The organism is Nocardioides ureilyticus, assembly GCF_051280745.1.
In the GTDB taxonomy this organism is placed as follows: Bacteria; Actinomycetota; Actinomycetes; order Propionibacteriales; family Nocardioidaceae; genus Nocardioides.
The window spans coordinates 1-47,650 of sequence record NZ_JBNCOG010000027.1; the positions used below are offsets into that span (position 1 = coordinate 1).

Below are 47,650 nucleotides of genomic sequence, written 5' to 3' on the forward strand. Positions count from 1 at the left end.
CCCCCCCCCCCCCCCCCCCCCCCCCCCCCCCCCCCCCCCCCCCCCCCCCCCCCCCCCCCCCCCCCCCCCCCCCCCCCCCCCCCCCCCCCCCCCCCCCCCCCCCCCGCCCCCGGCGCGGGGCGGGCTCGGCGGAGGCCATGGGGTCGATTGAAGCAAACGGCCGCGCACTAGGTTGGCCGGCATGGAGGACGGCGGCTGGTTCGCGCGCAACACCCACCACTGGAACGACTGGTCGCTCGCCGACCTCGTCGCGGCCAAGGGCGACCGACGGGTCAGCCTCGTGGTCCCCGCACGCAACGAGGCCGGCACCGTCGGGCAGGTGGTGACCCGGCTCCGCTCGGCGCTCGTCGAGACCGTGGCGCTCGTCGACGAGGTCGTCGTCATCGACTCCGACTCCACCGACGCGACGTACGACGTGGCGACCGGCGCCGGCGCCGTGGTGCACCGGTCCGCGGAGGTCCGGCCGGACCTCGGGTCGCGCCCGGGCAAGGGAGAGGCGATGTGGAAGTCGCTCTTCGTGACCAGCGGCGACCTGATCGTCTTCATGGACGCCGACCTCGTCGAGTGGGACACCCACTTCGTGCCCGGCCTGCTCGGCCCGCTGCTGAGCCGCCCCGAGGTGGCGCTGGTCAAGGGCTACTACGAGCGTCCTGGCGCCGAGGGTCCCTACGACGGGGGCCGGGTGACCGAGCTCGTCGCCCGGCCGCTGCTGGCCCTGGAGCACCCCGAGCTCGCCGGCCTCGTCCAACCGCTGGCAGGGGAGTGGGCCGTGCGCCGCTCCCTGTTCGAGACGCTCACCGTGCCCAGCGGGTACGCCGTCGAGCTGGCGGCCCTCGTCGACACCGCCCGGACCCTCGGCGCCGACGCGATCGCCCAGGTCGACCTCGGCCGCCGGGACCACGCCCACCAGCCGCTGCTCGACCTCGGCGCGATGGCGACCCAGATCCTCGCGGCGATGGCTCGCCGGCGCGGCCGGGGTCCGGCGGGTTTCGAGACGGTCGCTGCGCGACCTCCTCAACCAGCCGGGCCTGCCGCTGGGAGACCTCCTCGCCCAGCCGACACGATCACCCTCCGCCAGTACCACCCCGGCCCGGCCGGCATCCGCCCCGTCGACCGCGACGTCCTGCTCGCCGAGCGCCCACCGGCGAGGTCGGTGGATCCCACCCCACGAGAAGACTCGCTTCGCTCGCTTCCCGCGGGGACCCCGACACGATGACGCTCCGCCTCGGACGACACCGGTTCGCCGACGACGCCACCTTGATGATGGCCATCGTCAACCGCACCCCGGACTCCTTCTACGACCGCGGGGCCACCTGGGCCGAGGACAAGGCCTTCGACCGGGTGGCGGAGGTGGTCGACCAGGGCGCCGAGATCGTCGACATCGGCGGGATCAAGGCCGCGCCCGGTGCCGAGATCGACGAGACGGAGGAGAAGCGGCGCGTCGTCGACTTCGTGGCGCGGGTGCGCGCGGCGCACCCCTCGCTCGTCATCTCGGTCGACACCTGGCGCGCGTCGGTCGGCGACGCAGTGTGCGAGGCCGGGGCCGACGTCCTCAACGACGCGTGGGGCGGCGCGGACCCGGCGCTCGTCGACGTGGCCGCGAAGCACGACGTCGCGCTCGTCTGCACCCACACGGGCGGCGCGGTGCCGCGGACCCGCCCCTACCGGGTCGAGTACGACGACGTGGTCCGGGCCGCGATCGACGACACGGTCGCCTACGCCGAGCGGGCCCTCGCCGCCGGCGTCGCGCGTGAGTCGCTGGTGATCGACCCGGCCCACGACTTCGGCAAGAACACCTTCCACTCCCTCGAGATCACCCGGCGCCTCGACGAGATGGTGGCCACCGGCTGGCCGGTGCTGGTGTCGCTGTCGAACAAGGACTTCGTCGGTGAGTCCCTGGACCTGCCGGTCGGGCAGCGGCTCACCGGCACGCTCGCCGCGACCGCGATCTGCGCCCTCGCCGGCGCCCGGATCTACCGCGTCCACGAGGTCGTCGAGACCCGGCAGGTCGTCGACATGGTCAACACCATCGCCGGGCGCCGGCGCCCGGTCCGTGCGATCCGGGGGCTGCAGTGAGCGCGCGGGTCGCGCTGGTGCCGGGCGTGCTCGCGCTGCTGCCCGAGCACGCCGGTCAGGTCGACCCGGTGGCCGAGCTCCGTGCGGCGGCGCTGGCCGCGGTCCGGTGGCTCGGCCCGGCGGTCACGGTGCTGGCCGACGCCCAGGGGGAGCGGGTCGGCCGGGCGCTGCTGGCCGAGGCGGGTCCCGACCCGGGGGCCGCCGCCGACGACCCGGCGTACCTCGTCGTCGGGAACGGCTCGGCCCGGCGGAGCGAGAAGGCGCCCGGCCACCTCGACGAGCGGTCCTTCGCCTTCGACGAGGCCCTGCGCGCCGCGCTCGTGGCCGGCGACCTCCACGGTGTCGACTGGTCCCTCGCCGGTGAGCTGTGGGCGTCGGTCGACGGCCTGCGTCGCGCCGAGGACCTGTTGCGCGGACCGGCGAGGGTCGACTACGACGACGACCCGTACGGCGTGCAGTACTGGGTGATGCGGTGGGGCAGGTGAGGGTGCTGCTCGGCCCGGAGGGCAGTGGCCTGCCGGAGCTGCCCGAGCTGTACGCCGCGCCCCGGGACTCCTGGCTGCGGGTCAACATGGTCACCACGCTCGACGGCGCCGCGACGGGGGCCGACGGACGCAGCGGCTCGATCAACAACGCCGCCGACCACCGGGTCTTCCGGACGCTCCGGGAGCTCGCCGACGTCGTCGTCGTCGGAGCCGGCACTGCCCGGGCCGAGGGTTACGGCGCCGCCGAGGTACCGATCGTGGTGGTCACTCGTCGAGGCGAGGTCCCCGAGACGCTGCGGGGCGCGGCGCCGGGCCGGGTGCTCCTGGCGACCTGTGCCGACGCCGAGCACCTCGCCGCGGCGCGGTCGCTGCTGGGCGAGGAGCACGTGCTCGTCCTCGGTGCGGAGTCCGTCGACCTGGCCCGGCTGCGGCCGGCGCTGGCCGACCGCGGCTGGCGGCAGGTGCTCTCCGAGGGTGGCCCGCAGCTGCTGCGCGCCCTGCTCGCCGCCGGGGCGGTCGACGAGGTGTGCACCACCGTCGTGCCCCGACTGGTCGCCGGGGACGGGCCGCGGATCACCGCCGGCGCACCGGTCGACGTACCGCTCACGTTGCGGCTCCTCCTGGAGGAGGACGGCACGCTGCTGGCCCGGTGGTTCCTCGGCTGAGCTGGGCGTCCTCGCGACAGCCGCGCGATCACTCGGCGGCCGGTGCCTCCGGCTGCTGCTCGGTGGGCTGCGGCGCCACCGCGGTGAGGAACGCATCGGGGAACGCCTCGCGCAGCACGGCGAGGTACTCCTCCAGGCCGGCCCGGTCGAGGTCGATGGTGTCCACCCGGACGGCAGACGCACCGAGGTCGACGACGAGCTGGTAGGCCGTGCCCTCGCTCTGCGCCGGCACGTCGGCCACGAGCGCGGCCTCCTCGGCGGCGGCCTGCGCCGGCTCCGGCGCGGAGTCGGCCTCGGTCTCGTCGACCTCGCACTCCCAGCCGCGCTCGGCCGCGTCGGCGCACTGCGGCGCGGGCTCCGGCGCGGGCTCCGGCTTCGGGTCCGTGCCGGGCTCCGGCGTGGGCGTGGGCGTGGGCGTAGGTGTGGGTTCGGGCCCCGGGGTGGGCTCCGTGTCCGGCTCCGGGGTGGGCTCCGTGTCCGGCTCCGGGGTGGGCTCGGGAGCGGGGTCCGTGCCCGGCTGCGGCTCGGGCTCCGGCTCGGGCTTCGGTCCGGGCTTCGGTCCGGGCTTCGGCTCGGGCTTCGGCTCGAGTCCGCCCTGCGGCGCCCGGGTGTCCTCGTCGGTGCGGTCAGGACCGGCCTGGTCGGGCTCGTCGGCCTCGACCGGCGTGGGGCTCGGCGCGCCAGCCGCGCCCGAGGGTGCCGAGACGTGGTCCGGCGCCGGCACGTAGGAGCGCATGGGCGCGATGTCGGGGTGGCTGTACGACGACGGGAAGACCAGCTGCGGCGGGGGCGCGGTCCGCGGTGCGACGTCGGCGACGACCGGCGGCGGGAAGGCCTCGAGCGCGGGCGCGACCTCGACCGGGGCCGGACCCGACGGCTCGGTCGGCTGCGTGGCTGCAGCCTGCTCGAGGGACGGGCGCGCGTCGACGTACCCGAGCCCGGAGCCGGCGCCGACCGCGAACGCGGCGGCGATGACGAGTGCCGGTGTCCTGGTCATGAGGGCAGCCTAGGAGAGATATGGCGCGAGCGGGCATCGGCGGGGAGATCGGATGGGGAACAGCGAGTGCACGGAGCGAGTGGCGTCGACATCGCGCCGGAGGTACCCATTCCTCGTCCGGGAACACCACGCGTCCGCAGATTGTTCGCGACCGGTATGACCCCCACCCCGGTCGGCGACGACTCCCGCCGTGTGTCGCTCCTGCTGGGCCTGCTCTTCGGCCTCGCCGGCATGGGGTCCTCGTCGGCTGCCATCGCGCTCCCGCTGATGGGGCAGGACTTCGGGGTGGGTGTCGGCGTGGCCACGTGGTCGATCAGCCTCTACGCCCTCATGCTCGCGGTGACCACCGCCGTCTACGGCCGGATCTCCGACCTGGTCGGGGTCCGGCTGCCGCTCCTCGTCGGCATCGGGCTGATGACGACCGGTGCGGTCGTCGCCGCGCTCGCCCCGACCTACGGCGTGCACCTCGGTGCACGGCTCTTCCAGGGCGCTGGCGCTGCCGCCGTGCCCACGCTCGGCGTCGCCGTGCTGAGCGGACGGTACGACGGGGCGGTCCGCGGCCTCGCGCTCGGCCGGCTCGCCGGGATGGCCGCCGCCGTCAGCTGTCTCGGGCCGCTCGTCGGTGGCCTGGTCGAGCACGCCCTGGGCTGGCGTGCCGTCATGGCGCTGCCGATCCTCGGCGTGCTGGTGCTGCCGCTCCTGTGGCGGGCGCTGACCGGTGAGGGCAGCGGCGCGAGCCTCGACATCCTCGGCGCGGTGCTCGTGGCGGGTACGGCCGGCGGGCTGGTCCTGCTGATCCAGTCACCCTCCACGGGCCTGGTGGTCGCGCTGGTCGGCGCCCTGCTGCTGGTCCTCGGGGCGCCGCTGGTGGCGCTGCGGGTGAGGCGCCGCCCGCACGGCTTCCTGCCGCGCTCGGTGGTGCAGAACCCGACGGTCGTCCGCAGCGCGGTCGCCGCGGCCGCGGTGCCGGCGGCGTGGTTCGCCCTCCTCGTCGGTGCGCCGGCCGTGCTGGTGGCAGCGGGGTGGGCGCCGTGGCAGGTGGGCGCCCTGCTCGTCCCGAGCGCGGTGATCGCCCTCGTGGTGCCGCGGTTCACCGGGCCGCTGCTCACCCGCGTCGGTGGCCCGGTCGCCCTCGCCCTCTCCGGGGTGACGGCGTCGGTCGCGATGGTCCTCGCGGCGCTCGGCACCGCGGCGGTGGGCCACGGGTGGGTCGGCCCCGCCGTCCTCGTGGTCGCGGTGGTGCTCGTGACGGTCGCCTTCGGCCTCGGGCAGCCGGCGCTCACGGCGTCGGTCGGCGACGCGGTGGAGCCCGACGTGCGCGGTGTGGCGCTCGGGGTGGCGACCCTGCTCTTCCTCGTCGGTGGCAGCGTCGGCTCCGCCATGGTCGGCGGGGTGGGCGACGTCCTCGGCATCCCCGCCTCGCTCCTCGTCCTCGCCGTCCTGCCGCTGCTCGGCCTGATCGCCCTGGTGCCCGAGCTGCGCCGATCCTCGACGGCGCAGCCGGCGGGCGACGCCACGGGCGACCCCGCGGCCGACCCGGTGGAGGACTGAGAGAGCGACGGCCGCCCGACCGCCGGTCTGCGACGATGACGGGCGTGAGCCAGGGCATGCAGGTCGGTATGACGCTTCCGGTGATGGAGCCGGACCTGTGGGAGCACGGCGCCGGCACGCTCGAGGCCTGGGCGAGGGCCGTCGACGACGGGCCGTTCGGGTCCCTGTGCTTCGGCGAGCGGGTCGCGTTCGACAACCCCGAGACCCTCACCCTGCTCGGCGCGGTCAGCGCCTGGACGACCGGCGTACGACTGGTCACGACGGTGGTCGTGCCCCAGCTCCACGACCCGGTCCTGCTCGCGAAGGCACTGGCCACCGGTGACCGGCTCTGCGGCGGGCGGCTGACGGTCGGCGTCGGTGTCGGTGGCCGCGAGGAGGACTACCGCGCGGTCGGCGCCGACCCCGCCACCCAGCGGATCCGCGACCTGGCCGACCGCGTGGCCACGATGCGGCGGGTCTGGGCGGGGGAGCGGCCGACCGACTCGGTGCGCCCCGTGGGGCCGCCGCCGGTCCAGGACGGCGGCCCGGAGGTCCTGGTCGGCACGATGGGCCCGCGCACCGTCCACGACGCCGCCCGGTGGGCAGACGGGCTGGCCGGCGTGACCCTCGACCTGGACCTCGATGCGGTGGGCCGGCTCTTCGACCTCGCCCGCGAGGCCTGGGCGGAGCAGGGCCGCGGCCGACCGCGACTGGCGACGTCGTTCTGGTTCGCCCTCGAGCCCTCGGACCGCGGGGGCGACGGGCCACCGGACGGAGCCGCGCGGGCCCAGGTCCACCGGCACCTGCGGCACTACATGAACTGGCTGCCCGCGGACCTCGTCGATGCCATGGCGCCCACCACCGGCTTCGCCGGCACCCCGCAGCAGCTCGCCGACACGCTGCGCCGCTTCGAGGACCTCGGTGCCGACGAGGTCCACCTGATCCCGACCGCCTCCGACCCCCGCCAGGTCGAGGCCGTGGCGGAGGTCGTCGCAGGCCTCGCCGGACCGGTCGGATGACCGGCCGGACCACGGGTCGGACCACGGGTCGGACCGGCCGGTGACCTGGGCCCGCGCGGCGCTGATCAGCGTCTGCTTCGTCGCGCTGCTGTGGGCGGTGGAGGTCCTCGACGTGCTCTGGAGCCGCGACCTCGACCTGTACGGCGTGCGCCCGCGCGAGGGTGAGGGGCTGACGGGCGTGGCCCTCGCGCCGCTGCTCCACGCCGGCTGGGACCACCTGATCGGCAACACCCTGCCGGTGCTCGTCCTCGGCTTCCTCGTGCTCGCGGCCGGCATCGGCCGCGGGCTGGCCGTCACGGCGGTGATCTGGCTGGTCGGCGGGCTCGGCGTTTGGCTGACCGCCCCGGCCGCGACCCTGCACGTCGGCGCCTCGGTGCTGGTCTTCGGCTGGCTGGTCTACCTCATGGTGCGGGGCGCCTACACCCGCAACGTCGGGGAGATCATCCTCGGGCTCACGCTCTTCATGATGTACGGCGGGATCCTGCTCGGAGTGCTCCCCGGCCAGCCGGGGATCTCCTGGCAGGGGCACCTCTTCGGCGCGGTCGGCGGGGCGCTGGCGGCCGCGATGGTCGACCGGCGCCGCTGGACCCGGCAGGCGCCACCGGCCGGGTGGTCACGGCTCTAGGCTTCCCCCGTGCGAGAGGACAGGGGATCGGCCCATGGCTGAGGACACCTTCGCCGGCGAGCTCGAGGCCGTCGAGCGGGACGCCGCCGAGCAGCGCCGGCTGGCCGGACGGCTGGACCGGGGCAAGGCCGCCGTCGCCGCGGCCGAGGCGGCCGTGACCGGGGCCCGGGCCCGGCTGGTGGCCGAGTCGCCCGACGTCGCCAGGCTCGAGACCTTCAGCCCCACGCGGATCTGGGCCGGCCTCCGCGGCAGCCGGGAGGTCGACCTCGATCGCGAGCGCGCCGAGGAGCAGGCGGCCGAGTACGCCGTGGCGCAGGCCGAGGCCGAGCGGCTCCGGGCCCGCGCCGAGGTGGAGCTGGCCGCGCGACGGGAGCAGCTGGTGGCCGGCTCCTGAGCGTCTCCGGGCCGGTCGGGGTGGCTCAGCCGAGGGCGCGGGCCAGCGCACCCACCTGCTCCAGCGGCGCGTCGTACCCGGGGAAGTAGGCGCACACCCGGTCGGCGACGTCGCCGAAGCGGCGGTGCAGCTCCGCGGCGCACTCCTCGGGCGTCCCCACCACGGCCAGCGTGTGCAGCATGTCCTCGGTGACCAGCTCGATCATCGCCCCGACGTCCCCGGTCTTGGAGAGCCGGTTGAGCTCCGGCTGGACGTCGGCCCAGCCCTCCACCTCGAGCACGGGGCGGTACGCCGGGGTGGAGCCGTAGAAGGCCAGCAGCCCGCGGACGCCGAGGGAGGCAGCCCGCTGCTCCTCCGGGGTGCGGCCCATCGCCACGATCGCCTGCGGGTGGATCCGGAACCGCGGCGAGGCCGGCGTGCCGAGCGCCGGCAGCGTCCGCTCGCGGAAGTGCCGGTGACTGTGGAAGGGCATCACCAGCAGGCCGTCGGCCACCTCGCCGGCCGTGCGGGTCATCAGCGGGCCGAGGGCGCCGAGGAGGACGGGCGGGGGGCCGTGCGGGTTCGGGCCGGGCACGAAGGTCGGCGGCATCAGCGTGTGCCGGGTGTGCTCGCCACGGAAGTCGAGCCGGGTGCCGTCCTGCCAGGCCGAGAGGATCGCCTTGACGGCCAGCACGATCTCCCGCATCCGGGCGGCCGGCGGCGACCAGGTCGCGCCGTACCGGTTCTCCACGTGCGGCTTGATCTGCGAGCCGAGACCGAGACGGAACCGGCCGCCCGACATCAGCTGCAGGTCCCACGCGGTGTGCGCGAGGTGCATGGGGGAGCGCGGCATCGCGATGGCGACGTTGGTCATCAGGTCGGTCTCGACGCCGGTCGCCGCCGCGGCCGCGAGCGGCAGGAAGACGTCGTGCGGGCCCTCGAACGTGAAGAGCCCCGCCACGCCCGCGCCGACCAGCTCCCGCGCCCGCGCTGCGGCGCCGTCGGGCCGGCCGTCGAGCTGCACGTCGAGGAGCACCCGCGGAACCTAGCCGCCGCCCCACTCCCGGGTCCACGCCACTCCCACCCCGGCGGGGAGGGTCAGACGGGCACGCGGCGGTCGAGGAGGACGGCGCCGACGCCGGCGACCACCCACACCGAGGCGATGGTGAGCAGCGCCGCGCGGAAGCCAGCGCCCCCGCCGCCGTACGCCGCCATCAGCGCCACGCTGAGCGCGGACCCGACCGTGAAGCCGAGGTAGCGCAGGACCTGGTTGAACGCCATGGCCGACCCGGTCTCCGCAGCCGGCACGTGCGGCACCATCAGCACGGCCAGCGACGAGAACGTGAAGCCGCTGCCGGCGCCACCGAGCGCCATCACGGCCAGCGCCTGCCAGAGGTGGTCGTGCCACACCGCGAGCGCGAGGGTCGCGCCGAGGAACATCAGGCATCCGGTCGGCAGCAGCACCGCCGGGCCGACGCGCGCGGCGACCACCCGAGCGAGCTGGTTGCCGAGGACGGACATCAGCGCGTACGGCACCAGGACCGTCCCCGCGACCAGCACGGACATCCCCAGGCCGAAGCCCGGCCCGTCGGCGCGGACCAGCACGACGACGAGGGTGAGCAGCGAGTACATCCCCAGGCCGGCGATCGGCGCGACGAGGTTGGGCGCGGCGATGCCGGGGCGGACGGCGAGCCGCAGGTCGACCAGCGGGTGCGGCCGGCGCAGCGTCCACGCCACCCACGCCACGAGGCCCACGAGGCCGGCCACCCCGAGTGCCAAGGTGCGCGGCGACGTCCAGCCCCACACCTCGCCCTGCGAGACGGCCAGGAGCGCGGCCAGCATGGCGGCCGACAGACCCACGGCGCCCGACCAGTCGACGCGTGCGCCCTCGAGGGTGGGCGCCTGCGGCACGAAGCGCCACGCCATCAGCCAGGAGGCGGCGGTGAGCGCCGCGCCGAAGAGGTACGCCGCGGCGAGGCCGCCGACCTCGGCGACCAGGGCGGTCAGGGGATAGCCGAGGCCGGCGCCCGCGACGGTCGTCACCGAGAGCAGGGCCACCGCCCGGGCGAGGCGCTCGCCGGTCATCTCGTCGCGGGCGACGGCGATGGCCAGCGGGAGGAGCGCCAGGCCGACGCCCTGCATCGCCCGCGCGGCGACCAGGAGCCCGAAGGAGCCGAGCGGCACCGCGGCCGTGGCGAGGACCATGCCGAGGGTCACGGTGGCCAGGCCGGCGAGGATCGTCGGCCGCCGCAGCCGGCCGCTCGCGAAGCGCCCGACCACCGGCGTCGACACGGCGCCCGCCAGCAGCGCGGCGGTCAGCGACCACTGCGCCGTGGTGAGTCGCACGTCGAAGTCGGCGGCCACCGACGGCACCAGCGGCGCCCCGAGGCTGCTGGCGACGGCGGTGAGCGTGGTGAGCAGGACCAGCGTGGTGAGCAGGAGGTTCTCCGACCTCCGGGAGACGGCTACTTCGCGGCCTTCCGCGCCCGGCTGGCGATCTTGGCGCGCTCGTTCGCGTCGAGGATCACCTTGCGGATGCGGACCATCTCCGGGGTCACCTCGACGCACTCGTCGTCGCGGCAGAACTCCAGGCACTGCTCGAGCGAGAGCTTCTTCGGCGGGATCAGCTTCTCGAAGTTGTCGGAGGTGGCGGACCGGATGTTGGTCTGCTGCTTCTCCTTGGTGATGTTGACGTCCATGTCGTCGGCGCGGGAGTTCTCGCCGACGATCATGCCCTCGTAGACCTCCGTGGCCGGCTCGACGAACATCACGCCGCGCTCCTGCAGCGAGGTCATGGCGTACGCCGTCGCGGCACCCTTGCGGTCGGCGACGAGCGAGCCGTTGTTGCGCGAGCGGATCTCGCCGGCCCACGGCTCGTACTTCTCGAAGATGTGGTGCGCGATGCCGGTGCCGCGCGTCACGGTGAGGAACTCGGTCCGGAAGCCGATGAGGCCACGCGCCGGCACGAGGAACTCCATCCGCACCCAGCCGGTGCCGTGGTTGGTCATCTGCTCCATGCGGCCCTTGCGGGTGGCCAGCAGCTCGGTGATCGCGCCCAGGTGCTCCTCGGGGGCGTCGATCGTCAGCCGCTCGACGGGCTCGTGGACCTTGCCGTCGATCTCCCGGGTGACCACCTGCGGCTTGCCGACGGTCAGCTCGAAGCCCTCGCGGCGCATCTGCTCGACGAGGATCGCCAGCGCCAGCTCGCCGCGGCCCTGGACCTCCCACGCGTCGGGGCGCTCGGTCGGGAGGATCCGCAGCGAGACGTTGCCGATCAGCTCGGAGTCGAGGCGGTCCTTGACCAGGCGGGCGGTGACCTTGGAGCCCTTGACCCGCCCGACGAGCGGGGAGGTGTTGGTGCCGATGGTCATCGAGATCGCCGGCTCGTCGACGTGGATGAGCGGCAGGGCGACCGGGTTCTCCGGGTCGGCGAGGGTCTCGCCGATGGTGATGTCGGGGATGCCCGCGATCGCGACGATGTCGCCGGGGCCGGCGGACTCGCCGGGCTTGCGCTCGAGGCCCTCGGTCACGAGCAGCTCGGTGATCTTCACGCGGTTGACCGAGCCGTCGCGCTTCATCCACGCGACCTGCTGGCCCTTCTTCAGCTCGCCCTGGTGCACGCGGACCAGCGCGAGCCGGCCGAGGAACGGCGAGGAGTCGAGGTTGGTCACGTGGGCCTGCAGCGGCGCGCCCTCGTCGTAGGTCGGGGCCGGGATGGTCTCGAGGATCGTCTTGAACAGCGGCTCGAGGTCCTTGCTGTCCGGCAGCTCGCCGTTCGCGGGCTGGTCGAGCCCGGCCACGCCGGCGCGGCCCGAGGCGTAGACGACCGGGAAGTCGAGCGCCTCCTGGCTGTGGCTGTCGTCGAGCAGGTCCATGAAGAGCTCGTAGGTCTCGTCGACGACCTCGGCGATCCGGGCGTCGCCGCGGTCGGTCTTGTTGACGACGAGGATCACCGGCATGTCGGCGTTGAGCGCCTTGCGGAGCACGAAGCGGGTCTGCGGCAGCGGGCCCTCGGAGGCGTCCACGAGCAGCACGATGCCGTCGACCATCGACAGGCCGCGCTCGACCTCGCCACCGAAGTCGGCGTGACCGGGGGTGTCGATGATGTTGATCGTCATCGGCTCCCCGCCCGCCGCCGGGCCCGCGTAGTGGACCGCGGTGTTCTTCGCGAGGATGGTGATGCCCTTCTCGCGCTCGAGGTCGCCGGAGTCCATGACCCGCTCGGCGACGCTCTCGGCCTGGTGGGCGGTGAAGGCGCCGGCCTGGCGGAGCATCGCGTCGACGAGGGTCGTCTTGCCGTGGTCGACGTGGGCGACGATGGCGACGTTGCGCAGGTCCGTGCGGGCGGTGGTTCCGGGCATGAGGGCGGTACGTCGCTTCCGTCGAGGGTCTGGAGTTCATCGGGGAGGCCGCAGGAGGGCCCCGTCGAGTCTAGGGGCGCCCGCGCGCTCGCCCCGCATCCGCAGGTGTGGCCGGGAGCACCGCCTGGGCACCTGCAGGACATGCCTGCCATCGCCACGAACACCCGCGTCGACCGCACCGCGCTCCTGGACTTCGTCCGCACCCGCCACCGCCTGGTCCTGCTCACCCACCGCTCCGACGGCCGCCCGCAGCTCTCGCCCGTGACCGGCGGGGTCTCCGCGGAGGGCCACGTCGTCGTCTCGACGTACCCCGACCGCGCCAAGGCCGTGAACCTCCGCCGGGACCCGCGCTGCTCGGTGCTGGTGCTCTCCGAGGAGTGGAACGACGCGTGGGTCCAGCTCGACGGGACCGCCGAGGTCCTCGACATGCCGTCGCAGGAGGCCGAGGACGGGTTGGTCGAGTACTTCCGCTGCATCTCCGGCGAGCACCCGGACTGGGAGGAGTACCGCGCCGCCATGCGCGCCCAGGGCAAGTCGCTGCTCCGGATCACCGTCGAGGACTGGGGTCCGGTCGCCACCGGCGGCTTCCCGCCGGACCGGGTGCCCTCGGCGGGGTGATCCCGGCCCCGTCGCCGGCGACACCGGGCCCTCGACGCTGTCGGCGCCGCGGGGCAGGGTGGGGACATGTCCCGGACCCGTCGCTCGTTCGTCCCGCCCTACCTCCTGCGCCGGCTCGCCGAGACCGACCCGGCGTACGCCGGTGGGCTGGCGCTGGACGAGGCGGTGCGTGGCGAGCGTGCCGCCCTCGCCCCCGTCCCCGTCACGGAGCGCACGCGAGCGCCTGCCTGGGCGGTCCACGACGCCCGGCAGACCACCGAGCTCCCCGGCACGCTGCGTCGCTCGGCCGGCCAGGCACCGGTGGGCGACGCGGCCGTGGACGAGGCGGCCGAGGGCACCGCGGCGGCGCTGGCCTTCTTCGCACAGGCCTACGGTCGCGCGTCGTACGACGGCTCCGGGGCGCCCGCGGTGGTGACCGTCCACTACGGCCGGGACTACGCCAACGCCTTCTGGGACGGGTCGCAGCTGGTCTTCGGCGACGGTGACGGGCGCGTCTTCGGACGCTTCACGAGGGCGGTGGACGTGCTCGGCCACGAGCTGACCCACGCGGTCGTCGAGCACAGCGCCGGCCTCGTCTACCAGGGACAGTCCGGCGCGCTGAACGAGTCGGTCGCCGACGTCTTCGCCGCCTGCCTGAAGCAGTGGCTGCTCGGCCAGTCCGCAGCCCAGGGCGACTGGCTGATCGGCGCGGGCATCTTCCTGCCCGGGGTCGCGGCACGGGCGCTGCGCGACATGGCTGCCCCCGGCACGGCGTACGACGACCCCGCGCTCGGGCGTGACCCGCAGCCCGGCCACATGCGCGACTACGTCGACACCCTCGACGACAACGGTGGGGTGCACCTGAACTCGGGCATCCCCAACCGCGCCTTCCACCTCGCCGCGCTGGCGGTGGGCGGCTCGTCGGCGGAGGGCGCCGGCCGGATCTGGTACGACGCGCTCACCGGCGGCGACGTCCGCCCCCGCAGTGACTTCGCCTCGTTCGCGGCCGCCACCGTGCTCGCGGCCGGGCCCCATGCGGCTGCGGTCCGGGAGGCCTGGGACGCGGTCGGGGTGGTCCCCGGCGCGACCGGTGTGCCGGGCACGCCGGCGGCCGGCTCGAGCGCCGCCACGCGTGTGGCGGTACGACGTACCGGCGGCTTCGCCGGCTTGGTCGCGGAGGGTGCCGTCGACCTCGACGCCGACGACCCGCGGGCGCGGGAGCTGAGGCTGCTCAGCGAACGGGTCGACCTCGGCTCGGTCGAGCAGGTGCACCCGGTGCCCGACGCGTTCGTCTACGAGGTCGACGTCTGCGGGGCTCGTGCGGTCGTTCCCGAGCCCCGGCTCACCCCGGACCTGCGGCGGATCGTGGAGCTGGTGCTGGGGGAGTGAAGCCGGCTGCGGGGTCGGGTCAGGCCAGCGCCCGGTCCAGGGCCGCCGCCACGTGCAGCGTGGTGCAGGGGAAGACGGGGATGTCGGCGTCGGCCTGCTTGACCAGCAGCTCGAGCTCGGTGCACCCGAGGACCACACCGGCCGCGCCGGCGTCCCACAGCTCGTCGATGACCGAGACGACCCCGCGGCGGGAGGTGTCGAGGACCCGGCCGTGCACCAGCTCGCCGTACACGACGTCGTCGAGCTCCTGGTGGTGCCGCTCGTCCGGCACGTGCACGGTGATGCCGTGGCTGGCGAGCCGGTCGGTGAAGAACGGCCGGGTCATCGAGAACCGGGTGCCGAGGAAGCCGACCGACGAGACGCCGGCGGCCTTGCAGGCGTCGGCGACGACGTCGGCGAGGTGGAGGACGGGTACGTCGAGCGCGGCCTCGACCTGGTCGAAGACCTGGTGGTACGCCGTCGTGCACATCAGCACGAAGTCGGCGCCGGCGCGCTCCACGCCCTGGGCGGCCGTGACGAGCAGCCGGGCCACGTCGTCCCACCGCTCCGCGGCGGCCAGCTCGGTGACCTCCGCGAACTCGACCGAGGCCAGCACGGTGCGTGCGGAGTGGAGGCCGCCGAGGCGCTCCTCGACGCCGCGGTTGAGCCCTTCGTAGTACACGGCGCTGCTCTTCCAGCCGAGCCCGCCCAGGAGTCCGATGGTCTGCATGGTGCTCACCCTTCCACGGCGGGCCGCGCGTCAGTCGAGGACCCGGTGCACCTTGTGCTGCGCCGCCTGCGCGCGGGGCCGGATCACCAGCTCGTCGACGTTGACGTGCGGCGGCCGGGTGACCATCCAGGTGATGGCGTCGGCGACGTCCTCGGCGGTGAGCGGCTCGGCGACCCCGGCGTAGACGGCGTCGGCCCGCTCCTGGTCGCCGTCGAAGCGCACCAGCGCGAACTCCTCGGTCCGCACCATCCCGGGAGCGACCTCGCAGACCCGCACCGGCTGGTCCCACAGCTCGAGGCGGAGCGTCTCGGTGACGACCTGGGTCCCGTGCTTGGCGGCGGTGTAGCCGCCACCGCCCTCGTAGGCGACGCGTCCGGCGGTCGAGCCGACGTTGAGGACCACGCCCGCGCCGCTCGCCACGAGGGCGGGCAGCAGCGCGCGGGTGACCTGCATCAGGCCGATCACGTTGACCTCGTACATCCGCCGCCAGTCCTCGCTGGACGCCTCGGCCACCGGAGCGGCGCCGAACGCCCCGCCGGCGTTGTTGACCAGCACGTCGAGCCGGTCGCCGACCACCTCGCCGAGCGCGGCCACGGACTCCTCCGAGGTGACGTCGCAGACGACGGGGGTGCCGCCGATCTCCGCGGCCAGCGCCTCCACCCGGTCGGCGCGGCGGGCGGCGCAGAAGACGTGGAACCCCTCGGCCGCCAGCATCCGGGCGGTGGCGGCCCCGATGCCGCTGCTGGCGCCGGTGACGACGGCGGTGCGGGTGCGGTGGTCGGTCATGCGGACCATGGTGGATGACGCCGGGCTCCGCTGGCACACTGACCTGCTGTGCTGCTCCTCCTCGCCCGCGTGACCGGCCTGCTCGGCGGGCTGGCCTGGATCGTCCGCTGGTTCCTCGGCGACGGTGCCGCGGCGGACCCGGCTCACTGGACGGGCTCCGCGCTGATCGCCGTCTCGCTCGCGGCGTACGGCGGGGGGCTGGTGCGCGTGGCCTGGCTGCGGGTCGTCGTCGGGCTGGCGCTGCCGGTGCTGGTCTGGTCGGTGCTGGTCGTGCTGCGGGACGGTCCGGACGCCGCACTCGTCGACGCGCTGGTGGGGGTCGGCATGGTGCTCGTCGCCGTCCTCGGCTGGGTGCGCCAGGGGCGCCGGTCGCGCGCCCGCTCGCAGACTCGCTCGCAACACCGTTCCCAGCACCGCTCGCCGGCCCGATCGGGAAGCCGCTCGGCGAGCCGCGCGGGGTGACGGGAACAACCGCGGCCGGTCGCCGGTTGGGCCCGGGAGGACCGGCGGACGGCAGCGGAAGGACGAGCGTGGACCCGATCAGGCGGCTGGCGATGGTCAGCCTGCACACCTCGCCGCTCGACCAGCCGGGCACCGGCGACGCCGGCGGGATGAACGTCTACGTGGTTGAGGTCGCCAAGCGCCTCGCCGACCGCGGCATCGAGGTCGACGTCTTCACCCGCGCCACGAGCTCGACGCTGCCCGCCGTCGTCGAGGCCTACGCGGGCGTGTCCGTGCGGCACATCCACGCGGGCCCGTACGAGGGGCTCACCAAGGCCGAGCTCCCCGCGCAGCTGTGCGTCTTCGCCCGCGAGGTGCTCCGCGCGGAGGCCGCCCACCCGGTGGGCCACTACGACGTCGTGCACTCCCACTACTGGCTCTCCGGCCAGGTCGGCGCGCTCGCACGGGACCGCTGGGGCGTGCCCCTCGTCCACTCCATGCACACGATGGCGAAGGTCAAGAACGCCGCGCTCGCCGCCGGTGACGTCCCCGAGCCGGCCGCCCGCACGATCGGCGAGGAGCAGGTCGTCGAGGCCGCCGACATGTTGATCGCCAACACCGCGATCGAGGCCGGCCAGCTCGTCGACCTGTACGGCGCGGAGCCGGCGCGCGTGGAGGTCGTCCATCCCGGCGTCGACCTCACCGTCTTCCGCCCCGTCGACCGCGTCGCGGCCCGGGCGGAGCTCGGCCTGCCGCCCGACGCCCACGTGCTCCTGTTCGCCGGCCGGATCCAGCCGCTGAAGGCGCCCGACGTGCTGCTCCGGGCGGTCGCCGAGCTGCTCGCGGCCGCGCCGGCGCTCCGCGGGCGCCTGGTGGTGCCCGTGGTGGGCGGGCCGTCCGGCTCGGGCCTGGACCGGCCGGAGTCGCTCGCGGCGCTGGCCGCGGAGCTCGGCATCGCCGACGTGGTGCGCTTCGTGCCGCCGGTCGGGCAGGCCGAGCTGGCGCGGTGGTACGCCGCGGCCACGGTCGTCGCGGTGCCGTCGTACAACGAGTCCTTCGGGCTGGTCGCCGCGGAGGCCCAGGCCTGCGGCACGCCCGTCATCGCCGCCGCGGTCGGTGGGCTCACGACCGTCGTGCGCGACGGCCGGAGCGGACTGCTGGTGCCGACGCACCAGCCTCGCGACTGGGCGGCGGCCCTCGACCGGGTGCTCGGCGACCCGCCGCTGCACCGGCGGCTCGCCGCGGGGGCGCTGGCCCAGGCCCGGGAGTTCTCGTGGGAGGCCACCGCCGCCGCGACCCTCGACGTGTACCGCCGGGCGCGCACCGGCATGCGGGAGGCAGCAGCGTGAACGAGCAGGCGGCCCAGGTCGTCCGCGACCACCTGGCCGACAACGACCTCGAGTTCGAGGAGACCCGTCCGGGGCTGTTCTCCTTCAGCCTCCCCGGCGAGAAGAAGCTGCAGACCGCCGTCCGGCTCGACGTCGGGGAGCACGCCCTCGGGGTGCACGCGTTCGTCTGCCGCCGGCCCGACGAGAACCACGAGCGGGTCTACCGCTGGCTGCTCGAGCGGAACCTGCGGATGTACGCCGTCTCGTTCGCCGTCGACCGGATGGGCGACATCTACCTCGACGGCCGGCTCCCGCTCAGCGCGGTGGAGCCGGCGGAGCTGGACCGGCTCCTGGGTGCGGTCCTCAGCTACGCCGACGACTCCTTCAACGCGATCCTCGAGCTGGGCTTCGCCTCCTCCATCCGCAAGGAGTGGGAGTGGCGCAAGCTGCGAGGGGAGTCGACGCGCAACCTCGAGGCGTTCCGCGGGTGGCTCGAAGCCGGCGAGGAGCCGGACACTCCGCCGGTGTAGGTCGAGCGGCGTCGGTCTTGCGGAGATCTTGAGGCTGCCCTCCGTCAGGATGGCCACCTGCCGGCCGATGACGGAGGCATGGCCCATGACCAGACGTCCAGTAGCGCCGTCACGCGGACCCGCCGGCCCGGCAGGCGGCAGGAGCGGCCGGTCGGGGAGCGCAGGGTGCTCGCCGTCCTGGTCGCCCTCGTGGCGGCGGGCCTGGGCGTCGTGGTCCTCCCGGCGGCACCCGTGTCGGCCGCCGTCCCCGCCTGCGCCGCTGCGGGGATCTCCGTGGAGTCCCTCGGAGGCCCGAACTTCTACATCGACTCCGCGAACAGCAACGAGTTCCGGAGCTCCTACACCGGCTACCGGGTGACCAACTCGACCGGCGGCGCCATCAAGGACATGTGGGTCTCGCTCACCGGCTTCACGGGGGGCAGCCTGGCCCTCGCGTCCGGCCAGCCGAGCGCCCAGCGCCTGGGGTCCCTGACACCCGGCGCACGTCAGTCGTTGTTCTGGTACCTCACGGCCGCGGGAGCCAGCACGGTCCCGCAGCAGCACACCGTCACGGTCTTCGAACGCAACCCCGCGCTCTCGAACGCGGTCCCGCTCTGCACCACGACGGACGGCTTCGACGCCGTGGCGACCACCATCGCGGCCAACGCCAACAAGGTCACCGGGGTCACCCTGTCCGGAGGGGCCCCGACGTTGGGGTCCCTGTTCACCGTGACGGTCACCGGCGACACGGGGACCATCGGCTCCGGCGTCGCCGGCGACTACCAGTCCTTCTGGATGTCACCGGCCGTGACCGAGAGCTGGCCGGCGAGCTCGCTGAAGCTCGTGGGGACCTCGCTCACGATCGCCCCCGACGACAACCTCGTGGCGACGACCTTCACCGACCTGCTGCGCCTCGCGAACCTGGGCTCGAGCAACCGGCCGTACACGGCGACGTACACCTTCCGGGCCGTCGGGTTCACGGGCACGGCGACCACGGTGAAGCCCGTGCAGGAGATCGCCTCCGGCACCCAGGTCAAGCACACGGGCTCCTACCCTGCGTCCATCCCGGCCATCGAGCCCGCCGTCAACACCGCCACGCTCGACCTGGACGGCTCGGTCACCCGGTCGGGCTCGGAACCGGCCACCGTGTCGTTGACCGCCACCCTCACCGGCACGGCCGGAGCGACGCTCGACAGCTTCGTGCTCACCCCGCCGGCTGGTGCGACGGCCGCCCCGGGCAGCGTCACGTGGGCAGGTGCCCCCACGGACGACGCCGTTCCCCACGGGACCGACCTGGTGTTCCCGGGCCCCTTCACGCTGCCGGACGGCGGCGCTGCCTCGCTCACCTTCGACGTCCGGGTCGAGGGCGACCCCGGTGGCCAGGCTTTCTCCGTCCTCGGGACGGTGGGCCCGTCCTTCATCGGCAGCACGACGACGCCTGTCGACGGCACCAACCCGGCGACGTACACGGTGGGCGTCAACAACGCGCCGACCGCGACGAACCCGACGGTCACCGCTACCGCAGGCACGGCCAGGACGATCGAGGTCGCGGCGCTCGCGTCCGACCCCGACGGTGATGCCCTGACCGTGGTGTCCGCCTCGGGCGCCGCTCACGGCACGGTGACGATCGACGGAGGAGACGTCGTCTACACCGCGGACGGGCAGTACGCCGGTGCCGACTCCTTCGGCTACACCGTGTCGGACGGGCGCGGCGCGACCGTGAGCGGGACCGTCTCCGTGAGTGTGGAGTCATCGGCGAGGTCGGCGCAGTCGATCACCTTCGAGAAGCCGGCGGACCTGGTGGTCGACGGAACCGCGACGCTGGTGGCGTCGGCGTCCTCGGGTCTGCCGGTCTCCTTCGCCTCGTCCACCCCGTCGGCGTGCACGGTCGCCGGTGCCGTCGTGACTGCGGCGGGTGCTGGTGAGTGCCGGATCACCGCGTCGCAGGCGGGTGACGCCACTTGGGCGCCCGCGCCGGAGGTGACCCAGGCCTTCGAGGTCGCCAAGAAGTCCCAGTCGGTCACGTTCGCGACGCCGGCGGGCATGGTCATCGAGGAGACGGTGGCGTTGGCAGCCGAGGCGTCCTCGGGCCTGCCGGTGGGCTTCTCCTCCACGACGCCGACGGTGTGCACGGTCGCTGCCGCGGTGGTGAGTGCGATCGCCGCTGGACAGTGCACGGTGGAGGCCGCCCAGCCCGGCGACGACTCGTGGGCCGCGGCCACGCCGGTGGAGCGGTCGTTCACGGTCGCGAGGAAGGCCCAGTCGATCTCCTTCACCCCGATGGCGAACGCCGTCGTGGAGGAGACGCGCACGGCGGAGGTGACGGCTTCCTCGGGGCTTCCCGTATCCCTGAGGTCGACGACGACCGAGGTGTGCACCGTCGACGGTGAGGTCGTCACTGCGGCGGCCACCGGGCTCTGCACGGTCGAGGCGACGCAGGGTGGTAACCCCGAGTGGGCGCCGGCGCCGGTCGTGACCCGTTCCTTCGACGTCACGGCCGGCCTGCTGCCGCAGACGATCGACTTCGTCCAACCGGGGGAGACGACGGTCGGGCGGGCGTTCGCGGCCGCGGTCCACTCCTCGTCGGGGCTCTCGGTGACCGTGACGACGTCCGACCCCGCGGTGTGCAGCGTGGCGGTCGTCGACGGGGACGTCGTGGTCACGACCGTGGGCGCGGGAACCTGTGTGCTCACCGCCCGGCAGCCGGGCAGCGCGGCGTTCGCGCCGGCCGAGGAGGTCGTGCGGTCGGTCACCGTCACGAAGCGGACGCAGGAGCTCACCTTCGACCCGCCAGCAACGGGGGAGGTGGGGACGACGTTCACCCCGGTGGTGACCTCCACCAGCGGGCTCCCGGCCACCGTGGCCTCCTCGACGCCCGCGGTCTGCACCGTCGAGGCGGGCGCGGTCACCCTCCACGGCGTCGGCACGTGCACGCTGACCGGGACCCAGGAGGGCGACGCGACCTTCGCAGCCGCCGCTCCGGTGACCCGCTCGCTCTCGGTCACGGCGACGCCCGTGACCCCGCCGCCTCCGCCGCTCCCGCCGGCCGAGCCGCAGCAGCAGACCATCCACGTCGACGTGCCGGAGGTGCTCCTGAGCGGGGCCGGACCCGTTGCCGTCCGGGCCGGCGCCACGTCCGGCCTGCCCGTGGCTCTCGAGGTGGTCGCCGGAGGCTGCCGGCTCGAGGGCACCAACCTCGTCGCCCCCGACGACACCCGCTGCAGCGTGCGCGCGACCCAGGTCGGCAACGCCGACTGGTCGCCGGCAGAGGCTGTGACCCGGTCGATCGACTTCGTCAGCCCCGCGGACGACGCGGTCTCGATGGAGAGCCCGGCCACGGGTCCGGCGAGCCTGAGCGTCTCGGTCCTCGCCAACGACCCTGCCGGGCTGGAGCTCGAGTCGGTCGACGCCCCTGTGCACGGCACGGCCACGCTGGACGGCGGTGCGGTCGTCTACACCCCGGCCGCGCGGTTCCGCGGCGTCGACGAGCTCGCCTACGTCGTCGGTGACCCGCTCGGCCGCACGGCGCGCGCCCGCGTCCAGGTGGTCGTCGCCAACGCCGCGCCCGGCGTGACCGGCGCCCGGCTCAGCCAGCTCGCGGGCACCACCGAGACCGCCACCGTCGGGGTCTCGGACCCCAACGGTGACGAGGTCACGCTGTCGGTCGAGTCGGGACCCGGGGTCTCGGCGTCGGTCGACGGCCGCCGGGTCCGGATCACGCCGGACCGGTCCGTCTCCGGGTGGGTCACCGTGGCGGTCACGGCCGACGACGGCTCGGGCGGCACGGCCACGACGTCGATCCGTTCGCTCGTCTCACCGCCTCCCCTCGCCGGCGCGACCAGGCGGCTGGTCGACGGTGGCACCGAGGTGCGCTGGCCGAGGGCCCGCACGCGCGACGCGCGGTACCTCGTCCTGGTCGGCGGCCGGGAGTCCTGCACGACGTCGCGGACGAGCTGCAGGCTCGACCGGGTCCTCGGGCCCGACTTCGAGGTCCGCGTCCAGGTCCTGGGTCGTGACCGGACGGTCTCGACCCGCACGCTCGCGGAGCCCCGGGGGCATCGGCAGGTGCTCCTGCGCACCGTCTACTTCGCCAGTGGCGTCGACGTGCTGCGGGGCCGCCAACAGCGCAAGCTCGCGAGCGTGGCGCGTCTGGTCCGCCGGTTGGGCTTCCACGACGCCCACGTGTCGGGGTACACCGACTCCGACGGCGGCGCGGCGTACAACCTTGCGCTCTCCCGCCGTCGCACCCTGATGGTGACCACCTACCTGCGCCGCGCCGAGGGGATCCGGAGCGAGCAGGCGTGGTTCGGCTACGACGACCCCGCGGCCAGCAACGACTCGGCCGCGGGCAAGGCGCTCAACCGGCGGGTGGAGATCCTGGTCAGCTACTGACACCGCCGGTGGCTGCCTCAGCCCCCGGCCGGCACCTTCGCCAGCGTCCGCGGCTTGCGCCGCGCCACGGCGACGCCGACGAGCGCGAGCGCGCCCCCGGCGTACGCCATCGGCGGCGGGGCCTCCGAGAGCAGCAGCACGCTGAGGACGATGGTGATCGGCGGCACCAGGTAGGTCGTGATGCCGAGGCTGGAGGCGGTCATGTGCTGGAGGGCGAAGGCGTACGTCGTGAAGGCCACCGCGGTGGGGAAGACGCCGAGGTAGACCACCCACAGCACCGAGCTGGTCGGTGCCTCCCGGACCTCGGAGACCAGCGTGGGCAGCCACGGCAGGCAGACGACGGCGCCGATGGTGCAGGCCAGCCAGGTCACGTGGAGGGCGGAGAGGCGCGCCACCAGTGGCTTCTGCAGGACCAGGCTGATCGAGTAGACGGCGGCCGCGAGGAGGCACAGCAGCACGCCGAGCGGGTCGCGGTTCTCCGCCTCGGAGGTGGAGAGCGCGATGATCGCCACACCCCCGAACGCGAGCGCGAGGCCGAGCCCGAGGTAGGCGGTGAACCGTTCGGAGAGGAAGAGCGCCGCCAGCAGGGCGATCAGCACGGGTGAGACCTGGATGAGCATCACGGCGGTGCCGGCGTCGACCCGGCGCTCGCCCGCGTTGAGGGCGACGTTGTAGACGCCGAACCACAGCACGCCGATGGTGACCAGGGAGACCCATTGGCGGCCGGTCGGACGCGGCAGCCCTCGAGCCAGGGAGAACGCGCCCAGCAGCAGGGAGCCGACGAGCAGCCGACCCAGCGCCAGCGGTCCCGCGCCGAAGTCGTCGACGAGGTGCCGGATCGCGACGAACGCGGATGCCCAGAAGAAGAGGGTCACCCCGACGGCGGCGAACGGCAACCACGCGCGGTCGGGTGCCTCCCCGGCTGGTGCGGGCGGCGGCGTCGTGGTGCTGGCGGTCACCGGCACAGCCTAGGAACACCGGCCGGCCGGCGACACGCGGATTCCGGACGTCGTGGCGGGACATCCCGCCACGAGCACCTCAGAGGTCGAGCTTGTAGCCCAGGCCGCGCACGGTGACCAGGTACTTCGGCTCGCCCGGGTCCGGCTCCAGCTTGGCCCGCAGCCGCTTGACGTGGACGTCGAGGGTCTTGGTGTCACCGACGTAGTCGCTGCCCCAGACCCGGTCGATGAGCTGGCCCCGGGTGAGCACCCGTCCGGGGTTGCGCAGGAACATCTCGAGCAGCTCGAACTCCTTGAGCGGCAGCCGCTGCTCCGTGCCGTCGACGGTGACCACGTGGCGCTCGACGTCCATCCGGACCGGTCCCGCCTCCAGCGTCGCGGGCGCCGCGTCCGGCTCGTGCCCGCGCCGCAGCACCGCACGGATCCGCGCCACGAGCTCCCGCGGGGAGTACGGCTTGGTCACGTAGTCGTCGGCGCCGAGCTCGAGGCCGACGACCTTGTCGACCTCGTCGTCCTTGGCGCTGACCATGATGACCGGCACGCTCGAGGTCTGCCGGATGGTGCGGCAGACCTCCGTCCCCGGGATGCCGGGCAGCATCAGGTCCAGCAGCACGATGTCCGCGCCGTTGCGGTCGAACTCCGTGAGCGCTGCGTGGCCGTCCGCCGCGACGGCGACCTCGAAGCCCTCCTTGCGGAGCATGTAGGCGAGAGCCTCGCTGTAGCTCTCTTCGTCCTCGACGACGAGTACCCGGGTCACGGGCGTTCCTCCTGGCTGGATGGTTCGGTGCTGGGTGCCTCAGGTGTGGCTGCCTCGCTGGGCGTGATGCTGCCGGACGCGACCGGGCCTGAGGTCATCGGGTCCGGTGGGACGAGCGCGGCGTGCGCGGACCGGCCGACGACGTGACCGGTCCGGTGGGTGGCGCGCTGGTCGACGTGGTGGTCGGCGTGCTGGGGGAGCGTGAGCGTGAACGTCGACCCCTGGCCCTCCACCGACCAGACCCGCACCTCGCCGCCGTGCGTGGCCGCGACGTGCTTGACGATCGACAGCCCGAGACCCGTGCCGCCGGTGGAGCGGTGGCGGGCGGGGTCGACCCGGTAGAACCGCTCGAAGATCCGGTCGATCTCCTCGCTGGGGATGCCGATGCCCTGGTCGACCACGCTGATCTCGACCATGCCGTCGGCGGCCTTGGTGGTCACCAGGACCGTGGAGCCGGGGTCGGAGTACGACACGGCGTTCGCCACCAGGTTCGACACCGCGGCCGTCACCTGCTCGCCGTTGCCGAACACGCGGAGCCCCGGCGAACCGCCGCTGACCACGTGGATGTCCTTGGCGGAGGCGTCGATGGCGCTGGTGTCGATCGCGATGTCGACCACGTCGTCGACGTCGACGGCCTGCGGTGCCTCGAGGGGGTCGTCGCCCTGCAGCCTCGAGAGCTCGATGATCTGCTGGACCAGGCGGCCGAGGCGCTCGCTCTCGACGAGCATCCGGTCGGAGAACCGCTTGACCGCGCCGGGATCGTCCGCCGCCTCGGCGACGGCCTCGGCGAGCAGCCGGATGGCGCCGACCGGCGTCTTGAGCTCATGGCTGACGTTCGCCACGAAGTCCCGCCGGACGGCCTCGACCCGGCGCTCCCGGGTGCGGTCCTCCACCAGCAGCAGCACCAGCCGCGACCCCAGGGGAGCGACCCGGGCGGTGACGTTGCGCGAGGGCACCCCCGGCCGGCCCATGATCAGCTCGGTCTCGCGGATCTGGCCGTCCCGCCGGACCTGCCGGACCAGCTCGACCAGCTCGTCGGTGCCGAGCACCGCGCCGCGGACCAGGCCCATGGCGTACGCCGGTGCGCTGGCCTTGAGCACGACGTCGCCCTCGTCGACCACGACCGCGCTGCTGCGCAGCACCGAGAGGACGGCGGCGACGCCGGCCGGCACGGCCGGCTCCTCCACCACGGGGACCCGGTGCTGCTGGCGGTCGCTGACGTGCCACGCCAGGACCGTGCCGCCGGCGACGACCGCGCCGATGACGGCGGCGAGGAACGCCTGCATCGTCGGGTCCACGGGCTGATCGTACGGCTCTCGTCACCTGCTGTTGGTCGCAGCGTTGGCTGCTACGCAACATTCACCCCGCGTTCACCGCCGAACTCTGTCCCGTTGCAGGGGTTCTCTAGGCTTCGGTCCATGCGTGACGTCTTCCACGAGCAGCTCGAGTCCGTCTTCGCCGACCTGGCGAACATCTGCGACTGCGTCGAGGAAGCAGTCCGGCTCGCCACCGAGGCCCTCCTCACCGGCGATGCCGAGATCGCCGAGCGGGTGATCAGCGCCGACGTCGAGATCGACCGCCAGCGCGAGGAGGTCGAGGAGGCGGCGTTCCAGCTGCTCTCCCTTCAGGCGCCGGTGGCCGGCGACCTCCGCGTCGTGGTCGCGGCCCTGCGGATGGTCACCGAGCTCGAGCGGATGGGCGACCTGTCCGTCCACGTCGCGAAGATCGCCCGCCTCCGGGTCCCGGGTCTGGCGGTGCCGGACGAGATCCGCCCGACGATCGAGCGGATGGCCGAGGTGGCCCAGGACATGGTCGAGCGGGTCTCGGAGATCATCGCCAAGCGCGACGTGGCCGCGGCGATCGCCCTCGGGCGGGCCGACGAGGAGATGGACCAGCTGCGCCGCCGCAGCTTCTCCGAGCTGCTCGGCGACGACTGGACGCACGGCGTCGAGGCCGCCGTCGACATCGCGCTGCTCGGCCGGTACTACGAGCGGATCGCCGACCACGCCGTCTCGGTCGCGAACCGGGTCGTCTTCGTCGTCACCGGCGACAACCCGCACTCCGTCGACGCCTGAGTCACGCCTGGGCCTGAGCCCGGGACGGCGAGCCGGGCGCTCGCCGGGCCCGGGGCCCGGGCCCGGGCTGCGGCTCAGCGCCCCTGGTTGGCGACGGCGGCCGCGGCCTCCGCGGCGGCGTCCGGGTCGAGGTAGCGACCGGGACCGGTGGGACGCATGTCGTCGTCGAGGTCGTAGACCAGCGGCATGCCGGTGGGCACGTTCAGCCCGGCGATGTCCTCGTCGCTGATCTGCTCGAGGTGCTTGATCAGCGCGCGCAGCGAGTTGCCGTGGGCCGCGACGAGCACGGTGCGTCCCTCGCGCAGGTCCGGGACGATGGAGCCCTCCCAGTACGGAAGGAAGCGCGCGATCACGTCCTTGAGGCACTCCGTGCGCGGCAGCTCGTCGCCGAGGTCGGCGTACTGCGGCAGGCCCACCGGCGAGTACTCCGCGTCGTCGTCCAGCGGGGGCGGCGGCACGTCGAAGGAGCGGCGCCAGAGCATGAACTGCTCCTCGCCGAACTCCTCGAGGGTCTGCTTCTTGTCCTTGCCCTGCAGCGCCCCGTAGTGGCGCTCGTTGAGCCGCCAGGAGCGGCGCACCGGGATCCAGTGCCGGTCGGCGGCGTCGAGTGCGAGGCACGCCGTGCTGATCGCGCGGCGCTGCAGCGAGGTGTGGACGACGTCCGGGAGGACCTCGGCCTCGCGCATCAGCTCACCGCCGCGGACGGCCTCCGCGCGCCCGGTCTCGGTGAGGTCGACGTCGACCCAGCCGGTGAAGAGGTTCTTGGCGTTCCACTCGCTCTGCCCGTGGCGGAGGAGGACGAGGGTGTAGGTCATCCGACGCCCTCCTCGTCGAGCTCAAGCTCCTGGGGGTCGGCGGGGTGCTCCTCGAAGACGCTCTCGCACTCGTAGGGCTCCTGGTCCTCGACGAGGGCCGGGTCCGGAAGGTCGGCGGTGTCGAGGTCGGCGTACTGGTCGCACTCGGGGACCACCGGCACGAGCAGGTCGAGGGACGTGCCGTTCTCCAGGCCGGCCACCATCGGCACGAAGTCGCCGGGAGCGAAGTCGCCGCGGACGGCGATGCCTCCCTCCTGGAAGAGCACCACCGGGTTGTCCGGGCCGACCTCGTACGGCTCGAAGTCGGCCTGGAGGTTCGGGCCCTCGAGGCTGACGAACGCGGTGGGCTCCTCGATGTCGGTGCCCGACAGCGTGGCGTAGAAGGTGCCGGAGCCGGGCGACGCCGAGACGATCACGGCGCCCACCAGCTCGACCTCCTCGGACCGGTTGTTCTCGACCGTCGCGATGGTGTTGACCTGGTCGGTCGCGTAGTTGAAGCCGCACGAGCTGAGCGCGGGGACGGTCAGCACGAGCGCGCCGAGGGCGAGCGCGGTGTTGCGTCGGGGCAGCATGGGTTCTGGGGCCTCGCAGGGTGAGCGGCGGGATGTGCGGGTCAGCCTAGCGGGAGTCCTCCGCGTCACCCCGGGGGTCCCTACTGGGCCAATCCCACCTGTGCCCCGGCGAAGGCGAGCGCGATCAGCACCGCGCCGAGGTAGACAGAGGTGAGGGTGAGCAGGCGGGCTGCGCCGAGCCGCAGTCCGAGGCGGAGCGGCAGGTAGGTCCAGCCGTCCTTGTTGTCGGGCACCAGGCCCCACAGGGCCCGGAGCACATGGACGCCGATGCCGAGCAGGGCGAAGAGGACGACCATGACGATCTCGGGCGGGCGCCCCTCGAACTGGCCGCCCCAGCCCCCGTAGGAGAGGTACGCCGGGTAGAGCGCGTACGAGACCGCCCACGGCACCCAGGAGAAGAGGCCCTTGCGGAGGACCACGTTGCCGAGCAGGCCGACGGCGACCGAGAGCAGGTAGGCGCTGCCGGCGGTGATCCCTGTCGACACCGCGAGCGGCACGAGCAGCAGGGCCGCGCAGGCGATCGCGAACCAGACCGAGCCCGGGTCGAGCCGGCCCTGCGCGACGGGCTTGCCCGGCAGGTCGTGCCGCGCGTCGCGCCTGCGGTCGACCAGGTCGTTGTGCCACCCCAGGATGGCCTGGCCGACGAGCACGGTGAGGAAGACGACGCCGACCTCCCGGACCGCCCGGCCGGCGAGGGCCGCGCAGGCGGCGAGGCCGAGGGCGGTCAGCAGGGCCTGTCGGGGGTGGCTGGCGGCCAGGAGCAGGAACGGCTCGAGGTCCCGCACCCGCCGAGGGCCGCGGGGAACCGGCTCGGTGGCCGCCCCCGCCTCGGGCGTGACCGACGCCGGGGCGGGCGCGGGGCCCGCCGACGGGTCGACGGCGGCCTCGGTCGGGTGGCCGCCCGCCGGTGCCCGGGGGTGGTCCTTCACGGCCGCGCCAGCCGCGTCGACCGTGGTCGAGCTGCCCGCGCGACGTCTCCAGCGCTCCCTCATCGCCATGCCCGCAGTATGTCCGCCGGCGCGCCCAGCGACTCGCGAACCACGCGATCTACCTGCGGTTTCGTCCCGTCGGGCACCCCGGGACGGGGGCCCGCCTGCACATCGGACCACCGTCTGTCAAGAGCCCATTGGGCCTCTGACCTGCAACGATGCTGATCCGAATGGTCCATTCGCGTGGTAAGATGCTCCCCTAGGAAGGGGTACCTGACATATGACTTTCACCGTCGGCGAAACGGTTGTTTACCCGAATCACGGGGCCGCTGTCATCGAGGACATCGAGATGCGGACCATCAAGGGAGAGGACCGGCAGTACCTCGTCCTGCGGATCGTCGCCCAGCAGGACCTGGTCGTGCGCGTGCCCGCGTGCAACCTGGACCTGGTCGGAGTCCGCGACGTCGTCGACAAGGAGGGCCTCGACCGCGTGTTCGACGTCCTCCGTGCCGCGCACGTCGAGGAGCCGACCAACTGGTCGCGGCGCTACAAGGCGAACCTGGAGAAGCTGCACAGCGGCGACGTGATGAAGGTGGCAGAGGTCGTGCGCGACCTGTGGCGCCGCGAGCGTGACCGGGGCCTGTCCGCGGGCGAGAAGCGGATGCTGGCCAAGGCCCGGCAGATCCTGGTCTCCGAGCTCGCGCTCGCCGAGAGCACCAACGAGGACAAGGCCGAGGCCCTCCTCGACGAGGTCCTTGCCTCCTGACCCAGCTCGACCAGAGCTCCTGACGACGGCCCCCGGGACGACCCCGGGGGCCGTCGTCGTCCTCGGCCTAGGGTGAGCGCGTGGGTGACACCGGCCAGGAGCACGACGGCTATCGCGACGGCTACGGCGACGACTACGACGACGGGGGCTACGACGACGAGGGCCCGGCGGCGCTCGGCACGGTGCTCGAGCAGGGGCGGGGCTCCCTGCCGTTCGCCCTCGTCCACGGCGAGGCGCTGATCTCCGCGGCCTCGTGGGCCCTCGGCGAGGCCGGCGTGACCCTGGTCGACCTCGGCACCGAGTGGTCCGGTCTCGTCGACGCCGGTGAGCCGGTCGTGCTCCACGACGCCCTGTGCCCGATGACGCCGCCCGACTTCATCGCCGCGTGCCTGGCGCGAGCCGTGGAGCAGGACGTGGTCGTGGTGGGCACCCGGCCGGTGACCGACACGGTCAAGCAGGTCGCCGACGGCTCGGTCGGGCCGACGGTCGACCGTGCGGGCCTCCGGGCCGTGACCTCGCCCGTGGTCCTGCCCGCAGGGGTGGTGGCGCGGCTCGAGGCGCTCCCGTCCACCGACTTCGCCGAGCTCGTGCAGGACCTCCGCGCCCGGTTCCCGGTCGAGCTCGCCGACGCCCCGCCGGCCGCCCGGCGCGTGGCCGACGAGGACGACGTACGCCTGCTGGAGGCGCTCACCGCGCCGGACTGACCCCCCGCGACAGGCGGAGCGCCACGTCGACGTCCTCGGGGAAGGTGATCTTGAGGTTGCCCGAGCTGCTCGGGACCGCGGCGATCCGCAGCGGTCTCGCGGATCCGGGGTAGCGCTCCAGGCAGCTCGCCGTGTCGGTGCCCTCGAACCCGTCCTCGGCGGCGCGCCGGTACGCCGCCAGCAGCTCGACCGCGCGGAAGGCCTGCGGCGTCTGCACGCCGACCAGTGCGCCGAGCTCCGGACCGGTGCCAGCGTCGGCGGGCACGACGCCGGTCATCGGCACGACCGGGATCGCCCCGCCGTGCTCGCGAGCCGCCGCGATGGTGCGCTCGAAGAGGGTGTGCCCGGCGAGCGGCCGTGCACCGTCGTGGATCGCCACCACGTCGACCCCGCCGGACTCGATGGCAGGCGCCAGCGCGCGCAGGGCCCGCCACTCCGACGCGTGCCGGGTGGGTCCGCCGGTGACCAGGCCGACCTCCCGCTCACCGAGGTGAGGGGTGACCGCCGCGGCCACGGCCTCCTCCTCTCCGGGCCGGACGACGAGCACGACCCGGTCCACGTCGGCCACGGTGAGGGCGGAGCGCACCGACCAGGCGAGCACGGCGCTGTCGCCCAGGGGCAGGAGGACCTTGTTGACCGCTGCGCCGACCCGGCTGCCGGACCCGGCGGCGAGGATGACGACGGCAGCGGGCACGGCCCGGAGGCTACCGCCGACGCACTCGTCGGACCGGACCGGTCAGCGCGGTCCGGCCGCGGGCGGCAGCGAGTCGGGCGTGCCCAGCGCGGCGCGGAAGCGGCGGTCGGCGACCGCGGTGAGCACCACGTAGGACACGAGCACCGGCCCACCGGCGACGTGCGAGGCCTCGATCCAGAGGGTGTCGTCCCCGGCCACCGGACCCCGACGCCGGCCACCGGTCAGTCCGCGGCGCACCCGGGGCAGTCGACCGGGCCGGACCATCACCGGCACCGGCTCGTGCTTCCACGACCCCGCCACGGCCGTGCCACGGCGAGGAGGAGCGCGCCGAGGACCAGCAGCACCACCGCACCACCGGTGGCGCCGGCGGTGAGGGCGAGCACACCGCCGGCGAGCGCGACGCCGCCGAGGCCGGCCGTCGTCCACGCCGAGACGGCGCTGCGCCCTGAGGCGCGGGGCAGGTGCAGCGCCGGCTCGCCGTCGGGCAGGTGCAGCGCCGGCTCGCCGTCGAGCCGGTCCAGCCGCGGCTCGGGCGGGTGCTGGGCGTGGGCCCGCTCGACACGCTCGCGCGCGATGCCGCCGGCCGCGGCGACGAGCAGCACGGCGCCGAGGCACAGCATCGCCTGCCCGATGCCGGTGCCGAGGCCGAGCAGGCCGAAGCCGGTCAAGGGCAGCCCGAGCGCGAGGGCGACCGCGAGGCCGAGCCGGACGACGGCCCGGACGCCGGTACCGCCATCCCCGGTCCGAGCCCCGCCGGTCACCCGCCGGTCACCGGACCGGTCGCGCGGCGTCGGCCAGCACCGTCCTCCGTGCCGCCTCGATCTTCTCGACGAGGTGCTCGGTGACCAGGTCGCTGCGCTCCAGCGTGAGGTAGTGGCCGGCGCCGGGCGCCACCAGGAGCCGGGCGCCGCGGATGCCGCTGGCCAGCCGGCGGGCGTGGGCCGGCGGGGTGAGCCGGTCCGCGCTGCCCACCAGGACCGTGGTCGGGATCCCGTCGTACGCCGCGAGCCCGGCGAGCCGGTCGTGGTCCATCAGGTCGCGGTAGAAGCCCTCCATCGTGGCGGGCGGGCAGCAGATGAGCTGGTCCGTGGCCAGCCCCGCGTCGCGCAGGCGCAGCGGCTCGCCGAAGAGCAGCCGGTTGACCACGATCCGCTCGATCGACGGCGTCCGCCGGCGCTCGCGGCGGGTGAGCAGCCTCGCGCGGAGGGCGAGCACGTGCGGCAGGGCCCGACGGGCGGTGGACCCGACGTCCGGCAGGCCGAGGGTGACCGTGCCCAGGTCGCCCGAGGAGGTCGAGACGAAGAGCAGGCCGCCGGTGCGGGCGACGAGGTCGGGGCGCACGGAGGGCAGCGCCATCAGCGTCATCCCGCCGATCGAGTGGCCGGCGAGGACCAGCCGGCCGGAGGGGGCGAAGGTGTCGACGACCGCGCCGAGGTCCCGGGCGAGGTTCTCGATGGTGCACGCCGGCAGCGGCGACTCCTCGGACCGGCCGTGCCCGCGGGCGTCCCACGTGACCAGGCGGACGTCGTGGCCGTACCGGTCGAGGAGGTCGGCGACCTGGTAGTGCCAGTCCTGCTCGTCGGCGGTCCAGCAGTGCGCGAGCAGGACGGCGACCGGCGCGTCCTCGCGGCCGTGCGTCGTCACGTGCAGGGCGAGACCGTCATGGGTGCGCAGCGTGTGCCTCATCAGTCCTCCCGCCCGTCGTCGGCAGCCAGCAGCAGTGCGGTCGCCGTGGCGGCCACCCCCTCGCCCCGGCCCGTGAGGCCGAGACCGTCGGTGGTCGTCGCGGACACGGTCACCGGCGCACCCGCGGCCGCGCTGAGGACGGCCTCGGCCTCGGCGCGGCGAGGCCCGAGCCGGGGCCGGTTGCCGATCACCTGCACCGCGACGTTCCCGACCTCCCACCCGGCCGCACGCACGCGCCGGGCCGTCTCGCGCAGCAGGGTGGCGCCGGACGCGCCGGCCCACTCCGGCTCCGCGGTGCCGAAGTTGGACCCGAGGTCGCCCAGCCCGGCGGCCGACAGCAGCGCGTCACAGGCCGCGTGGGCGGCCACGTCGGCGTCGGAGTGACCCTCGAGGCCCTGCGGCTCATCGGGCCAGGAAAGGCCGGCGAGGTGCATGGGTACGCCGTCGCGCAGGCGGTGGACGTCGGTGCCGGTCCCGACGCGGAGCCGGCCGGCGAGATTCGGTGGCACGCGGGTGATCATGCCTGAGCCACAATCGGGTCCATGCGGACGTCTCGCGCCTGGTGGTGGCTGGCCGGCCTGGTCGCCGGCGCGGCCGGCCTGGCGGCGTCGTACTGCGTCGCGATGGTGATGACCATCCGCGACTCGCCGGTGGTCGCCGTGGCCGAGCAGGTGATCCGCTTCGTCCCCGGCCCGGTGGCGGAGCGGGCGATCGGCCTGCTCGGCGACGCCGACAAGCCGGTGCTGGTGGCCGTGATCCTGCTGCTCCTCGCCGCCTGCTTCGCGGGGGCCGGCCAGCTGGCCCGCCGGAGCTGGTGGGCGCCCTCGATCGTCTTCACCGTCCTGGCGGCCCTCGGAGCGGCGGCGGTCCTGGCCCAGCGCGGGGCGCGCGCCTCGGACGTCCTGCCGATCGCGGTCGGGTACGTCACCTGGCTGGTCTGCCTCTCGCTGCTGACCGACCCGCTCCGGCGCTCGGCCGCCGTCGAGGCCGAGGCGCGAGGAGTGGCGCCCGCCGAGGACCTGCCTGCCCTGCACCGGCACACCCGCCGCGGGTTCGTGCTGCGCGCCGGGGCCATGGCAGCCGTGGCGGCAGTGCTGGGCGTGGTCGGGCGGGTGGTCGGCAGCGGTCGGCGCCACGTCGAGCGGAGCCGCCGGCTCCTCAAGCTCGAGGGGGTCACCGAGGGGCTGGTCCCGCCGGGGGCCCGCATCGGCCTCGACGGCGTCACGCCCTGGCGCACGCCGAACGAGGAGTTCTACCTGATCCACACCGCGCTCGTCGTGCCGGCGATCGAGCCGACCGACTGGACGCTGCGGATCACCGGCCTGGTCGACCGGCCGATGGAGCTGACCTACGCCGACCTCCTCTCCCGGGAGATGACGCAGGCCTGGATCACGCTCAACTGCGTCTCGAACACGGTGGGCGGCGACCTCATCGGCAACGCCTGGTGGAGCGGTGTCCGCGTCGCGGACCTGCTCGCCGAGGCCGGCGTGCAGCCGGGCGCGGACGCGGTCAAGCAGACCTCCGACGACGGCTGGACGTGCGGCACCCCGCTGTCCGCCCTCACCGACGAGCGGGGAGCGATGCTCGCGGTGGCCATGAACGGCCGCCCGCTGCCGATCGACCACGGTTTCCCGGTGCGCACCATCGTCCCCGGGCTCTACGGCTACGTGTCGGCGACCAAGTGGGTGCGGGAGCTCGAGGTCACCCGCTTCGAGGACTTCGAGGCCTACTGGACGAGCAAGGGCTGGGGCGAGCGGGGACCGGTCAAGATGTCCTCGCGCATCGACGTGCCGCGCGACGACGAGGAGGTCGCGGTGGGCCTGGTGCGCTTCGGTGGCGTGGCATGGGCGCAGGGCACCGGGGTCCGCGCGGTGGAGCTCTCCCTCGACGGAGGGCCCTGGCTGCCGGCCGACCTGGCCGAGCCCGGCACGGACGACACCTGGGTGCAATGGGCGGGGGACGCCGTCGTCGAGGAGGGCGAGCACGTGGTGCGGGTGCGGATGATCGGCAGCGACGGCGAGGTGCAGACCGGCGTGGTGACCGACGTGCTGCCCGACGGCGCCACGGGCTGGCACGAGCGCTCGTTCACAGCGGTCGGATGAGCAGCGGAGCCCAGGACCGGGGGCCCCAGGACTTCGGTGGCCGCGCCGGCTGCGCCCTGGTCGTCGGCGGCAGCGGAGGCATCGGGCTCGCGGTCAGCCGGATGCTCGCGAGCCGGGGCAGCGCGGTGGCGGTGACCTACAGGTCGCGCGCGGAGGCGGGGGAGTCCGCGGCGGCCGCGGCCCGGGAGTGGGGCGTCCGCGCCACGTCGTACGCCGTGGACCTCGACGACCCGACCGCCGGGGCCGACCTCGTCGCCTCTGTCGTGGCCGACCACGGCGGGCTGCACACGGTCGTGCACGCCGCGGGCCCGCACGTGCCGATGCGGCACCTCTCCGGGGTGGAGCCGGCGGCGATGGCCGCCCAGCTGCGGGCCGACGCCGGCGGGTTCTTCTCGGTCGTCGCTCCCGCGCTGCCGCACCTGCGGGAGAGCGGGGGCTCGGTCGTCGCGGTGACGACGGCGGCGACCTCGCGGTTCCCCGTCCGCGACGGGCTCTCGTCGGCGCCGAAGGCCGCGGTCGAGGCGATGGTGCGCGCGCTCGCGACGGAGGAGGGCCGGTACGGCGTCCGGGTCAACGCCGTGGGCCCGGGGATGCTCACCGACGGCATGGCCGCCCGGCTCGTGGAGAGCGGCGAGCTCGACGACGACGCGCTCGCGGTCACCCGTCGCAACATCCCGCTGCGCCGGTTCGGCACGGCCCGCGACGTCGCGGAGGCGGTCTGCTTCCTCGCCTCCGACCGGGCCGGGTTCGTCACCGGCCAGAAGCTCGACGTCGACGGCGGCTACGGGACCTGACGGCCGGCCGGCACCGCTGTCACGGCCGCTGTCACCACTGGCCCTGCCCCCTGCGCGGCAGCGGGTGCTCGTCGTCGTGGATCACGTAGGCCAGGCCCCCGGACGTCGGGAGCCAGGCGTTCTCGAGCTCTCCGCGGTCGTAGGTGCGGCGCACCCCGGCGTTGCTCGACGCCGCCGGGTCGTTGACGACGACGTCGCCGGACTCGGTGAACCCGACGACGACCAGCAGGTGGCCGTTGGAGGCCGAGATCGGCGCGCCGGAGAGCTCGCCTGAGCCGAACGAGACCGACACGACCACCGGGATGCCGGCCTTCACGAGCCGCTCGGCGTCACGCAGCGAACGCAGCCGGGTCACGAAGGCGTGGTCGGCGAGCGGCGCGGCGTAGGCGGTGTTGAAGGGCCAGTTGCCCGTGCCCTGGTACTGCGCGTCGTAGGTCATCCGCGCGGCGTGGTCGACCTGCGGGTCCGGGTGGCCCGCGCCGACCCAGGACCAGGTCTTCGCGGGCGGCAGCGCGTCGTAGTAGGCCAGGACCATCGAGGTGGACGTCGGTGAGCACCACGCCTGCCCGCCGCCGCCCCACTGCGGCGAGTGGCCCTGGTGGATCATCTGGCTGTACTGCGGGACGTCGAGCACGACACCTCGCGCGACCCCCGGCGCGGAGGTGGTCACCGATCCCGACGGAAGCCGGGACGCGACCGCGCCGATGGTGTCGACGGCGGCCTTGGCGCGGGTCCCAACCTTCTCCAGCAGTGTCACGCGCAGCTGGTACGACGCCAGCCCGGCGGTGCGCACGGTGTCGACCGAGACGTCGGCCAGGTCGTCCCCCTGCCCGGGCACGCTGGTCCGCTTGGTGAACCGGTCACCCGAGGTCCAGCGGGCCACGACGTCCCAGCTCGACCGCTTCCCACCGGGTGCACGGCCGCGCACGGACACCTCGATCCAGCTGTTGCCCCGCGTCGTCGCGGACCACGACGGGATGAGCTCGGTGAGGTCGAACCCCGGCGCGGTCCACGGCGAGTACCAGTGGCCGCCGTCGTACCGGGTGCCGCCGAGCGTGCGGCGGGCCGACGGCTCCGGCTTCGTCGTGAGGGCGCCCTTGGTGACCCGGGTGCCGGCGAGCCGTCCGCCGCGCAGGTCCCGGCCGGCGTCCCACTGCTGGTAGGCGACCTGGCGGACGTCGGCCCGTCGCTCGACCGGTCGGTCGACCGTGCCGGCGGCCGGCGGGACCGCGAGGAGGGGACCGGCGAGGGCCAGCGAGGCACCGAGCGAGACGACCGGCGCGGAGAGGGAGGGGAGCAGACGACGCATGCGACCACGGTAGGTCACAACAGCCTCAGCAGTCACAGGTTCGGCGCAGCCTCCGGGAGGGCGCCGGGAATGCGAGGGGCGTGGGCCGGCGTCCCTAGACTGGCCGGGTGACGCTCAGGCTCTACGACACCGCGACCGGCGAGGTCCGCGACTTCGTCCCCCTCGAGGAGGGGAAGGCGGGGGTCTACCTCTGCGGCCTCACGGTGCAGTCCGAGCCGCACGTCGGACACGTGCGCTCCGGCGTCAACTTCGACGTGCTCCGACGGTGGCTGACCCACTCGGGGTACGACGTCACCTTCATCCGCAACGTCACCGACATCGACGACAAGATCCTGGCGAAGGCCGACGCCCTCGGCCGGCCCTGGTACGCCCACGCCGCCGCGATGAAGCGCGAGCTCGACCGGGCCTACGACGCCCTCAACGTGGCGCCGCCGACCTACGAGCCGGCCGCCACGGGGCACGTGCCGGAGATGGTCGAGCTGATCGAGGCGCTGATCGCCCGCGGGCACGCGTACGCCACCGACGACGGCTCCGGCGACGTCTACTTCGACGTCCGCAGCTGGCCGGCGTACGGCGAGCTGACGCACCAGCGCATCGACGACATGGAGGCGGCCGAGGACGCCGACCCCCGCGGCAAGCGGGACCCGCGCGACTTCGCGCTCTGGAAGGGCCGCAAGCCGTCCGAGCCGGTGACCGCCTCCTGGCCCAGTCCCTGGGGCCGCGGGCGTCCCGGGTGGCACATCGAGTGCTCGGCGATGGCCGGCAAGTACCTCGGCAGCGCCTTCGACATCCACGGCGGCGGGGTCGACCTCCGCTTCCCCCACCACGAGAACGAGCAGGCCCAGTCGCGCGCGGCCGGCCACGCCTTCGCGTCGTACTGGCTGCACAACGCCTGGATCACCACCGCGGGCGAGAAGATGAGCAAGTCGCTCGGGAACAGCCTGACCATCCCGGCGGTGCTCGGGCGCTTCCGCGGCATCGAGCTGCGGTTCTACCTCGTGGCCGCGCACTACCGCTCGCACGTCGAGTTCAGCTTCGAGGCGCTCGAGGAGGCCGCCGCCGGCTTCCGGCGGATCGAGGGCTTCCTCGAGCGTGCCGGCGCGCCGGCCGAGCCGGTCCCGCTCCTGCCGGAGACGTTCACCGCGGCGATGGACGACGACCTCGGCACCCCGGCGGCGGTGGCGGCGGTCTACGACGCCGTCCGGGAGGGCAACCGGCTGCTGCAGGCCGGCGACCGCGCCGGCGCGGCGGTGCAGGCGGCGGAGGTCGTCGCCATGCTCGACGTGCTGGGGCTGCACCCGGCAGACGAGGCCTGGGGCGCCACCAGCAGTGACGACGAGGCCCTCACCCACGCGGTCGACGTCCTGGTCGGCGGGCTGCTCGACCAGCGAGCGCAGGCCCGCGCCGCCAAGAACTTCGCCGCGGCCGACGCGATCCGGGACCGGATCAAGGACGCCGGCATCGAGGTCACCGACACCCCCGACGGACCGCAGTGGAGCGTGAGCTGACGTGCCAGGGGTTTCGACACGGGCGTTGGACGCCCTGCTCGACCACCGGGTTTCGACACGGGCGTCGGACGCCCTGCTCAACCACCGAGAAGAGGGGCACCGTCGTGCCAGGTAACTCCCAGCGCAAGGGCGCGATCCGCAAGAGCGGCAAGGGCCCCACGGCCGGATCCGGGGGCCGGGTGAAGCGCGGCCTCGAGGGCAAGGGGCCGACTCCGAAGGCCAAGGACCGGCCGTACCACAAGGCCCACAAGGACGCGAAGCGCGCCGAGCGCCAGGCTCCTGCCCGGCCGCGGAAGCGCTCGAGCAGCGACGTCGAGTGGATCGCCGGCCGCAACTCCGTCGTGGAGGCCCTGCGCGAGGGCGTGCCGGTGACCGCCGTCCACGTCGCCGAGGGGGCCGAGCGGGACGGTCGGCTCCGCGAGGCGTTCCGCCTCGCGGCCGAGAAGGGCATCGGCCTGCTGGAGGTGCCCCGCGGCGAGCTCGACCGGATCACCAGCGGTGCGGTCCACCAGGGCCTGGTCGCCAAGATCCCCGCCTACGAGTACGCCCATCCCGACGACCTCCTCGACGCCGCGGCGGCGGACGGCGAGCCGCCGCTCGTCGTCGTGCTCGACCAGATCACCGACCCGCGCAACCTCGGCGCGGTCGTCCGTTCCGCGGCCGGCTTCGGCGCCCACGGCGTCGTCATCCCCGAGCGGCGGGCAGCCAGCATGACTGCCGCGGCATGGAAGACCAGCGCCGGCGCCGCGGCACGGATCCCCGTCGCGCAGACCGTCAACCTCGTCCGCCAGCTCAAGGCCTACCAGGACGCGGGCTGCATGGTCGTCGGGCTCGCCGCCGACGGCGACGTCACCCTGCCGGAGCTGGTGGCACCCGACGGGCTCGCCGAGGGTCCGCTGGTGATCGTGGTCGGCGCCGAGGGCGGCGGGCTGTCGCGGCTGGTCGCCGAGACCTGCGACCAGCTGGTCTCCATCCCCATGGCCAACTCCCTGGAGTCGCTCAACGCCGGCGTGGCCGCCTCGGTCACGCTGTACGCCGTCGCCCAGGCCCGCGCCTGAGGCCGTCCGTGCCCCGCCGGTACCTCGCCCTCGCGGCCGCCGTTGCGGTGTGGTCGGCGCTCGCGGGGGCCATCGGCGTCACGGTGTTCCTCCAGGACAGCCGGGCGATCACGGTCGCCAGCCACGACGCCGTCCTGCGCCCGACCCTCGACGGAACGGTCCTCGTACGGACCGGACCGGTGCTGCCCGACGTGCGCCTCGACGCCGGCTCGCGGATCGGCGTCGAGCTGCGGCTCGGCAAGACCGAGGCCGAGTCGACCGACGAGCTGCTGCGCCGCTACGCCTACATCGCCGGTCAGCCGGAGGGTGCCCGGGCGAAGGTCACCAACGTCGTGGGCGACATGGCGCGCGAGGCCGCGCTGCGGGGTGCTGCGCTGGCGCTGCTGCCCGTCCTCGTGTGGGTGCTGGTCGGCCCGGGTCGCCGGCGGGAGCTGCGCGAGGCGGTCCCGACCTGGCGCGGCGCGACCGCGCTCGCAGCGACCCTGGCGCTCGCGGTGGTGCTCCTCGAGCCGTGGGCGGACGACGACGAGCAGGTCGACGACGAGCGCGAGTGGGTCCCGCTCGCGGAGTGGGTCGGGCCGGGGGTCGACCTGCCGGAGGACGCCGAGGTGCTCGAGGTGCGCGGCGACGTCATCACCCGGCAGACCCGCCGCCTGGTCGAGAGCGCGATCAACACCTACGCCAAGAGCAAGGAGTTCTATGCCACGGCGGCCGAGGACGCCGCCGAGCTCGTCCTGCGGGAGCCCGCCGAGGACGAGACCGTCGTGGCCCTCGTGTCCGACCGGCACGACAACATCGGCATGGACCCGGTTGCCCGGGCGATCGCCGATGCCGCGGGCGCCACGGCGGTGTTCGACGCCGGCGACGACACCTCCGCCGGCGAGGCCTGGGAGGCGTTCTCCCTCGACTCGGTGACCGCTGCCTTCGAGGACCTGGAGCGGTACGGCGTCGCCGGGAACCACGACAACGGTGACTTCGTCACCGACTACCTCGCCGAGCGGGGCTGGACCATGCTGGACGGCGAGGTCGTGGAGGGTCCCGGCGGCGCGCCGCTGCTGGGCGTCGACGACCCGCGCGCCAGCGGCCTGGGCAGCTGGCGCGACGAGACCGGGCTCTCCTTCGGCGAGGTCGCCGAGCGGCTCGCGGACGAGGCGTGCGAGGCGGAGGAACGCGTCGCCACGGTGCTGGTGCACGACGCGAACCTCGGCAGGGACGTCCTGGAGCGGGGGTGTGCCGACCTGGTGATCGGCGGCCACCTCCACGTGGCGAGCGGGCCCACGCGCGTGGTCGGGGAGAACGGTCAGGTGGGGCACACCTACACGACGGGGACGACCGGCGGCGCGGCGTACGCCATCGCGATCGGCTCGAAGATCCGCCGGACGGCGACGGTCTCGCTGCTCACCTACGGTGACGGCCGCCCGGTCGGGGTGCAGCAGGTCGACCTGCTCACCAACGGGGTCTTCGAGGTCGGGGAGCACGTCGCCCTGTCCTACGAGACCGACGACGAGCGGCCGACGGTGGTGCCGCCGCCGACCGGTGCACCGGGGCCCGCGCCGCTGCCCGGTGACCCGGCCGCCTCCTAGGCTGGTGCCCATGGCGACGGACGTGGACAGGTTGCTGCCGGGCGAGGATGCGGAGGCGCTGCTCGGCCTCGCCCGCTCGATCGCGCGCGAGAAGCTCGCGCCGCAGGTGGACGGCATGGAGGAGCGCGCGGAGTTCCCGGCCGAGGCGTACGCCGTCCTCGGGCGCGCCGGTCTCCTGAGCCTGCCGTTCGCGGAGTCGTACGGCGGCGCCGACCAGCCCTACGAGGTCTACCTCCAGGTCGTCGAGGAGCTCGCGGCCGTGTGGCCGAGCGTCGCGGTCGGCGCGAGCGTGCACACCCTCACCGCGACGGTGGTCGCGGGGAACGCCTCCGAGGAGCAGTGCGGGCGGTGGCTGCCGCGGATGCTCTCCGGCGGGTGGCTCGGCGCCTACTGCCTCTCCGAGCCCCAGGCCGGCTCCGACGTCAGCGCGATCGCGACACGGGCGACCCGGGAGGGCGACGACTACGTCCTCACCGGCACCAAGCAGTGGATCAGCAACGGGTCCCACGCCGACTACTACATCGTCTTCGCCCGCACCGGCCCCGACCCGAAGCGCGGGCTGTCGGCCTTCATCGTCCCCGGCGACACCCCCGGGCTGGCCTTCGGTGCGCCGGAGCGGAAGCTCGGCCTGCACTGCGACGTGACGACGCAGGTCGTCCTGGACGGCGCCAGGGTGCCCGCCGCGGACCGGGTCGGCGCAGAGGGCGACGGCATGCGGGTCGCCCTGTCGGCGCTCGACGCCGGCCGGCTCGGCATCGCCGCCGTCGCGACCGGGATCGCCCAGGCCGCGCTGGAGCACGCGGTCGCCTACGCCGGCGAGCGTCACCAGTTCGGCCGTCCCATCGGTGAGTTCCAGGGTCTGCAGTTCCTCCTCGCCGACATGGGCGCGGAGGTGGAGCGGGCCCGGGCGACGTACCTCCACGCCGCCCGGCTCAAGGACGCCGGCCGGCCGTTCTCCCGGCAGGCCAGCATCGCGAAGGTCACGGCCAGCGACGCCGCCATGCGGGTGACGACCGATGCCGTGCAGGTCCTCGGGGGCAACGGGTACACCCGCGACTACCCGGTCGAACGGCTGTTCCGGGACGCCAAGATCACCCAGATCTTCGAGGGCACGAACCAGATCCAGCGCATGGTGATCGGCCGCGACCTGCTCCGCTGAGCCGGCGAACGGTAGGTGAACGGCGCCGCAACGTCTGCTCCAGCCCTTGGGTCGGGGGAGTCGGCACCGCACCGTGGAAGGTGCGTGAGACCGACCCCCGACCGGGTCTCCGGCCCGGTCCACGAGAGGAGCACGACATGAGCGCACCGCAGGACGAGAAGCAGCAGTCCCACCGTGACCGCGTCGTCGACGAGGTCGTCGACAAGGTCAGCCAGCGCCAGGCGATCGACCGCGACGAGGTCGAGGTCCGGCAGCGGGCCGAGGAGGCAGTGGACGGTCTCATCGAGGAGCCCGTGCAGACCTTCACCCCGCTGCTCGCGGAGAACGAGGTCGTCACCGGCCTGGTGGGCCCGGACCGCGGTGCCGCCGCGGGAGGCGACCTGCGCTGACCCGGCGCTGACCCGGCGCCCGGGCCACCGGCGGCCGGGCGCCGTGTTTGCGGTGACGGGCCGGATCCACGAGGATCCACGCGTCGGCCGGCGGAGCGGGCGGAGGAGCGGATCGCGTTGGAGAGCTACGACGTCAAGCGGGCCCGTCGGGACCTGTACTCCGCCAGGCAGCACGTCTGCACCGTCGTGGACGTGCCCGCGATGTCGTTCCTCGTCGGGGACGGCGCGGGCGACCCGAACACCTCGGACGACTACCGCGCCGTCGTGAGCGCGCTGTACGTGACGTCCTATGCCATCCGCGCCCTCGCGGTCGAGGAGGTCGGCCGCAAGCACACGGTCGCACCGCTGGAGGGTCTGTGGTGGGCCGAGGACCTGCGCGCGTTCGCGCGCCGGGACGCCGGCGAGTGGTGCTGGCGGATGATGATCGGCCAGCCCGACTGGATCGACGCCGACCTGGTGGCGCGGGCCAAGGAGCGCGCCGCCACGAAGGTCGACGCGTCGGTGCTCGACCGCCTCCTCCTCGAGGAGCTCGCCGAGGGCCCGTGCGTCCAGGTCCTCCACGTCGGCCCCTACGACGAGGAGGGGCCCACCATCGCGGCGATGCACGCGTTCATCGAGGACCGGGGGCTCGAGCTCACCGGTCGGCACCACGAGATCTACCTCGGCGACCCGCGCCGGGCGGCGCCGAACCGCCTGCGGACCATCCTGCGGCAACCGGTCGTCCGCTGCCGGTGACACCGGGACGCCGGCGGCTCGGTCACCTCCGTCAGTCGTCGTCGACCGGGGCCCGTGACATCTCGACGAGCTGGCGCAGGCAGTGCTCGCGCAGAGGATCGGGGAACCCCTCGGCCAGCCGGTAGAAGACGGTGCGACCCTCCTTGCGGCGCGCCACGAGGCCGGCGGTGCGCAGGACGCGCAGACCGTAGGAGACGGCGTCCTCGCTCACCGACAGGGCCAGGGCCAGGTCGCCGACGCACAGCTCGTCGACGACGTCCAGGGCGTAGAGCAGCCGGGCGCGCGTCGGGTCCGCGATGATCGAGAGCACGCTCGTGAGCCGGTCGCCCTCCTCGGCGGAGGGGAGGCGCTCACGGGCCTTCGCGACGCGGCCGGGATCGACCGGGTGCTGATGGGTCGCGGCGGAGTGGTGCATGCCGCGCCCGGTACCCACGCGGCGCCGCGTGACAGCAGCCGATCCCACGGGTCATCCGGACAGTCGTGCGGATGACCGGGTCCGTGGCCGGGTACCCGCCCCCTGATTGCGGTGGCGCAAGCGGGTCCGCCAGCCGGGTGTCCCGTCGCCGCGACGAGGGAGGAACCATGACCCACGAGAAGATGCTCGACACCTACCCCGGTGAGATCGGCGGGGTCGACCGGGAGAAGCTGGCCGCCTGCATCGCCGCGTGCTTCGAGTGTGCGCAGGCCTGCACGGCGTGTGCGGACGCCTGCCTGGCCGAGGAGATGGTGGCCGACCTTCGAGCCTGCATCCGCAACAACCTCGACTGCGCCGACGTCTGTGCGGCGACCGGGAGCATCCTGTCGCGACAGACGGCCGGTGACGCGAGGGTGGTCCGCGCGATCCTCGAGGCCTGTGCCGCAGCCTGCAAGGCCTGCGGGGACGAGTGCGCGTCCCATGCGGAGATGCACGAGCACTGCCGCGTCTGCGCCGAGGCGTGCCGCCGCTGCGAGCAGGCGTGCCGCGAGCTGCTGGCCTCCATGGCCTGAGCCGCACCACGCCTGGACCTGGGAGGAAGGACGACCGTGCTGGACGTGGTGCTGCTCGTGGCCGGCGCGCTGCTGCTCGTCGCCGTCCTGGGCGACGCGCTGGTCACGACCCTGGCGACCTCCGCCGGGGCCGGCCCGCTGACGAGCCTGGTGCTCGGCGGCCTGTGGCGCGGCATGCTCAAGCTGCACCGTCAGGACCAGGGGTCGTCCTTCCTCACCGCGGCGGGGCCGATCGTGCTCATCTGCACGGTGCTGACGTGGGTGGGCATCCTCTGGGCCGGCTGGACCCTCGTCTTCCTCGGCTCCGACGCGATCGTCGACGCGAGCAGCAAGCGGCCCGCCGACGTCGCCGACGTCGTCTACTACGCGGGCTTCACCGTCTTCACGCTCGGGACCGGCGACTTCGTCGCCACGACCCCGGTGTGGCGGATCGCCACCGCGGTCGCCTCCTTCTGCGGCCTCTTCCTCGTCACCCTGGCCATCACCTACCTGCTCTCGGTGCTCTCCGCGGTCGTCGCCCGGCGCGCCCTCGCCGTGCAGATCCACGGCCTGGGCTCCTCGCCGGCCGGGATCGTCGCGCAGGGCTGGACGGGGGAGGGGTTCGGGAGCATGTTCCAGCAGCAGCTCGTCTCCCTCGGCGCGTCCGTCGCCGTGTCGGCCGAGCAACACCTGGCGTACCCGGTGCTGCACTACTTCCACTCCTCCAGCCGGCAGCTGGCAGCGCCCGTGGCGATCGCCCACCTCGATGACGCGCTGACCATCCTCCACGAGGCGATCGCGCCGGCCCAGCGGCCGGAGCGCAGCGCGGTGGTGCCGCTGCGGTCCTCCGTGGCGCGCTACCTCTCCACCGCCAGTGACACCGCGTGGGTCCCCGACGCCGATCCGCCGCCCGCACCCGACGTCGGTGAGCTGACCGCCGCCGGCGTGCCGATCCTGGACGGCGCGCGCACCGGAGAGGTCTTCCGCCGCCACGACGAGCGACGCGCCAGCCTGCACCGCCTCGTGCTGAGCGACGGCTGGTCCTGGACCGGGCCGCCCCCCGGCGACCGCTGAGACTCCCAGACTCGATCCCTGCCCCCGACCCGACCGCGCCACACCCACAGGAGCTCCCCATGGACGACCAGAGCCACGCCCACCACGGTGCCGACCACGGTGCCGACCACGGTGACGACCGGGATGCGGCGATGAAGAAGAAGCACGAGCGGCGGATGTACCTGCGCTTCGCCGCCATGATCGCGACGTCGACCGCCGTGATGTTCGTGCTGACCTACAGCAACACCTACCAGTTCGAGCACATCCACTACAGCCAGGAGCGGCTCTACATGGCGCTGCTCATGGGCGCCGCGATGGCGATGGTGATGCTCTCCTTCATGGTCTCGATGATGTACAAGAGCCGCGCGCTCAACGCGGTGGTCGTCGTGACCGCGATCGCGCTCTTCGGTGCCGCCTACACGGCCTCGCGCACCCAGCTCTTCGTCGACGACGAGCGGTACATGAAGGCGATGGTCCCCCACCACTCGATCGCCATCCTCACCAGTGAGCGCGCCGACATCGACGACGTGCGTGTCCGCCAGCTCGCCGACGAGATCATCCGCACCCAGCGGCTGGAGATCAAGGAGATGGAGTGGCTGCTGGAGGACATCGAGGAGCACGGCCTGGCCACGACCGACGAGGAGGCCGCCGAACGTCCGATCCCGGACTTCGAGGCCTCCGCCGGCGCGTCGCTCGCCCGCGCCGACGCAGCCGCACGCGAGGTCCAGCTGCTCGAGGCACTGCGCCACCTGGTCGCGGGCGGCTGATTTCGGCCGGCACGGGCTTCGCATGGTCCGGAGCGCAAGGGTGTAGCCGGATCGTGACGTGGACATGCCTGTGGGCACCGTCACCTTTTTCCTCTACTCTCGTTGAGAACTAGTACGTGTTCTAGTTTTCTCTCCGTGGAGGACCTGTGCCCACCCTGCGACGCACTCGCGCCGGATCGGTCGCCCTCGGCGTCCTGGCCGGTGCCCTGACGCTCAGCCTCGCCGCCTGCGGGTCCCAGCTCCAGCCCGACCAGGTCGTCGGTGCCGGCGGGGTGCCGGTCGCGGGCGGTGACCCGGTCGGTGGCGTCGTGCCCGGGGACCCCTCGAGCGGCGACATCCCCGGGTCGGGCACGGTCGGCTCCGACGGGACCGGTGGCACCAGCGGCACCGACGGCACCAGCGGGACCCCGGGCAGCAGCGGCTCAGGTGACCCGACCGGGGGCTCGGGTGGCGGCGACGCGCCCCAGGCTGGTGGCGAGAACGCACCCACCGGTGGCACGAAGGCCGGCTCCTGCGAGGGCTTCAAGAACACCACGGGGATCACCGACTCGACGATCACCATCGGCAACGCCTCCGACATCTCCGGCCCGGTCCCGGGCATCTTCGAGGCGGCGCAGGACGCGGTGAAGGCCTACGTCGCCTACTTCAACGCCTCCAGCAAGATCTGTGGGCGACAGCTGGCGCTGAAGGCCTACGACAGCCGCACCGACGCGGGCGCCGACCAGCAGGCCTACTCCGACGCGTGCGACAACACCTTCGCCGTCATCGGCTCGATGTCGGCCTTCGACTCCGGCGGGGCGGCCGTCGCGGAGGACTGCGGGCTGCCCGACGTCCGGTCCGCGGCAGTGACCAACGAGCGGCAGGCGTGCAGCACCTGCTTCGGGGCGCAGTCGACGGTGGCCACGGAGTTCCAGAACGCCGTGCCCGACTACGTGCTCAAGAACTTCAAGGCGGCCTCGCAGAACGCCGCGATGCTCTACATCAACGCCGGCGCCGCGGCCGAGAACGGCAAGCTCCAGGCGCAGGCGATGACGAAGCGGGGCATGAAGTTCACCTACGTCAAGCCGATCGACATCGCCGAGTTCAACTACGCTCCGTACGTCCAGCAGATGAAGGACGCCGGCGTGAAGTACGTGCAGATGATCGCCCAGCCGGCGCAGTTCGTGCGCCTGGCCGACGCGATGAAGCAGCAGGGCTTCAAGCCGGACGTCTTCATGATCGACCCCTCGGCCTACGACTCCGAGTACGTCAAGTCGGGCGGGGACGCCGCGGACGGCACGACGGTGTTCTTGAACTTCACGCCGTTCGCCGAGGCGAGCTCCAACAAGGAGATGCAGCTGTACACCAGCTGGCTGCAGCAGGTGAAGCCCGGTGCCGAGCCGTCGTTCTTCGGGGTCTTCGCCTGGTCGGCGGCCCGTCTCTTCGCCGAGCGCGCGACCGCCCTGGGTGCCAAGCTCACTCGGCCCGCCTTCGTCGCGGAGATGAAGAAGGTCGACAACTGGACGGCGAACGGCATGCACTCGCCGCAGCGCCCGGGTCCCAAGCGCACCGGCGAGTGCTGGCGGTTCATCAAGCTCGACGGTGGCACGTGGAGCCCCGTGGGCGGCACCAAGTACCAGTGCTCGGGAACCACGCTCGTCGGCTGACGCCCGGCGTCCCGCCTGTGGCGCACGTCACCAAGGCCGCCGTCCCTCGTTGACCGCACACCGAACCGATCCGCGAACCGTGGGAGGAACCATGTCGCAGCAGGTGCCTGGGCGCCGCTCGCGGGCGAGCCGCTCGACGGCCGCCGCGGCGCTCACCCTCGCCGCGGTCCTCCTCGCGGCCTGCGGTTCGCAGGTCGCGCCGGAGACCGTCTCCCTGCTCGCCACGGCGAACGGCACGGGCGGGCTGGGCCCGGCGGGCGTCGATCCGGCCACCGGCGAGATGCCCGGCTCGGGGCCGGCCCTCGACCCGGTCGGCGGCTCCGGCGACGTGTCGGGCACCGG

Annotated in this window: 49 protein-coding genes; 30 read left to right on the forward strand and 19 right to left on the reverse strand. The window is 74.0% G+C overall.

Annotation, left to right across the window (positions count from 1 at the left end; translation table 11 throughout):
* The first annotated feature begins 181 nt into the window (after window positions 1–181).
* From ACSMHG_RS14560 to ACSMHG_RS14575, 4 genes are read left to right on the forward strand one after another with little or no spacing between them, the layout of a single operon-like run.
* On the forward strand, window positions 182–1,216 hold the full coding sequence (locus ACSMHG_RS14560) for a glucosyl-3-phosphoglycerate synthase (RefSeq protein WP_435746347.1): 1,035 nt from the start codon (window positions 182–184) through the stop codon (window positions 1,214–1,216).
* Window positions 1,213–2,076, forward strand: coding sequence for a dihydropteroate synthase (gene folP / locus ACSMHG_RS14565; RefSeq protein WP_435746349.1), 864 nt, complete (start codon window positions 1,213–1,215; stop codon window positions 2,074–2,076). The genes ACSMHG_RS14560 and folP overlap by 4 nt, the downstream gene beginning before the upstream one ends.
* Window positions 2,073–2,561, forward strand: a complete 489-nt coding sequence (locus ACSMHG_RS14570; RefSeq protein WP_435746351.1) for a class III extradiol ring-cleavage dioxygenase family protein — start codon at window positions 2,073–2,075, stop codon at window positions 2,559–2,561. The genes folP and ACSMHG_RS14570 overlap by 4 nt, the downstream gene beginning before the upstream one ends.
* Window positions 2,558–3,226 (forward strand): dihydrofolate reductase family protein, encoded by a 669-nt coding sequence (locus tag ACSMHG_RS14575; RefSeq protein ID WP_435746353.1) that lies wholly within the window; start codon window positions 2,558–2,560, stop codon window positions 3,224–3,226. Before ACSMHG_RS14570 ends, ACSMHG_RS14575 begins: the two co-directional genes overlap by 4 nt.
* A 28-nt stretch (window positions 3,227–3,254) precedes the next feature.
* Here the strand turns inward: ACSMHG_RS14575 and ACSMHG_RS14580 are convergent, their stop codons facing one another.
* Window positions 3,255–4,223: a hypothetical protein gene (locus ACSMHG_RS14580; protein ID WP_435746355.1), complete on the reverse strand. Its 969-nt coding sequence runs from the start codon at window positions 4,221–4,223 to the stop codon at window positions 3,255–3,257.
* A gap of 156 nt (window positions 4,224–4,379) precedes the next feature.
* Between ACSMHG_RS14580 and ACSMHG_RS14585 the strand changes: the two genes are divergently transcribed.
* From ACSMHG_RS14585 to ACSMHG_RS14600, 4 genes are read left to right on the forward strand one after another with little or no spacing between them, the layout of a single operon-like run.
* Complete coding sequence (locus tag ACSMHG_RS14585) at window positions 4,380–5,774, forward strand: MFS transporter (RefSeq protein WP_435746357.1); 1,395 nt, start codon at window positions 4,380–4,382, stop codon at window positions 5,772–5,774.
* A gap of 44 nt (window positions 5,775–5,818) precedes the next feature.
* Window positions 5,819–6,772, forward strand: coding sequence for an LLM class flavin-dependent oxidoreductase (locus tag ACSMHG_RS14590; RefSeq protein WP_435746359.1), 954 nt, complete (start codon window positions 5,819–5,821; stop codon window positions 6,770–6,772).
* Between the two features lie 40 nt (window positions 6,773–6,812).
* Entirely contained in the window at window positions 6,813–7,397 is a 585-nt protein-coding gene (locus ACSMHG_RS14595) for a rhomboid family intramembrane serine protease (protein WP_435746361.1), read from the forward strand.
* A gap of 34 nt (window positions 7,398–7,431) precedes the next feature.
* Window positions 7,432–7,791 (forward strand): hypothetical protein, encoded by a 360-nt coding sequence (locus ACSMHG_RS14600; protein WP_435746363.1) that lies wholly within the window; start codon window positions 7,432–7,434, stop codon window positions 7,789–7,791.
* Between the two features lie 25 nt (window positions 7,792–7,816).
* Here the strand turns inward: ACSMHG_RS14600 and ACSMHG_RS14605 are convergent, their stop codons facing one another.
* From ACSMHG_RS14605 to typA, 3 genes are all read right to left on the reverse strand, one after another.
* The gene (locus ACSMHG_RS14605; protein ID WP_435746365.1) at window positions 7,817–8,806 is read right to left on the reverse strand and encodes a TIGR03617 family F420-dependent LLM class oxidoreductase; all 990 of its coding nucleotides are present in this window, start codon (window positions 8,804–8,806) and stop codon (window positions 7,817–7,819) included.
* A 62-nt stretch (window positions 8,807–8,868) separates the two neighbouring features.
* Window positions 8,869–10,338, reverse strand: coding sequence for an MFS transporter (locus ACSMHG_RS14610; protein ID WP_435746369.1), 1,470 nt, complete (start codon window positions 10,336–10,338; stop codon window positions 8,869–8,871).
* Window positions 10,236–12,131 carry a translational GTPase TypA gene (gene typA / locus ACSMHG_RS14615; protein ID WP_435746371.1) on the reverse strand — a complete coding sequence of 632 codons (1,896 nt, stop codon included), beginning with the start codon at window positions 12,129–12,131 and terminating at the stop codon, window positions 10,236–10,238. The genes ACSMHG_RS14610 and typA overlap by 103 nt, the downstream gene beginning before the upstream one ends.
* A gap of 141 nt (window positions 12,132–12,272) precedes the next feature.
* On the opposite strand from typA, the gene ACSMHG_RS14620 reads away from it, so the two are divergent.
* Both ACSMHG_RS14620 and ACSMHG_RS14625 read left to right on the forward strand, forming a co-directional pair.
* Window positions 12,273–12,749 carry a PPOX class F420-dependent oxidoreductase gene (locus tag ACSMHG_RS14620; protein ID WP_435746373.1) on the forward strand — a complete coding sequence of 159 codons (477 nt, stop codon included), beginning with the start codon at window positions 12,273–12,275 and terminating at the stop codon, window positions 12,747–12,749.
* A gap of 66 nt (window positions 12,750–12,815) precedes the next feature.
* On the forward strand, window positions 12,816–14,117 hold the full coding sequence (locus ACSMHG_RS14625; protein ID WP_435746375.1) for a protealysin inhibitor emfourin: 1,302 nt from the start codon (window positions 12,816–12,818) through the stop codon (window positions 14,115–14,117).
* A 19-nt stretch (window positions 14,118–14,136) separates the two neighbouring features.
* On the opposite strand, the gene ACSMHG_RS14630 is transcribed toward ACSMHG_RS14625, so the two are convergent.
* Together ACSMHG_RS14630 and ACSMHG_RS14635 are read right to left on the reverse strand one after the other, a co-directional pair.
* A complete protein-coding gene (locus ACSMHG_RS14630) occupies window positions 14,137–14,826 on the reverse strand; it encodes an aspartate/glutamate racemase family protein (protein WP_435746377.1) in 690 nt (229 codons plus the stop codon).
* A 30-nt stretch (window positions 14,827–14,856) separates the two neighbouring features.
* Window positions 14,857–15,612, reverse strand: a complete 756-nt coding sequence (locus tag ACSMHG_RS14635) for an SDR family NAD(P)-dependent oxidoreductase (protein ID WP_435746379.1) — start codon at window positions 15,610–15,612, stop codon at window positions 14,857–14,859.
* A 48-nt stretch (window positions 15,613–15,660) separates the two neighbouring features.
* Here ACSMHG_RS14635 and ACSMHG_RS14640 point away from each other — a divergent pair, with 48 nt between their 5' ends.
* The 4 genes from ACSMHG_RS14640 (at window position 15,661) to ACSMHG_RS14655 (ending at window position 22,282) form a co-directional block, all read left to right on the forward strand.
* Entirely contained in the window at window positions 15,661–16,074 is a 414-nt protein-coding gene (locus ACSMHG_RS14640; RefSeq protein WP_435746381.1) for a hypothetical protein, read from the forward strand.
* A 68-nt stretch (window positions 16,075–16,142) separates the two neighbouring features.
* Window positions 16,143–17,402, forward strand: coding sequence for a D-inositol-3-phosphate glycosyltransferase (mshA, locus tag ACSMHG_RS14645; protein ID WP_435746383.1), 1,260 nt, complete (start codon window positions 16,143–16,145; stop codon window positions 17,400–17,402).
* Window positions 17,399–17,911, forward strand: a complete 513-nt coding sequence (locus ACSMHG_RS14650) for a type III secretion system chaperone family protein (RefSeq protein ID WP_435746385.1) — start codon at window positions 17,399–17,401, stop codon at window positions 17,909–17,911. Before mshA ends, ACSMHG_RS14650 begins: the two co-directional genes overlap by 4 nt.
* Window positions 17,912–18,076: 165 nt before the next feature.
* On the forward strand, window positions 18,077–22,282 hold the full coding sequence (locus ACSMHG_RS14655) for an Ig-like domain-containing protein (protein ID WP_435746387.1): 4,206 nt from the start codon (window positions 18,077–18,079) through the stop codon (window positions 22,280–22,282).
* Window positions 22,283–22,299: 17 nt separating this feature from the next.
* Here the strand turns inward: ACSMHG_RS14655 and ACSMHG_RS14660 are convergent, their stop codons facing one another.
* The 3 genes from ACSMHG_RS14660 to ACSMHG_RS14670 all read right to left on the reverse strand — a co-directional run bounded on the left by ACSMHG_RS14660 (window position 22,300) and on the right by ACSMHG_RS14670 (window position 25,296).
* Window positions 22,300–23,241 (reverse strand): DMT family transporter, encoded by a 942-nt coding sequence (locus ACSMHG_RS14660; protein WP_435746389.1) that lies wholly within the window; start codon window positions 23,239–23,241, stop codon window positions 22,300–22,302.
* A gap of 79 nt (window positions 23,242–23,320) precedes the next feature.
* Entirely contained in the window at window positions 23,321–23,998 is a 678-nt protein-coding gene (locus ACSMHG_RS14665) for a response regulator (protein ID WP_435746391.1), read from the reverse strand.
* On the reverse strand, window positions 23,995–25,296 hold the full coding sequence (locus ACSMHG_RS14670; protein ID WP_435746393.1) for a sensor histidine kinase: 1,302 nt from the start codon (window positions 25,294–25,296) through the stop codon (window positions 23,995–23,997). The genes ACSMHG_RS14665 and ACSMHG_RS14670 overlap by 4 nt, the downstream gene beginning before the upstream one ends.
* Window positions 25,297–25,416: 120 nt before the next feature.
* Here ACSMHG_RS14670 and phoU point away from each other — a divergent pair, with 120 nt between their 5' ends.
* Window positions 25,417–26,073: a phosphate signaling complex protein PhoU gene (gene phoU, locus ACSMHG_RS14675; RefSeq protein ID WP_435746395.1), complete on the forward strand. Its 657-nt coding sequence runs from the start codon at window positions 25,417–25,419 to the stop codon at window positions 26,071–26,073.
* Between the two features lie 74 nt (window positions 26,074–26,147).
* Here the strand turns inward: phoU and ACSMHG_RS14680 are convergent, their stop codons facing one another.
* From ACSMHG_RS14680 to ACSMHG_RS14690, 3 genes are all read right to left on the reverse strand, one after another.
* Window positions 26,148–26,888, reverse strand: coding sequence for a phosphoglyceromutase (locus tag ACSMHG_RS14680; RefSeq protein WP_435746397.1), 741 nt, complete (start codon window positions 26,886–26,888; stop codon window positions 26,148–26,150).
* Window positions 26,885–27,460: a hypothetical protein gene (locus ACSMHG_RS14685; RefSeq protein WP_435746399.1), complete on the reverse strand. Its 576-nt coding sequence runs from the start codon at window positions 27,458–27,460 to the stop codon at window positions 26,885–26,887. Before ACSMHG_RS14685 ends, ACSMHG_RS14680 begins: the two co-directional genes overlap by 4 nt.
* An 80-nt stretch (window positions 27,461–27,540) precedes the next feature.
* Window positions 27,541–28,458, reverse strand: coding sequence for a UbiA family prenyltransferase (locus ACSMHG_RS14690; RefSeq protein ID WP_435746401.1), 918 nt, complete (start codon window positions 28,456–28,458; stop codon window positions 27,541–27,543).
* A 211-nt stretch (window positions 28,459–28,669) separates the two neighbouring features.
* On the opposite strand from ACSMHG_RS14690, the gene ACSMHG_RS14695 reads away from it, so the two are divergent.
* Both ACSMHG_RS14695 and ACSMHG_RS14700 read left to right on the forward strand, forming a co-directional pair.
* On the forward strand, window positions 28,670–29,155 hold the full coding sequence (locus tag ACSMHG_RS14695) for a CarD family transcriptional regulator (RefSeq protein WP_205473710.1): 486 nt from the start codon (window positions 28,670–28,672) through the stop codon (window positions 29,153–29,155).
* A gap of 80 nt (window positions 29,156–29,235) precedes the next feature.
* Window positions 29,236–29,859 carry a 2-C-methyl-D-erythritol 4-phosphate cytidylyltransferase gene (locus tag ACSMHG_RS14700; RefSeq protein WP_435746403.1) on the forward strand — a complete coding sequence of 208 codons (624 nt, stop codon included), beginning with the start codon at window positions 29,236–29,238 and terminating at the stop codon, window positions 29,857–29,859.
* Here ACSMHG_RS14700 and ACSMHG_RS14705 read toward each other — a convergent pair.
* Genes ACSMHG_RS14705 through ispF form a run of 5 tightly spaced genes read right to left on the reverse strand, consistent with a single transcriptional unit; the run spans window position 29,843 to window position 32,748 of the window.
* Window positions 29,843–30,553 (reverse strand): IspD/TarI family cytidylyltransferase, encoded by a 711-nt coding sequence (locus tag ACSMHG_RS14705; protein WP_435746405.1) that lies wholly within the window; start codon window positions 30,551–30,553, stop codon window positions 29,843–29,845. The two genes, ACSMHG_RS14700 and ACSMHG_RS14705, sit on opposite strands and share 17 nt — an antisense overlap.
* Before the next feature lie 42 nt (window positions 30,554–30,595).
* Window positions 30,596–30,790 (reverse strand): hypothetical protein, encoded by a 195-nt coding sequence (locus tag ACSMHG_RS14710; RefSeq protein WP_435746407.1) that lies wholly within the window; start codon window positions 30,788–30,790, stop codon window positions 30,596–30,598.
* Window positions 30,791–30,816: 26 nt separating this feature from the next.
* Window positions 30,817–31,314, reverse strand: coding sequence for a hypothetical protein (locus tag ACSMHG_RS14715; RefSeq protein ID WP_435746409.1), 498 nt, complete (start codon window positions 31,312–31,314; stop codon window positions 30,817–30,819).
* A 7-nt stretch (window positions 31,315–31,321) separates the two neighbouring features.
* Entirely contained in the window at window positions 31,322–32,239 is a 918-nt protein-coding gene (locus tag ACSMHG_RS14720; RefSeq protein ID WP_435746411.1) for an alpha/beta fold hydrolase, read from the reverse strand.
* Window positions 32,239–32,748: a 2-C-methyl-D-erythritol 2,4-cyclodiphosphate synthase gene (gene ispF / locus ACSMHG_RS14725; RefSeq protein WP_435746413.1), complete on the reverse strand. Its 510-nt coding sequence runs from the start codon at window positions 32,746–32,748 to the stop codon at window positions 32,239–32,241. The genes ACSMHG_RS14720 and ispF overlap by 1 nt, the downstream gene beginning before the upstream one ends.
* Before the next feature lie 33 nt (window positions 32,749–32,781).
* Between ispF and ACSMHG_RS14730 the strand changes: the two genes are divergently transcribed.
* Complete coding sequence (locus ACSMHG_RS14730) at window positions 32,782–34,341, forward strand: molybdopterin-dependent oxidoreductase (RefSeq protein ID WP_435746415.1); 1,560 nt, start codon at window positions 32,782–32,784, stop codon at window positions 34,339–34,341.
* Window positions 34,338–35,135, forward strand: coding sequence for an SDR family NAD(P)-dependent oxidoreductase (locus tag ACSMHG_RS14735; protein ID WP_435746417.1), 798 nt, complete (start codon window positions 34,338–34,340; stop codon window positions 35,133–35,135). Before ACSMHG_RS14730 ends, ACSMHG_RS14735 begins: the two co-directional genes overlap by 4 nt.
* A gap of 31 nt (window positions 35,136–35,166) precedes the next feature.
* Here the strand turns inward: ACSMHG_RS14735 and ACSMHG_RS14740 are convergent, their stop codons facing one another.
* Window positions 35,167–36,444: a C39 family peptidase gene (locus ACSMHG_RS14740; protein WP_435746419.1), complete on the reverse strand. Its 1,278-nt coding sequence runs from the start codon at window positions 36,442–36,444 to the stop codon at window positions 35,167–35,169.
* Window positions 36,445–36,551: 107 nt separating this feature from the next.
* Here ACSMHG_RS14740 and cysS point away from each other — a divergent pair, with 107 nt between their 5' ends.
* The 6 genes from cysS to ACSMHG_RS14770 all read left to right on the forward strand — a co-directional run bounded on the left by cysS (window position 36,552) and on the right by ACSMHG_RS14770 (window position 42,876).
* The gene (cysS, locus tag ACSMHG_RS14745; RefSeq protein WP_435746421.1) at window positions 36,552–37,952 is read left to right on the forward strand and encodes a cysteine--tRNA ligase; all 1,401 of its coding nucleotides are present in this window, start codon (window positions 36,552–36,554) and stop codon (window positions 37,950–37,952) included.
* Between the two features lie 104 nt (window positions 37,953–38,056).
* Window positions 38,057–39,010 (forward strand): 23S rRNA (guanosine(2251)-2'-O)-methyltransferase RlmB, encoded by a 954-nt coding sequence (gene rlmB / locus ACSMHG_RS14750; protein WP_435746423.1) that lies wholly within the window; start codon window positions 38,057–38,059, stop codon window positions 39,008–39,010.
* An 8-nt stretch (window positions 39,011–39,018) separates the two neighbouring features.
* Window positions 39,019–40,593 (forward strand): metallophosphoesterase, encoded by a 1,575-nt coding sequence (locus ACSMHG_RS14755; RefSeq protein WP_435746425.1) that lies wholly within the window; start codon window positions 39,019–39,021, stop codon window positions 40,591–40,593.
* 10 nt (window positions 40,594–40,603) lie between these two features.
* Window positions 40,604–41,752: an acyl-CoA dehydrogenase family protein gene (locus ACSMHG_RS14760; protein ID WP_435746427.1), complete on the forward strand. Its 1,149-nt coding sequence runs from the start codon at window positions 40,604–40,606 to the stop codon at window positions 41,750–41,752.
* 137 nt (window positions 41,753–41,889) lie between these two features.
* Window positions 41,890–42,141, forward strand: a complete 252-nt coding sequence (locus tag ACSMHG_RS14765) for a hypothetical protein (RefSeq protein ID WP_435746429.1) — start codon at window positions 41,890–41,892, stop codon at window positions 42,139–42,141.
* Between the two features lie 117 nt (window positions 42,142–42,258).
* The gene (locus tag ACSMHG_RS14770; protein WP_435746431.1) at window positions 42,259–42,876 is read left to right on the forward strand and encodes a GyrI-like domain-containing protein; all 618 of its coding nucleotides are present in this window, start codon (window positions 42,259–42,261) and stop codon (window positions 42,874–42,876) included.
* Window positions 42,877–42,907: 31 nt separating this feature from the next.
* On the opposite strand, the gene ACSMHG_RS14775 is transcribed toward ACSMHG_RS14770, so the two are convergent.
* Complete coding sequence (locus ACSMHG_RS14775) at window positions 42,908–43,291, reverse strand: ArsR/SmtB family transcription factor (protein WP_435746433.1); 384 nt, start codon at window positions 43,289–43,291, stop codon at window positions 42,908–42,910.
* A 167-nt stretch (window positions 43,292–43,458) separates the two neighbouring features.
* Between ACSMHG_RS14775 and ACSMHG_RS14780 the strand changes: the two genes are divergently transcribed.
* The 5 genes from ACSMHG_RS14780 to ACSMHG_RS14800 all read left to right on the forward strand — a co-directional run.
* Window positions 43,459–43,863: a four-helix bundle copper-binding protein gene (locus tag ACSMHG_RS14780; protein WP_435746435.1), complete on the forward strand. Its 405-nt coding sequence runs from the start codon at window positions 43,459–43,461 to the stop codon at window positions 43,861–43,863.
* A 36-nt stretch (window positions 43,864–43,899) separates the two neighbouring features.
* Complete coding sequence (locus ACSMHG_RS14785; protein ID WP_435746437.1) at window positions 43,900–44,916, forward strand: ion channel; 1,017 nt, start codon at window positions 43,900–43,902, stop codon at window positions 44,914–44,916.
* A 59-nt stretch (window positions 44,917–44,975) separates the two neighbouring features.
* Window positions 44,976–45,662 (forward strand): DUF305 domain-containing protein, encoded by a 687-nt coding sequence (locus ACSMHG_RS14790; protein WP_435746439.1) that lies wholly within the window; start codon window positions 44,976–44,978, stop codon window positions 45,660–45,662.
* A 146-nt stretch (window positions 45,663–45,808) separates the two neighbouring features.
* Window positions 45,809–47,308, forward strand: a complete 1,500-nt coding sequence (locus tag ACSMHG_RS14795; RefSeq protein WP_435746441.1) for an ABC transporter substrate-binding protein — start codon at window positions 45,809–45,811, stop codon at window positions 47,306–47,308.
* Window positions 47,309–47,399: 91 nt separating this feature from the next.
* The coding region (locus tag ACSMHG_RS14800; protein ID WP_435746443.1) for a hypothetical protein at window positions 47,400–47,650 on the forward strand (251 nt) is incomplete at its 3' end.

Bases quoted from the DNA above. Each gene is read 5' to 3' on its own strand.
- ACSMHG_RS14560 (WP_435746347.1), top strand. From the start codon at position 182: ATGGAGGACGGCGGCTGGTTCGCGCGCAACACCCACCACTGGAACGAC.
- folP (WP_435746349.1), top strand. From the start codon at position 1,213: ATGACGCTCCGCCTCGGACGACACCGGTTCGCCGACGACGCCACCTTG.
- ACSMHG_RS14580 (WP_435746355.1), bottom strand. From the start codon at position 4,223: ATGACCAGGACACCGGCACTCGTCATCGCCGCCGCGTTCGCGGTCGGC.
- ACSMHG_RS14585 (WP_435746357.1), top strand. From the start codon at position 4,380: ATGACCCCCACCCCGGTCGGCGACGACTCCCGCCGTGTGTCGCTCCTG.
- ACSMHG_RS14600 (WP_435746363.1), top strand. From the start codon at position 7,432: ATGGCTGAGGACACCTTCGCCGGCGAGCTCGAGGCCGTCGAGCGGGAC.
- typA (WP_435746371.1), bottom strand. From the start codon at position 12,131: ATGCCCGGAACCACCGCCCGCACGGACCTGCGCAACGTCGCCATCGTC.
- ACSMHG_RS14620 (WP_435746373.1), top strand. From the start codon at position 12,273: ATGCCTGCCATCGCCACGAACACCCGCGTCGACCGCACCGCGCTCCTG.
- ACSMHG_RS14625 (WP_435746375.1), top strand. From the start codon at position 12,816: ATGTCCCGGACCCGTCGCTCGTTCGTCCCGCCCTACCTCCTGCGCCGG.
- ACSMHG_RS14630 (WP_435746377.1), bottom strand. From the start codon at position 14,826: ATGCAGACCATCGGACTCCTGGGCGGGCTCGGCTGGAAGAGCAGCGCC.
- ACSMHG_RS14635 (WP_435746379.1), bottom strand. From the start codon at position 15,612: ATGACCGACCACCGCACCCGCACCGCCGTCGTCACCGGCGCCAGCAGC.
- phoU (WP_435746395.1), top strand. From the start codon at position 25,417: ATGCGTGACGTCTTCCACGAGCAGCTCGAGTCCGTCTTCGCCGACCTG.
- ACSMHG_RS14680 (WP_435746397.1), bottom strand. From the start codon at position 26,888: ATGACCTACACCCTCGTCCTCCTCCGCCACGGGCAGAGCGAGTGGAAC.
- ACSMHG_RS14685 (WP_435746399.1), bottom strand. From the start codon at position 27,460: ATGCTGCCCCGACGCAACACCGCGCTCGCCCTCGGCGCGCTCGTGCTG.
- ACSMHG_RS14690 (WP_435746401.1), bottom strand. From the start codon at position 28,458: ATGGCGATGAGGGAGCGCTGGAGACGTCGCGCGGGCAGCTCGACCACG.
- ACSMHG_RS14695 (WP_205473710.1), top strand. From the start codon at position 28,670: ATGACTTTCACCGTCGGCGAAACGGTTGTTTACCCGAATCACGGGGCC.
- ACSMHG_RS14720 (WP_435746411.1), bottom strand. From the start codon at position 32,239: ATGAGGCACACGCTGCGCACCCATGACGGTCTCGCCCTGCACGTGACG.
- ACSMHG_RS14730 (WP_435746415.1), top strand. From the start codon at position 32,782: ATGCGGACGTCTCGCGCCTGGTGGTGGCTGGCCGGCCTGGTCGCCGGC.
- ACSMHG_RS14735 (WP_435746417.1), top strand. From the start codon at position 34,338: ATGAGCAGCGGAGCCCAGGACCGGGGGCCCCAGGACTTCGGTGGCCGC.
- ACSMHG_RS14740 (WP_435746419.1), bottom strand. From the start codon at position 36,444: ATGCGTCGTCTGCTCCCCTCCCTCTCCGCGCCGGTCGTCTCGCTCGGT.
- ACSMHG_RS14760 (WP_435746427.1), top strand. From the start codon at position 40,604: ATGGCGACGGACGTGGACAGGTTGCTGCCGGGCGAGGATGCGGAGGCG.
- ACSMHG_RS14765 (WP_435746429.1), top strand. From the start codon at position 41,890: ATGAGCGCACCGCAGGACGAGAAGCAGCAGTCCCACCGTGACCGCGTC.
- ACSMHG_RS14775 (WP_435746433.1), bottom strand. From the start codon at position 43,291: ATGCACCACTCCGCCGCGACCCATCAGCACCCGGTCGATCCCGGCCGC.
- ACSMHG_RS14780 (WP_435746435.1), top strand. From the start codon at position 43,459: ATGACCCACGAGAAGATGCTCGACACCTACCCCGGTGAGATCGGCGGG.
- ACSMHG_RS14790 (WP_435746439.1), top strand. From the start codon at position 44,976: ATGGACGACCAGAGCCACGCCCACCACGGTGCCGACCACGGTGCCGAC.